The sequence below is a fragment of the Mycolicibacterium sp. XJ662 genome (assembly GCF_053484035.1).
In genome coordinates this window covers 1-53,706 of sequence record NZ_JBEFTL010000009.1, presented here as the reverse complement: position 1 = coordinate 53,706, position 53,706 = coordinate 1, and the positions used below count along the sequence as shown (strand labels likewise).

The following is a 53,706-nucleotide window of genomic DNA, read 5'->3' as shown; positions in this document are numbered from 1 at the left end:
TGTTGCCCCTAGGCCGGGCAGCGAAACCACTTCGCCGTGCTAAGCGACTTCGTGATGCCCTATCGGCGCTGTTCAGCACCTAGCGTGACATGCATCACACCCGGTTATGTCCGGCGCTGACACTCCTTTGCCGCTGTTGGCCACCAATCTTCGAAACCCTGGCTAGCTTGGCCTCATGGGCACCGTGATCTACCGCCTCGCCGCCGTCATCGCCGCGGCGGCGATGACGCTCTTGACCCCGCCACCGCCGGCCATCCACGCCGAACCCGTCGACGCCACCGCTGTCGTGCTGCGCGTCGTCGACGGCGACACCATCGACATCCGCGACGAGGTTCGCGGCCGTCTGCGCGTCCGCATCCTCGGCATCGACACCCCGGAAACCAAGAAGCCCAACTCCCCCGTCGAGTGCTGGGGGCCAGAAGCCACCGAGTTCGCCAGGTCGACCATGCTCGGCCAGCGTGTCGCGCTGGTGACCGACCCGACCCAGGACCGCACCGACCGCTACGGCCGCACCCTGGCCTACCTCGTGCGCGCCGACGGCTTCGACTACGCCGTCGAGGCCGCCCGCGCCGGCACCGCGCGCAGCTACGTCTACGGCGGCCGGCCCGTCAGCCGCCACGACGCGATCGTCGCCGCCGAACGCGAAGCCCGCGACGCCCACCGCGGCCTGTGGGGCCCGCCCTGCAACGGCGCCACCTCCCCGGCCGACACCGCGCCCGCCGCCGCACCGCCGCAGTCGTTCTACGAACCGCCGTCGTCGTCGGGCTCGGTCTACTACCCCAATTGCGCCGCGGCGCGCGCGGCCGGCGCGGCACCCATCCTCGCCGGCCAGCCCGGCTACCGTTCCGGCCTCGACGGCGACAACGACGGCGTCGCGTGTGAACGCTGACACGCCCGCCAACCCGGCTGCAGCGCCCGATCCAGTAGGTTGAGCCCATGCGCCTGACCGCGGCATTTTTCGCCAATCGCGTCGAGGTCGTCGACGGCATGCTCAACCTCGAAGGCGGCTTCTGGGCGAGCACCACTGTCGCGCCCAACGCCACCGCATTCCAGTGCGACGTCGTGGTGCTCTGCGACGTCGACGCCGACAATATCGGCGAAAGCTTTTCGCTGATCATCGACGCCGACGGGCCCAACGAACAACGTCTGCAGTCGCACAGGTCGGACTTCACCGTCGAGGCGCCGATGAAGTTCATGTGCATGCCCTCGCTGGTGTTGCCCATCGTTCCCGGCGGCGGCTACCACACGTACCGGTTCCGGATCGACGGACGACACGAGCGCATCGACGTCCCGCTGACGGTCCGTCAAGCGCGGCCGTGACAACCGACAAAGCACCCGTCGAACGCGCTCTCACCTACTAGTCTCTGTCTAGATCAACCGGGCGGAACAACGTAAGGGTGGAGATGATTCGCGAATTCCTCGCCGCCGTGGCGGTCGCCGGCCTGGCCGTCACCACGGCTCCCGCCGCATCCGCCGACGACGACCTGATGTATCACGACAGCCCAGGCCGCTACGCCTCCGACGTCCCGGGCATGAGCTACGACGCCCACCTGGCCGGGCCCTGCACCAACATGGAGCGCTTCACGTTCGGCCGCGGCCCCGGCGGCGAGGTGCTGCAATGCCGCTGGATCGAAAACCAGTGGCCGCCGGTCTACACCGGGTTCTGGGTGGCCGCCTACCAGCTCTACGGCGTCCAGGAAATCGGCTCACCGTGTCCGAAGCCGCAGTCCGCCGCCCAGGCGCCCGACGGGCGTCCCCTGCTGTGCCGGGGCCCCGAAGGTTGGCAACCCGGCTTCTTCACCCGCGCCGGGTTCTTCCCGAGATAACGCTCAGGCTTCCCGCAGCGTCCGACTCGGCGGCTGCCCGAACGTCTGCTTGTAGAGGCTGCTGAACCGACCCGCGTGAGCGAATCCCCACCGGCCGGCGATGGCCATCACCGTGTCGACGGACGGGTCGGCGTTGCGCAACTCGCGGTGCGCGCGGCAAAGCCTCACGCGGCGTAGGTATTCCAACGGCGTGGTGTCCATGTGGCGCCGGAAGGTGTACTGCACCGAGCGCGGGGTGACGTTGACGGCGGCGGCAATATCGTTGAGTGTGATGTCATGGTCGGCGTTCTCGTGAATGAAGCTGATCGCGCGTCGGAGCAGCGCCGACTGCGTGCTCGGACCTTTAACCCTGTTTCCCATAACGGCGCGTCGAATACCCACCACGGCGCGAGCAAAACGACTCCGCGTTTTCGCAGGACGTAGCCGTCAACCTCAAGTTGACGAAGGCGGTGGCGTCAACCTAGAGTTGACGCATGACGCAGCCGGCCAAGATCCGCAACCCCGTCCGCCTCGACGACCTCATCGACGTCATCAAAGAGGTGCACAGCGAGCCCCTCGACCAACTCACCGACGCCGTGCTGGCCGCCGAAGCCCTCGGCGATATCGCCGACCACCTGATCGGCCACTTCGTCGACCAGGCCCGCAGGTCAGGGGCCTCCTGGACCGACATCGGCAAGTGCATGGGCGTCACCAAGCAGGCCGCCCAGAAGCGCTTCGTGCCCAAGGCCGACGCGCTGGACCCCAACGACGGCTTCAACCGGTTCACCCCGCGAGCGCGCAACGTCATGGTGGTCGCGCAGAACAAGGCGCAGGAGGCCGGCAACACCGAGATCACTCCCGGCCACCTGTTGCTCGGCCTGTTCGCCGACCCCGAAGGCCTGGCGGTCAAGCTGCTCGCCGGCCAAGGAGTGAACGCCGATACCGTCAACCAGGCCGTCGAACTTCCGCCGCGCACCGAGGAGGGTGACGTGCCCGCGCTCACCCCGTTCAACAGTGCCGCCAAGAAGGCGCTCGAACTGACCTTCCGCCAAGCACTTCGGTTGGGGCACAACTATATTGGCACCGAGCACATCCTGCTGGCGCTGTTGGAAGCCGAGGACGGCGACGGCGTCCTGCACGGTCTGGGCGTCGACCGTGACCGCTTCGAGGCCGACCTCGCCGCCGCGCTGGACCAGTTCGCCCAAGGCTGACGCACCGCCCGCACCGGAGAAGCGGCTGTAACACGTTTCAGTTTGTGCAATCATTTCCGCCATGCGTCGCTGGTTCGTGGTCCTCATCGCAGCACTGTCGGCTGCCGCCGCCGTCGTGGCGGCCCCCGCCTCCGCCGCGACGACGCCTATCGGGCGGATCGGCGAGACGCTGCGGGTGGACTTCAAGGGCCTGGTCGCCGATATCACCGTGCACAGCATCGCGCCCTCACCGGTTCCGCCCGGCTTCGGCTATCCGCCGCGCCCGCCGCGCCACGAGGTCTGGCGCGGCCAGATCAGCGTGCACCCCATCGCAGTGCCCACGCCCTACGCCCAGGCCATCACCTACCAGTTCCGCGGCGTCACGCCGACGGGTGACGCCTACGAACCGCGCAACACCGACGCGCCGGATTCGTTGCAGCGCGCATTGAACAACGCGCCCGCGGGATCGACGGTCAGCGGCGGCGTGTGGTGGGACTGCTACCGCGACCTGATCTCCAACGTGGTGCTCATCGACAGGGTCACCGGTCAGCACCTGGCGCAGTGGAACGTGTCCTGACGATTGGGTATTGACGTCGCGGCGGCTACCGAAGCCGATCTTGTCGACCTCGCCGACGTGGCGGCCCGGACGTTTCCGCTGGCCTGTCCCCCGTCGGCGTCACCGCAGGACATCGCCGCGTTCATCGCCGAGAACCTCTCGCAGAGTCGGTTCGGCGAATACCTGGCTGATCCCGATCGCGACGTGCTGGTGGCACGGGTGGATGGCCGAATCCTGGGCTATGCCATGCTGATTCGCGGTGTGCCCGACAACGATGACGTGCAGCGCGCGGTCACGCGGCGTCCCGCCGTCGAGGTGTCGAAGATGTACGTGCTGGCCGACAGCCACGGTGCGGGCGTCTCCGCGGCGCTGATGACCGCCGCATTGGACACCGCCGCCGAACACGGTGCCGCCTGCGTGTGGCTCGGCGTCAACCAGCAAAACCAACGCGCGCAGCGGTTTTACGCCAAACACGGGTTCAGTGTCCGCGGCACCAAGACGTTTCAGCTGGGCAGCGACGTCGAGGACGACTACGTGATGGTGCGCCTGCTCCAACGCCGCCGAGTGTGGGGTTGTTGCACACCTGGAGCGTGAACAGCGTGTGGGTAACCCACGTTCGGCATCACAGAGCGCGGGATAGCGCCAGCAGCCGTGACGTCGCGCGCAGATACTTCTTGCGGAAGCCGCCGGCGAGCATGTCGTCGCTGAAGATGGTGTCGAGCTTGGCGCCCGAGGCGACCACCGGAACGCCGGCGTCGTAGAGCCGGTCGGTCAACGACACCAGCCGCAGCGCGACGTTCTGGTCGTCGATCGGATGCACCCCGGTGATGAACACCGCGGCCACATCCTCGATCAGCGCCAGATAGCGCGACGGGTGCATGGTGGCCAGATGCGCGCACAGCGCGTCGAACTCATCGAGCGTCGCACCGGGAACCTGCGCGGCCTGCCGTGCCACCTCGTCGTCGGTGAGCGGCTCAGGCGCGGGCGGCAGACCGCGGTGCCGGTAGTCGGGCCCGTCGATACGCACGGTGTCGAAAATTGCTGCGAGCGTGTTGATCTCGCGCAGGAAGTCCTGGGCGGCGAACCGGCCCTCACCGAGTTGCTCGGGCAGGGTGTTGGAGGTGGCCGCCACCGAGACCCCGCGTTCGACGAGCGCCGACAGCAGCCGCGAGATCAGCGTGGTGTTGCCCGGGTCGTCCAGCTCGAACTCGTCGATGCACACCACCACGTAGTCGGCCAGCAGGTCGATACATTCGCTGAACCCGAAAACCCCTGCCAATTGCGTCAATTCGCCGAACGTGGCGAACGCCTTCGGTCCGGGCACCCGGTAGTACGACGACGCCAGCAGGTGCGTTTTGCCGACGCCGAACCCGCCGTCGAGATAGAGCCCGACCCCGGACAGCACCTCGCGACGGCCGAACATCTTCTTCTTGCCGGCCCGCCGCTCGACGGCCTGCGCGCAGAACCTCAGACACGACTGCACGGCCTGGGCCTGCGACGGCTCGGCCGGATCCGGCAGGTAGGTGTCGAAGCTGACGTCGGCGAAGGTGGGCGGCGGGGTGAGTTGGGCGATCAGCCGCTCCGGGGTGACGTCGGGGTGCCGGTCGACCAGATGTCGCAGACCGCTGGACCCGTGCATGCAGGCACCCTATCGGCGTGCTTCGATCGTGTTCATGTCCGATACCGCCGCCGGGATGCAATTCAGCGTCCTCGGACCCACCGACAGCGTCGATGACGGCCGCGTATCCGAGTTCTACGCCTACCCCGACGGCCTGCAGCGCCCCTGGGTGCGCGCCAACATGATCGCCAGCGTCGACGGCGGCGCCACCGCCGACGGCAAGGCCGGCGGGATGGCCGAGGCCGGCGACCGGGCGCTGTTCCGGCTGATGCGCTACGCGGCCGACGTCATCGTCGTCGGCGCGGCCACGGTGCGCGTCGAAAACTACTCCGGCGCGCAGGTGCCCGTCGCGCACCGCAGCGCCCGTCAGCGCCGCGGCCAGGCCGAGGTGCCCCCGATCGCCGTCGTCACCCAATCCGGGAACCTCGACCCCGATGCCCGCTTCTTCACCCACACCGAAACCCGACCGGTGATCCTCACCTGCACCGACTCCTTCGGCGAGACCCACGACAGGCTCAACGGCGTCGCCGACGTCGTCGACGCCTCGGGCAGCCAAGCCGACCGCGTCGACGCCACGATGCTGCTGAAGATCCTTGCCGAGCGGGGGCTGTACCGGGTGCTCAGCGAAGGCGGGCCGCAGGTGCTGGGCATGTTCATCGAGAACGACCAACTCGACGAGCTGTGCCTGACGGTGGCGCCGCTGCTGCTCGGTGGGCTGGCGCCGCGCATCGCCTCCGGACCCGGCGAGGTGCACACCCGGATGCGTCCCGCGCACCTGCTCAGCGACGACGACGGCTACCTCTACACGCGCTACGTGCGGGCAGATTGAGGCGACCCGTCAGTACTGTGGTCGGCATGCATCGGCGTAAACAGCTGGTCGGGACCCTGAGCCTGGCAACCGTCGCCGCGGTCATCGCCGGTTGTGCCCCCGGACTGGCCGCCAACCCGCGTTTTGCCACCGATTCCGGCGCCGGTCCGCAGGGCCAGCCCGAGACCACCCAGGCGCGACAGGGCCCGCCGCCGATCGCGGCACCGAAAAACGAGTTGGCCTGGCGCGAGTGCACGTCGCGGGTGTTCAACGACGCCGGCGTCCCGGCCGTCCCGGGCGTCACGCTGGATTGCGCCAGCTACGACGCCGACCTCGACCCGATCAACGGGGCAGCGGGCACGCTGAGCGTCGGGGTGGTGCGGGCCACCGGCGCGGACACCCCCGAGGACGCCGGCCCGCTGGTGATGACGACCGGCTCGAATCTGCCGACGTCGCAACAACTGCCGGTGTGGCTGTCGCGGGCGGGAAGCGATCTGCTCAAGAGCCACCCGATCGTGGCCGTCGACCGACGCGGCATGGGGATGTCGGGCGCGCTGGAGTGCCGCGACCTCTACGACCGCCAACAGATGGCCGATCAGGCCCAGTTCGAGCCCGGCGACGATCCGGTCGCCAACCTGCGCGAGATCACCCAGACGGCCACCACCAACTGCACCGACACCATCGCACCCGGCGACTCGGCCTACTCCAATGCGCATGCCGCCGAAGACCTCGAGCGGTTACGCAGCACCTGGGACGTGCCGACGCTGGCGCTGCTGGGCATCGGCAACGGCGCCCAGGTGGCGTTGGCGTATGCCGGAAGCCATCCCAACAAGGTCGGCCGGCTCGTGCTCGACTCACCCCTGCCGCTCGGTATCGCCGCAGAAGCAGCGATGGAGCAGCGCGTCAAGGGTGAGCAGGCCGCGCTCGACGCGTGGGCGGCGCAATGCGCGGCCGCCAACTGCCCGCTGGGCCCCAACCCGAAGGCCGCCGTCGACGCGCTGCTGGCAGACGCGCGGCAGGGACGCGGACCTGCCGGAGCGTCGGTGGCGGCCGTGACCAACGCGATCTCGACCGCGCTGGGCTACCCGCGCGGCGACCGGGTGGCCGCCGGCAACACGTTGGCCACGGCGGTGGCCGCGGCCCGCGCCGGGGACTTCGGGCCGATGTCGAGCCTGATCACCCGGGCCGAGTCGATGCGCGACACCGACGGGCAGTTCGTCAACGACTGCAGCGATTCGCTGAGCCGGCCCACGCCCGACCGCGTGCGTGAACTGGTCGTCGAGTGGGACAAGCTGTACCCGCAGTTCGGCCGGGTGGGCGCGCTTGCCCTGGTGCAGTGCCTGTCCTGGCCGAGCGGTTCGACCCCGAACGAGCCCCAGAACCTCAAGCTGCCCGTGCTGCTGCTCGGCACCCAGAACGACCCGATCGTCGGCAACGAGGGCGTCGCGGCCGTGGCGGCCACGGTGATCAACGCCGGCTCCCCCAACCGGCGGGTGATGTGGCACGGCATCGGGCACGGCGCGTCGATCTACACACCGTGTGCGCTGCCGCCGGTGATCGGCTACCTCGACACCGGCGAACTGCCCGAGACCGACACGTTCTGCCCGGCCTGACCGCTTGCGCGGATGCTGTCGGTGTACCGTGCGCACGTGCGCGATCTTGTCCTGACCGCCTTCCGACCCCGCACCTCCCCGCCGAGCACGGCCACGGTGTTGCGGTCGATCCTGTGGCCGATAGCGATCATGGCGGTCATCCACCGCAGCTACGTGTTGGCCACCAACGGCTACATCACCGACGACTTCGGTCCGGTGTACCGCGCCATGGTGGCCTTCAAGATGGGCCAGGACATCTACAACGCCCAGTTCGACCACGTCGACCCGCACTACCTGTACCCGCCGGGCGGCACGCTGATCATGGCGCCGTTCGGCTACCTGCCGGTCGAGGCGTCGCGGTACTGGTTCATCTTCTTCAACACGCTGGCGATCGTGCTGGCCGCCTACTTCCTGCTGCGGCTGTTCAAGTTCACGTTGGCCTCGGTGGCCGCGCCCGCGCTGCTGCTGGCGATGTTCTGCACCGAAAGCGTCACCAACACCTTGGTTTTCGGCAACATCAACGGTGTTCTGCTGCTGCTGGAGGTGTTGTTCTTCACCTGGCTGCTCGACGGTAGGCGAAGCCATGAGTGGTGGGCCGGTGTCGCGATCGGGTTGACGCTGGTGGTCAAACCGTTGCTGGCGCCGCTGTTGTTGCTGCCGCTGCTCAACCGTCAGTGGCGGTCGTTGGTGACGGCGTTCGCGGTGCCGTTGGTGTTCAACATCGCGGCGTGGCCGTTGATCAGCGACCCGATGAGCTTCGTCACCCGCACGCTGCCCTACATCCTGTCGACCCGCGACTACTTCAACAGCTCGATCCTGGGCAACGGCGTGTACTACGGCCTGCCGATGTGGCTGATCATGGTGTTGCGTATCGCGTTTGTGGTGTTGGGCGCGGCCAGCCTGTGGCTGCTGTATCGCTACTACCGCACCCGCGACCCGCTGTTCTGGATGCTGACATCCTCTGGCGTGCTGCTCATTACGTCGTGGCTGGTGCTGTCGCTGGGCCAGGGCTACTACTCGATGATGCTGTTCCCGTTCCTGATGACGGTGGTGCTGCCGAACTCGGTGCTGCGCAACTGGCCTGCCTGGCTGGGCATCTACGGCTTCATGACGATGGACCGCTGGCTGTTGGGCCACTGGCCGACGACCGGGCGGGCACTGGAGTACCTGAAAATCACCTACGGCTGGTCGCTGGTGGTGATCGTGGTGTTCTCGGTGCTCTACTTCCGCTATCTGGACGCCAAGGCCGAGGATCGGCTCGACGACGGTATCGATCCGCTGTGGATGAAAGAGGTCCGAGCGGAGCCTGCGCGCGCCTAATCGGTCGCCATCATCGCGCCGAGAGTCGCTAGCCTGGAGCTATGACCACACCAGCTCCCAAGCTGCAGCTCACCGACGACGAGTGGCGCCAGAAGCTCTCACCGGAAGAGTTCCACGTCCTCCGCCAGGCCGGCACCGAGCGCCCGTTCACCGGCGAGTACACCGACACCAAGACCGAAGGCGTCTACCAGTGCCGGGCCTGCGGCGTCGAACTGTTCCGCAGCACCGAGAAGTTCGAATCGCACTGCGGATGGCCGTCGTTCTTCGATCCCGCCGACTCCGACGCGGTGATCCTGCGCCCCGACGATTCGCTGGGTATGCGCCGCGTCGAGGTGCTCTGCGCCAACTGCCACAGCCACCTCGGCCACGTTTTCGAGGGCGAGGGTTATCCGACGCCGACCGACCAGCGTTACTGCATCAACTCGATCTCGCTGCGGCTGGTCCCGAAAGCCTGACGCGAACTACGCGGGATAGACCGCGAACTCGGCCCGGTCCTCGGTGTCGGCGACGCACTGAAACAGCAGCGGGGCCGTTGCCGCGGTCGCCGAGTAGCAGGTGAACGGGCCGATCGATTGGTACTTGTCGCCGTTGACGTCGTACTGCACGGCGAAATCGGCGGCCGTGACGCAGTCGATGTCGCCGGCGTGGATGACGATGCTGTACCCGTCACGCGCAGGGCATTGTTCGCCGTTGTCGCCCTGCGCAAGCCCGGTCGGCGCCGTCGCGAACGCGGCCACCAACAACGTCGCGCCCACCCATGCCCTCGTCATCATCCACACATGATGACGGCGAAACTGCGGTGAGATCGCGTTTTCGGCGCAGATCGCGATCTGTGCGCAGGCTCGGCGACATAGACCTACGGCAGCGCGGTGACCAACTGCTCGGGGCTCACCCGCGGGCCGGTGAAGAACGGCGTCTCCTCGCGCACGTGCAACCGCGCGTCGGTGGCGCGCAGATCGCGCATCAAATCGACGATGCGGTGCAACTCCGGCGCCTCGAACGCCAGGATCCACTCGTAGTCGCCCAACGCGAACGCCGGCACCGTGTTGGCCCGCACATCCTTGTAGCCGCGCGCGGCCATCCCGTGCTCGGAGAGCATCCGGCGGCGCTCCTCGTCGGGCAGCAGATACCAGTCGTAGGACCGGACGAACGGGTACACGCAGATGTAGTTGCCCGGCTCCTCCCCCGCCAGAAACGCCGGAATGTGGCTCTTGTTGAACTCCGCCGGGCGGTGCAGCGCGACGTTGCTCCAAAACGGCGTGCTGGCCCGCCCCAACGCGGTGGTGCGGCGGAAGTCCGCGTAGGTGGCCTGCAGCGCCTCGACGTTGTCGGCGTGCGTCCAGAACATGAAGTCGGCGTCGGCGCGCATGCCGGCGACGTCGTAGATGCCGCGCACCACCACACCGCGTTCCTCCTGCTGTTTGAGGAACGTCGAGAGCTCGTCGATAACGCCCGCTCGGTCCTCCCCGAGGGTCCCCGGTTGCACGGAGTACACCGAGAACATCAGGTAGCGGAGGGCGGAGTTGAGCGCGTCGTAATCGAGCTTGGCCATGGCTCTATCGTGCCACGCGGGCGCTCACCAGTGACCCCGCCGCCCGAGTGGCCGACGCCACACAGGCCGGCACCCCGATACCGTCCAGATAGCCGCCCGCCACCGCCAACCCGGGCGGCAGGCCCGCCCGCAGGTCGGCGATCAGCTCGGCGTGGCCCGGCCCGTACTGCGGCATCGCGTCGATCCACCGCTGCACATGGTGATCCACCGGCTCGGCGTGGATGCCGAACACCGCGTGCAGGTCAAGCGCCGACCACGACAGCAGTTCCTCGTCGCCGACGTTGCGGGCCAGATCGTCGCCGAACCGGCCGTAGGAGAACCGCACCAGCTCGACGTTTCCGCGTGGGCCCCATTTGCGGGTGGTCAACGTGATCGCCTTGGCGCGCAACCGCTCCCCGCTGGCCACCAGGACCCCGGAGTGCTGCGGCAGCGGCGTACCGCCCGGCAGCGCCAGCGCCACCAGGGCCGTCGACGCCACCGCGATGCGTCTGGCCGCGGCCGCCGTACGCGGCGCGGCCTCGGCGACCAGCCGCGCCAACTGCGGCGCCGGGACGGCCAGCACCGCTGCGTCGGCGTGGTGGCGAACCCCTTCGTCGTCGACCACATCCCAGCCTTGCGGTGATTGCTGCACCGCTACGACGCCCACCTGCAGCCAGTGCGCGCCTGCACGGCGGATGAGCTCGTCGACCAGCGCCGCATAGCCGCCGTCCACCGCACCGAAGATCGGCGCGTCACGCGGAACCGTCGACGCCGCCAGCGCGTCGCGGGCGGCGTCGGTCAGGCTGCGCGCACCCCGGTCCAACTGCGCAGCCAGCGCCGGAAGCGCCGAACGCACCCCGATGGTGGCCGCCGACCCGGCATACACCCCGGCCAGCAGCGGGTCCACGGAGCGGGCCACCACCTGCTCACCGAACCGGTCGCCGACCAGTTCGGCGACCGAAGGATCGGCCCCGGGTCGCCAGCGCAGCGGGCGGGCGCGTTCCTCGGCGATGCGCGCGACGGTGGCGTCGTCCACGAGACCCCGCATGGTCGACGGGTCGGTGGGCACGCCCTGCAGGGTGTTGGTCGGCAATGGGTGCAGGCGGGCCTGGCTGTAGATCAGCGGCCGCACCCCGGTGGTGCCGACCTGGCGGCCGGCCAGCCCCAGCTCGGCCAGCAGCGCGGGCACCTCCGGTCGCCGGGTCACGAATGCTTCCGCGCCGACGTCCATCGGCTGCCCGCCGATCCGTTCGGTGCGCAGCGCCCCGCCGAGTCGGTCGGCGGGGTCGAACAGCGTTATCGACGCGTCCGGTCCGGCCGCCACCCGCAGCCGGTACGCGGCGACCAGACCCGAAATTCCGCCGCCGACAACGCAATACGAACGGCTCACAGGGTGTGTACCAACTCCACCACGTCGGTGATCACCCCCGGGTCGGTGGCGGGCAGCACGCCGTGGCCCAGGTTGAACACGTGCCCGGCGGCGCCGGCGTCGATCGCGCGGCGGCCGTCCTCGACGACGGCGCGCACGGCCCGTTCCACCACGGGCCAGCCGGTCAGCATCACCACCGGGTCGAGGTTGCCTTGAAGCGCCGTGCCCGGCTTCACCCGGGCGGCGGCGTCGGTCAGCGAGGTGCGCCAGTCGACGCCGACGACGGCGGGCCCGCCGTGCGAGACGGCCTCCGACATGGCGCCCAGCAGTTCTGCGGTGCCCACCCCGAAGTGCGTCATCGGCACGCCGGCGTCGGCCAGCGTGGTGAACACCCGGGTGCTGTGCGGCAGCACATAGTTGCGGTAGTCGGCCAGCGACAGGGTGCCGGCCCACGAGTCGAACACCTGGATGGCGTCCACCCCGGCGCCGACCTGCGCCTGCAGGAACGCGATGGTCAGGTCGGTCAACGTCTCCATCAGGGCGTGCCAGGTGTCGGTTTCGCCGAACATCATCGCCTTGGTGTGCTCGTGCTGGCGGCTGGGCCCGCCCTCGATCAGGTAGGACGCCAACGTGAACGGCGCGCCGGCGAACCCGATCAGCGCCACCTCGCCCAGCTCCTTGACCAGCAGCTGCACGGCATCGGTAACCGCCGTGACCTGTTGCGGCTCAAGCGGTTTCATCGCCTTGACGTCGGCGATGGTGCGGATCGGGTGATCGATCACCGGGCCGACGTCGGGCACGATGTCCAGCGCGATGCCCGACGCGCGCAGCGGCACCACGATGTCGGAGAACAGGATCGCGGCGTCCACGCCGTGCCTGCGCACCGGCTGCAGCGTGATCTCGGTGATCAGCTCGGTGTCGAAGCAGGCCTGCATCATCGTGTTCTTCGCGCGCAACGCCCGGTACTCGGGCAGCGAACGCCCGGCCTGCCTCATGAACCACACGGGCACGCGGTTCGGTTTGCGGCCGGACACGGCAGCCAGATACGGCGACTCGGGCAGCTCACGACGGGTAGTCATCGCCCCCAATGCTGCCAGAGCCCTCAGCAGGACCCCAATCGCTCGACGCCGCAGACCCTAGGTCAGCGGTAACTCGGCGAACGCCGGTGTGGTCGGTTGCTCCGAACCGCCGGGCGGTTCCACGGTGAAGGCCAGCGCCTCGGAGGCACCGAGGTCGGGCAGCAGCGCCGTGGTCGACGGCGCCACGGTGTCCATGGTGCCGGCCGGATGCGGGCCTTCGTCGTCGATCAGCCACATCTGGTAGACGGTGTCCGGCTCCGGCGGTGCGACGTTGTTCATCACCAACACGCCTGCGTTGCGTTCCCGGGAAAACACCACGGTCGCCGTGCCGCCGGTGGGGATCGGCCCCGACACCGTGCGCACGTCGGGGGCGGCGAACACCTGCTCGACGGTCGACGGCGTCGAGGCCGGCCGCAACGCCAGGCCCACGCCCAGCGCGCCGAGCCCGATCACCACCGCCGCCGCGGCGCCCAACACCGCGGTCTGCCAACGCCGCCTGCGGGGTCGCAGCCGTGGCGGTTCGGCGGCGACGTCGGCGAGGACCCGCTCGCGCAGGTGATCCGGCGGGTCGACGGCGGTGGCCGCCGACATCACCGCCATGGTCTCGCGTACCGCACGGACCTCGTCGGCGAACGCGTTGGCCACCTCGGTCGGGGCGGCCGCGACGCGGCGCTCGACGTCGGCGGTTTCGGCGTCGGACAGCGCGTGCAACGCGTAGGGCGTCGCCAGCGCGATCAGGTCGGTATCGATTGGTTCGGTCATGCGATCCCCAGGCACTTGCGAAGGCCGCGGATGGCGTCCCGCATCCGCGATTTGATCGTCGCGAGATTCGCCGACAGTTGTTCGGACACTTGAGCGTAGGTCAGCCCGTCGTAGTAGGCGAGCTGAATGCACTCGCGTTGCGCATCGGTCAGCGAGCCGAGGCAGTCGGCGACCTGACGCCGTTCGTCGCTCGAAATGACGGAATCGGCAACGGAATCCGCGGGCACCTCGACATTGGCCACGCCGTAACGCGTTTCGCGTTGGGTACCGGCCTGTTCGGAGCGCACCCGGTCGACGGCGCGGCGGTGCGCCAGCGTCATCAGCCAGGCCAGCGGGGAGCCAGCGGTCGGGTCGTAGCTCTCGGCGCTGCGCCACACCTGCAGATAGATCTCCTGCAAGGTCTCCTCGCTGTACCCGGGGTCGCGCAGCACCCGGGTGACGAGGCCGAACACCCTGGCCCGCGTCAGGTCGTAGAAGGCCGCGAACGCGTCGACGTCCTGCCGCGCCACCTGGCGCAGCAGTTCGCCGAGGTCAGCCGCCACGGCGGTCAGCTTATCCACCGGCATCAACCCCACACCTGTTATTCGGAGCCACACCCGGCGCGGGTGGGTCCGACGCCATCCAAACCGGCGCAGGCGACGAATACCCGTCATGTCGAAACATCGGATCGCCGCCGCCGCCTGCGGAATCTTGGCGGTCGGCGCCGCGCTATCGGCCGGACACCTGGTGGCCGGCCTGCTGTCGACCCCGGACGCCTCACCGTTTCTCGCGGTGGGCAACGCGGTCATCGACCGCACGCCCGCAGCGGTCAAGGACTTCGCGATCGAGCGGTTCGGGACCAACGACAAGGCCGCGCTGCTGGTCGGGATGGCGGTCGTGCTCACCCTGGTGGGCGCCGGGATCGGGCTGATCGCGCGGCGGGCGCCGTGGCTCGGGGTGGCCGCAGTGGCCGTGCTCGGCGCGGTCGGCGTCGCGGCGGTATACGAACAGTCGAGTCGACGGGTCGGGTTGTTGGCGCCCGGCGCGGCGCTGCTCGCCGGTGTCGCGGTGCTGTGGTGGCTGGTGGCGTGGGCGCGCTCCCCCGAGGTGTCCGACGAACCCGGCGGCCGACCGTTTCAGCGACGCCGGTTTCTCGTCGGCGCGCTGGGCACGACGGCAGGCGTCGCGGCCGCCGGGCTGGGCGGGTTCACCCTCGCCGGACAACGCGACGTGGAGGCGTCGCGCCGCGCGATCGGGGCCCTGGTGCCCGCCGTGCCCGCCCCGCCGATCCCCGCCGGCGCGGCCTTCCCCGAACTGGGCGCCCCGCGCTTTCTCACACCGATCGCCGACTTCTACCGCATCGACATCAACCTGACCGTGCCGCGGCTGCGCGCCGAGGACGCGGTGCTGCGCATCACCGGGATGGTCGAGAAGCCGATGACGTTGACCTTCAACGAGATCCGGAACATGCCGCTGGTCGAGAAGACGATCACGATGACGTGCGTGTCCAACCCGGTCGGCGGCCCCTACGTCTCGACAGCGAATTTCATTGGCGTGCCACTGATTACGTTGCTCGACCGGGCCGGTGTGCAACCGGGCGCGACCCAGCTGGTCGGGCATTCGGTCGACGGGTTCACCATCGGCACCCCGGTGCAGGCGATCCGCGACGCCGACGGCGCACTGTTGGTCATCGGCATGAACCGCGAACCGCTGCTGCCCGAACACGGCTTTCCGATGCGCACCGTGGTCCCCGGACTCTACGGCTACGTTTCGGCGACCAAGTGGGTCACCGAACTCGAGCTCGCGACCTACGACGTCCGGCCCTACTGGGTCGAACGGGGCTGGGACGGCCAGCCACCCGGCGTCGCACCGATCAAGCTGTCGTCGCGCATCGACGCCCCCGGCGCGTTCCAGAAGGTGCCCGGGGCCGACGTCACCGTGGCGGGCACGGCGTGGGCGCAGGGCCGCGGGATCGTGCGGGTCGAGGTCCGCGTCGACGACGGAGACTGGGAGCCCGCCCAATTGGGCGTCGCGGTCAACCCGAACACGTGGCGGATGTTTCGGCTCACCAAGGCGTTGGCGCCCGGTCAGCACACCGTGACGTGCCGAGCCGTCGACGCCCTGGGCAACCTGCAGGCCCAAGACCGCCTCGGGGTCATCACGCCCGGGCCGACCCCCGACGGCGCCACCGGCTGGCACTCGATCGTCTTCACGGTCACCTGAAAAATTTTGGCCACCATCCCATCCGGAGGCGATACCGCTCCGAATCCCTGGTGATCGAGTTCAGCGACGACCGTCAGGCCGTCCTACACATAGGGAGATATGCCATGCGCACTGTTCACTACGGCACCGGCGCCATCGCGGGTTTGTCGGTGGCCGCGGTTCTGGCCCTGTCCGGGTGTTCGGACAACAGCAGCACCGCCTCGGAGACGATGTCGCCGGCCGCCACCCCACGGGCGACGTCGGTCGCCACCACCATTCAGGCCACACCGGCGGCCAACCTGGTCGGACCCGACTGCGCGGCCTACGCCGAGCAGGTGCCCAGCGGACCCGGTTCGGTCGACGGCATGGCAATGGACCCGGTGACGGTCGCGGCGTCGAACAACCCGATGCTCAAGACGCTCACCCAGGCGGTGTCCGGGCAGCTCAACCCCGACGTGAACCTGGTGGACACGCTCAACAGCGCGGAGTTCACGGTCTTCGCCCCCACCGACGCAGCGTTCGCCAAGCTGCCGCCCGAGACGGTGGAAACGCTCAAGACCGACGCCAATTTGCTGACGAGCATCCTCACCTACCACGTGGTGCCTGGTCAGGCGGCCCCTGACCAGGTGCTCGGCCCCCACGCCACCGTCCAGGGTGCGGAGTTGACCGTGACCGGCTCCGGCAACGATCTGCGGGTCAACGACGCCGGCGTGGTCTGCGGGGGCGTCGACACGGCAAATGCGCAGGTGTACATGATCGACACGGTGCTGATGCCGCCGTCGAACTGACCTCCGACGCCACCCGGTGCGGCGGCCTGACCAGCGCGTTCGGGCCGTCGCACCGTCGCGTGTGCACTTACCCTGCCGTCACTGCTGGTCAAGATCGGCGCGCCTGCGCACAGAGCTGGCCGAATGGGCTAGCGTCGAGAAAGTGACCACCGCCGAACCGGCCCAGTTCCGTGAAGCGGTGGCGGCGATGAATGCCACCACCGTCCGCTCGGAAATCGAGCTGGGCCCGATCCGCCCGCCGCAACGGCTGGCGCCGTTCAGCTATGCGCTGGGCGCGGAGGTCCGCCATCCCGAGACCGCGATCGTTCCGGAGCGCTCCGAGGGCGATGCGTTCGGCCGGCTGATCCTGCTGCACGATCCCGAGGGCGCCGACGCCTGGGACGGCACGATGCGGCTGGTCGCCTACATCCAGGCCGATCTGGACCCCAGCGAGGCGGTGGACCCGCTGCTGCCCGAGGTGGCGTGGAGTTGGCTTCTCGACGCGTTGTCGGCGCGTGAGGAGCACGTCACCGCGCTGGGCGGCACGGTCACCGCGACCACGTCGGTGCGCTACGGCGACATCTCCGGGCCGCCGCGCGCGCATCAACTCGAGTTGCGGGCGTCGTGGACCGCGACCACCCTGGATCTGCGGTCACACGTCGAGGCGTTCTGTGAGGTGCTCGAGCACGCCGCGGGCCTACCGCCGGCGGGGGTGACCGACCTGAACTCACGCACCCGCGCGTGACGATGACCGAGCCGCAAGACACAGACCCGGAGCAGGAACCAGAGGCAACACCGCTGCTGGAACCGCGCGACGGTGTCCCGAAGCTGGCCATCAGCCGCGGCGAAATCACCAGGGCAGCAGAGCTTCTGGACTCCGGCACCGGACCGTTCGCGGTCGATGCCGAGCGTGCGTCGGGTTTCCGGTATTCCAACCGGGCCTACCTGGTGCAGATCCGTCGCGCCGGGGCCGGCACCGTGCTCATCGACCCGGTCAACCATGGCGGTGACCCGGTGAGCACGCTGGCGCCGGTCGCCGAGGTGCTCGCCACCGACGAGTGGGTGTTGCACGCCGCCGATCAGGACCTGCCGTGCCTGGCCGAGATCGGCATGAAACCCCCGGCGCTGTATGACACCGAGTTGGCCGGCCGGCTGGCCGGTTTCGACAAGGTGAACCTCGCCGCGATGGTGCAGCGCCTGCTCAAGGTGCAGTTGATGAAGGGGCACGGCGCGGCGGACTGGTCGAAGCGGCCGCTGCCGCCCGAGTGGCTCAACTACGCCGCGCTGGACGTCGAGGTGTTGCTCGACTTGCGTTACGCCATCGCCGCCCTGCTCGACGAGCAGCACAAAAGTGACTGGGCCGCAGAGGAATTCGAGCATCTCCGCAAGTACGAGGCCGCCCCGACACGGCGTGACCGCTGGCGTCGGACATCGGGCATCCACAAGGTGCGCGACCCACGTGCGCTGGCCGCCGTGCGCGAGATGTGGATCACCCGCGACCGCATCGCCCAGCGCCGCGACATCGCACCCGGCCGCATCCTGCCCGACTCCGCCATCATCAACGCCGCCACCGCCAACCCCGACACCGTCGAAAAGCTCACCGCTCTGCCGATTTTCGGTGGCTCACGGCAGCGCCGCAGCGCGCAGGTCTGGCTGGACGCGTTGGCCCGCGCACGCACCACCCAGGAGCCGCCGGACCCCCACGAGCCGTCGAACGGGCCGCCGCCGGCGTCGCGGTGGTCACGGCGCAAGCCCGAGGCCGCGGCCCGGCTGGTAGCCGTGCGCGCGGGACTGAACGAACTGTCGCAACGGTTGTCGGTGCCGGCCGAGAACCTGCTCACCCCGGACGTGGTGCGCCGGCTGTGCTGGGACTGGCAGCCGCCCGAGAACCTCGACGACACCGCCGCCGTCGTCGACGCGTTCCTGCGCGACGCGCAGGCCCGCCCATGGCAGCGTCACCTCGTCGTCCCGGTGCTGGCCGAAGCGTTGACCGACTCCCCGTAACCGACGAAGAAGCTCGATGGCACCGACAATCGACGACCTCACCCCGATCGAGAAGACACTGCTCGTCACCCTCACCGCCCGCGCGCACGACGCCCGCGCCGAAAGGCCCATCCTTGGAGATCGACTGGTGGACAAGGTGCTTGACCGGCTGGGGCCCAGTGCCGAGATCGTCAAACCCGCTGGCACCGTGCAGCTGGCGAGCGCGCTCCGCAGCAAGATGCTCGACCGGCTCGTCGCGGAGTTCATCGCCGCGCACCCACACGCGGTGGTCGTGGAGCTGGGTTGCGGGCTGGAGACCCGCATGCACCGCATCGACCCGCCTGCCACCGTCGACTGGTACGACGTCGACTTCGACAGGGTCATCCAACTACGTCGCGAGGTGATCCCGGAACTGGAGCACGCACACCTGGTTGCGGGCTCGCTCACCGACCCAAACTGGTTGACCAGCATCCCGCGAGACCGGCCGGCGATAGTCGTCGCCGACGGCGTCGTCGGTTTTCTTACCGAGGCCGAGAACCGGACGATCTTGCGCGCGATCACCGACCACTTCACCGCCGGCGGCGAGTTGGCGGTCGTGGCCTATGCCCGTATCACCGCCCGCTTGATGGGGTCGATGAAAATTCTGCGGTCAGTCGGCGTATCGAAGAGCTACCGGGGCTGGGGATTTGACGATCCGCGAACGCTCGAGCAGCTCAATCCGGCGCTGACGTATGTCGAAGAACTGTTCGGGGCCCAGGCTCCCGAAGTGGACCAGCTTGCATGGCCTACCCGCGTGCTCGGCCGGCTCTTCGCGCGCTGGCGCGCCCAGGCCCGTCGCGGCGTCTGGATTCTGCGGTACCGCTTCTGACCCAATGGGCTGACCGCCGCTCGACCAGCTCACGAGCGTGCGAGAAATCGGCTCGGTGCGCGGCGTGGCGCCCTCATACACGCACGCTCGCGCAAAAGGTGAAAGGGGCTAGTTCTGTTCGCTGACTTCGTGCTCGGCCACGGCGGCGCCCTGGGCGGCCACCCAGCCGGTGATCTGCCTGGCGATGTTGCGGTCGGTCAACCCGACGTCGGCGAGCACCTCGCCGCGCGACGCCTGCTCGAAGAACTCCTGCGGCAAGCCGACGTCGCGGCAGGGCACGTCGACCTCGGCGTGGCGTAGCGCCGCCGAGACCGCCGAACCGATTCCGCCCCGCACGCCGTTGTCCTCGACGGTGACCACCAGCTTGTGCGCGGCGGCCAACTCGGCGACGACGGCGGGAACCGGCAGCACCCAGCGCGGGTCCACCACCGTCACGCCGATGCCCTGGTTACGCAGCAGCTCGGCGACCTTCAACGCCATCGCCGCGAACGGGCCGACGGCCACCAGCAGCACATCCTCGGCCAGCCCGTCGGCGGGCACCGCGAGAATGTCCACGCCGTCACGCCGCTTGAGCGCCGGAATGTCCTCGCCCACATCACCTTTGGGGAAGCGGATGGCGGTGGGGCCGTCGTTGACCTCCAGCGCCTCGCCCAGCTCTTCGCGCAGCCGGGTGCCGTCGCGCGGCGCGGCGACCCGGATGCCCGGCACGATGCCCAGCATCGACAGATCCCACATGCCGTTGTGGCTGGCGCCGTCGGCTCCGGTGACCCCGGAGCGGTCCAGCACCATGGTCACCGGAAGCTGGTGCAGCGCCACGTCCATCATGAGCTGGTCGAACGCGCGGTTGAGGAACGTCGAGTAGATCGCCACCACCGGGTGCATACCGCCCATCGCCAGACCGGCGGCCGAGGTCATCGCGTGCTGTTCGGCGATGCCGACGTCGAAGAACCGGTCGGGGAAGCGCTGCCGGAACGGCGTCAGCCCGGTGGGTCCCGGCATCGCGGCGGTGATCGCCACGATGTCGCGGCGCCGGCTGGCGTACCCGATGAGGGCCTCCGAGAACACCGACGTCCACCCCGGCCCCGACACCGACGTCGCCAGCCCGGTCTCGGGATCGATGACGCCGCAGGCGTGCATCTGCTCGGCCTCGTCGTTCTCCGCGGGCGCATATCCCATGCCCTTGCGGGTGACCACGTGTACGACCACCGGAGCGCTGAAGCCCCGCGCGCTGCGCAGCGCGCGTTCCACCGCGTTCTCGTCGTGGCCGTCGATCGGGCCGACGTACTTGAGTCCCAGGTCGGTGAACATCTCCTGGGGTGACAGGGCGTCCTTGATGCCCGCCTTGATGCTGTGCATGCCCTGGTAACACAGCTCGCCGATGATCGGCACCCGGCGCACCGCGTTGCGGCCCTCCTCGAGCATCCGTTCGTAGCCGGGCTGCAGGCGCAGGCGGGCCAGGTGTTCGGCGAAGCCGCCGATGGTCGGGGCGTAACTGCGGCCGTTGTCGTTGACGACGATCACGATCGGGCGTCGTGCCGCGGCGATGTTGTTCAGCGCCTCCCAGCACATGCCGCCGGTCAGCGCGCCGTCGCCGACGACGGCGACGACGTGCCGGTTGCGGTGGCCGGAGAGCTCGAACGCCTTGGCCAACCCGTCGGCGTAGGACAGCGCCGCGCTGGCGTGGCTGGACTCGACCCAGTCGTGCTCGCTTTCGGCGCGGGAGGGATAACCCGACAGCCCGCCCTTCTTGCGCAGCGTCTCGAAGTCTTGGCTGCGTCCGGTGAGCATCTTGTGCACATAGGACTGATGGCCGGTGTCGAAGACGATGGGGTCGTGGGGCGAATCGAACACCCGATGCAGGGCGAGGGTGAGCTCCACCACGCCGAGATTGGGGCCGAGATGTCCACCCGTTGCAGCCACCTTGTGGATCAGGAAATCGCGGATTTCCTGCGCTAGAGCGCTTAGCTGCGCCTGCGAAAGGTGCTGCAGATCAGCGGGACCGCGGATCTGTTCAAGCATTCCGCCAGTGTACGCAGAGGGCTCGGGGTCAGTCCTGTCGAGCTTGGTAGATGTCGGGCACACCGTCGTGGTCGGCGTCGGCGGTCTCCTGTTCGTGCACCGCCCGGTAATGGCGGTTGCGCAGCCGCAGCAGAACCGCTGCCAGCAGCGCCGCGCACACCGATCCGGTCAGGACACCGATTTTGACGAATTCATCACGCTCGGAGCCCAGGCCGTAGGCGAGATCCCCGATGAGCAGCGACACGGTGAACCCGATGCCGGCCAGCATCGCGATGCCGATCACGTCGATCCACCGGATCGCCTCGTCAAGGTTGGCCCTGGTGAGCGAGGCCAGCACCCGCGTCGTCAAGAAGATGCCGACAGGTTTGCCGACCACCAGACCCAGCACGATGCCGAGCGTGATCGGATCCCCCAGGGCCCGGGTAAAGCCCTCGACACCCCCGATGTACACCCCGGCGGCGAAGAACGCGAACACCGGCACCGCGAACCCCGCCGACAGCGGGCGCAGGCGGTGCTCAAAGTGCTCGGCGAGACCGGGCCCGGCGTGCGGGCCTCCAGCGGCCGCCGAACGCATCACCGGCACCGTGAAGCCCAGCAGCACGCCGGCCACCGTGGCGTGCACGCCCGACTCGTGCATCAGCACCCACGTCGCCAACGCGAGCGGCACCAGCAGCCACCACGACCGGATGCGGCGCTGCACGCACACCGCGAACAACGCCAGCGGCACCAGGGCCGCCAACAGCGCCGCCCAGTCGATGTCCTCGGTGTAGAACACGGCGATCACCGACACCGCGAGCAGGTCGTCGACGACCGCGAGGGTCAACAGGAACGTGCGCAGCGCCGCCGGCAGATGCGTCGAGATGACCGCCAGCACCGCGACCGCGAACGCGATGTCGGTTGCGGTCGGGATCGCCCATCCCCGGGTGGCGCCGTCGCCGACGTGGGCGGTCACCGCGACGAAGATCAACGCCGGCGCCACCATGCCGCCGACGGCGGCGGCGATCGGCAACGCTGCGCGGGCGGGGTCGCGCAGGTCGCCGGCCACGAACTCACGTTTGAGCTCCAAGCCGACCACGAAGAAGAACAGCGCCAGCAACCCGTCGGCCGCCCAGGTGCCCAGCGTCAGGGTCAGGTGCAGGCCGAACGGTTCGCCACCGATCTTGAAATCCCGCAGCGCGAAGTAGCTCTCCGACCACGGCGAGTTTGCCCACACGAGGGCCACCGCGGCCGCGACCAACAGGATCGCCCCGCCGACCGTCTCCTTGCGGAGGATCGACGCGATCCGGCTGGCTTCCGACCACGAACCGCGCGTGAACAGCGCCCGGTCGGCGTTTGCGCGGAAGGGGTTGCGGGTCACGGGGTACCTAAACGTTTGTGGGGTCGATGAATTCCCGCCGACCAGACTTCCCGGCACACCTGCCTCAACCTTATTGCATTGGCTGGGGCGCTCATTGTGCAAGTGGGCTTGAATGCAATCAGCTAACATCTGTGGCGGCGTGCCGGGAAGTCTGGTCGGCATCGATGTGTCAGGCATACGCGAGATGTCACTCGATTCATGATGTTTTCGACTGAAGAGGTCGTCGGTGCGCCCAGCCAGGCTGCAGGCAGGTGTGATGGCGACGCGTGCGCAGAATCGACAAGAACTGATCTATCTCGTTGCGCCGGGCGGCAATCCGAACTACGGCGATGAGTTCATCCTCCGCGCGTGGCTGCGCCACCTTGCCGTCGTTCGGCCGCATGCCGATGTCGTGATCGACTGTCACACACCCGGCCAGGCCGCCGTTCTGCTCCAGGGCAGTCATCCGCGGATGACGTTCGTCGACACGATATGGCGGATCTGCTTCGAGACCGCGCACCTTGCTCCTGCCGAAGCCGCTGCCGTAGCGCAGGACGTCATCAGGAACCCGGGCCGGATGCCGCGGATCGTCTCGGGTATCGAGCTACTCGCCCGCGCCCACACCGTGCACCTTGTCGGCGGCGGCTATATCAACACGGTGTGGCCGCATCACGTCGCGCTGTTGGCCGCGGCCGCCGCGGCGGCCGACCGTTCCGGAGGACGGGCGCTGGCCACCGGCCAAGGCCTGGTGCCGGTCGGCGAAAGCGAGCGGCTGACCCTGCTTCGCGAGTTGCAGTCCCGGTTCACGATCTTCGACGTTCGTGACGAATTGTCAGCCGATTCGCTGGCGGGTTCGAACGGTTCCTACACGCTGACCGGTGACGACGCATGGTTGGGCATCGGCGAGGACGGCGTCTACGACGCCGTGTCAGAGGCCGCGCGCCGGCGCATCGTGTTCTGCCTGCAATCCGATCTCATGGATGATTTCGCAGGCGGCCAGGGCGTCGACGGGCTCGCATGCGCGGTCACCGGGCTCATCAAAAACTGGGGGGTGGACGGCCACGACGTCGCGGTCATCGAAGGCATTCCCGGCGCGGACCGCATCGTGTTCGACCGAGTGGCACACCTGTTGCCCGGCGCGATCTTCGTCCCGTTCACGACGGTCTGGAACGACGGCCTACCCGCCTGTGCAGACCAGATGTGGGTCAGTACGCGGTTTCACCCGCATCTGTTGGCCGCGGCGGCCGGAGCCAGCGGGTTGGCCCTGTCCGGCCGCGCCGACTACTACCCGAACAAGCATCAGTCACTCATCGAGGCGGGGTCACGTTGGCAGATCGCGGACTCGGCGGCCTTGCCGCCCGCTCCCGTTCGTGACGGCGGCTTCCCCCCCGAAGCGGTGATGCTGCACCGCGGCAGGAAAGCCGCTTTAGCCGCGGAGATCTACCCGCCCCAGCGCTCCGCGATGCGTTGGGCGCGCGGCAACCTCCGCCTGACCATGCGCCGCTCGGCGGGCAACCCGCCGTACCGGCTGAGCGGTTAGCACCGGCAAAAGGTACCAATTACCGCCGAATCCTCATTTTGCTCAAAGCCGTCGACACAATCGATTCCCCTGGCCCTAGGCGCCTGCGACGGACATCGCCGAACTGCGCAAGGCCGGCCGGAACTAATGTCTGGCGCCGGGACTCATTCGCGCGTAAATTCCTCGCCAGGTGCGCCGGGAAGCCTGGTCGGCTGTTCATTGGCTGACCCCACGAAAGGGACCCGGATGCACGACCTGCCGACCGCACCTGCGCGTGCGCAATTGCAACCCGCTGTTCAGATCGACGGCCTGACCAAAAGTTTCGGCAGGATCGTCGCGGTGAGTGGCCTCGACCTGACAGTGCAGCGGGGTGAGGTGTTCGGCTTCCTCGGCCCGAACGGGGCCGGAAAGTCGACCACCATTCGCATGATGCTCGGCCTCATCCGCCCCGACGCGGGACGGGTCACCATGCTCGGCATCGACGCCGCTGATGTGCGTCGAGCTCATGGATGTCTTGCGTATGTGCCGGCCGACGTCAGTCTCTGGCCGTTCCTGACCGGAGCGGAAATCCTGGAGTTGGTGGCAAACGTGGGGCCACCGGTCGACCTCGAGTACCGGGCCGAGCTCGTCGAACGCTTCGCGCTGGATCTCGACCGGCCGGCCAAGGCCTATTCCACGGGTAACCGGCAGAAGGTGGCGATCGTCGCGGCATTCGCCACCCGGGCCCCGTTGCTGATTCTCGACGAACCGACCAGCGGCCTGGATCCGTTGATGGAACGTGAGTTTCGACGCTGCATCGGCGAGGCCAAACAGCGGAACCAGACAGTGTTCCTGAGCTCTCATCAGCTCGCCGAGGTGGAGGCGGTGTGTGACCGGGTCGCCATCCTGCGCTCCGGGCGGCTCGTCGAGATCGACACCATCGCCGACCTTCGACGACTGCGTCGAACCGTGGTGGAGGTGTCGTATCAGCATGCCGAACCACAGCTCGCCGATGTTGCGGGGGTCACCGACGTAGAGCGACTTGGAAACGGGCGGCTGCGGTTCAACATGTCCGGCTCGCCGAGCTCCGCTCTGCGCGCCCTGGCTGCGGTCGAGATCACCAGCGTCGCGATGCGCGAGCCGAATCTCGAGGAGATCTTCCTCGACTACTACGGCGAGCTGTCGCGATGACCGCGGGAGCAGTCGCCACCAGGCATGCCGCGCCCCCCCGGCCATCGCCGAGGATGGCGACGACCAGGCTCGCGGTCCGGCAGGTTCGTCGCGGCACTGTGATCGTGTTCGCGGTGTGTGCTGGAATGTCGTTCCTCGTCGCCGCACAGTACAACTCGACGTTCCAGGCGGAGATGAGCCCAGAAACTCTCCGTGTACTGGCTGAAAACCCCGCCATCCGTGTGCTTTTCGGTACGCCGCTGGCACTCGACGACCCGGGCGGCTTTACTGTCTGGCGGACGGGTACTCCGTTGCTGGTGGTCGCCGGCGTGTGGATCATGCTCGCCGCTGTCCGCATCACCCGTGGCCAAGAGGACGCCGGCCACTGGGACCTGCTGCTGGCCGGCACTCTTCGCGTCTCCGACGCGCTGCGAAGCTGCTTTCTCACGCTCGCTGGCAGCGCCGTGGTGATCAGCGTCGGTGTTTTAGGTGCGATGCTCGCCGCGGGTGTCCGCCCCGTCGGCGCAACCCTCTATGCCGCCGGATTTCTCGGTGTGACGCTGACCTTCGCTGCGGCCGGGTTCGTGGCCGGCCAGCTGATGCCCAACAGGTCGGTGGCCGTAGGTGCCGCAGTGGGGTTTCTCGGCGCCGCTCTTCTGGTGCGGATGATTTCAGACGCATCGACGGCATTGGCCGGACTGGCTTGGGTCAGTCCCTTCGGTCTCATCGCCCGAATAGCGCCGTTCGCGGACAACAGAATCGCCCCGCTTGCGGTGCTGACGTGCTACCCCGTCGTGTTGGGCGCGACGGCGATAGCCGCCGCGCGGTCGCGAGACGTGGGCAACGGGCTCGTGACGGTATCGGACCGCCGTGCACCGCGCACGAGATTGCTCGGCTCGATAGTGGGATTCGCAGTCCGGCGTTCCCTGCGGTCGACGTTGGGCTGGGCCGCCGCGATCCTGACATATTTCGTGGTGGTCGGCGCAACGATCGCGTCCATTCTCGAATTCTTCGACCAGAACCCGCGATTCGCCGAACTGGCCACCGCCGCCGGCTTTGCCGGTCTGAGCTCGGCAGAGGGGTTCGCCGCCGCGCTGTTCGCGCTGTGCGCCATCGCGACCGGGATGTACGCAGCCACCAGAATCGCGGCGTTCGTGGCCGACGAGCAGGCGCGTCGCTCCACGCTGTTGTTCGCCTCGCCCGTGTCTCGTGTGCACCTGTTGAGCACAGAAGTCGCGGTGGTGGTGTTCGGTGTCCTTGTTCTCCACGTCGCCGCGGCGTCCGGTATCACGGTCGGGGCCGCCGCGACGGGTGCCCCGCTTGCCTTCTCCGACGCGCTTGCAGGGGCGCTGAACACCGCGCCGATCGCTGCTCTGGCACTGGGCGCAGCGGTGCTCGCGACCGGGTGGTCACCGTCGGCGGTCACCGCTATCGGCGCGGTTCCGGTGGTCGGTGGTTTCCTGCTCGACGTCGTCACCGAAAGCATGTCCGCGCCGGGATGGCTACAAGCGGCGTCCCCGTTCGCGCACGTGCGCCCGGTGCCTCTGGTGGCCCCGGCTTGGCCGGCGCTGGGCGTGCTGTTGACGATCGCCGTTGTCCTCGCTGCGGCTGGAATGGCGTGGTATCGGCGCCGGGACCTGACATCCTGACCGCTTGGTTCAGCGTTTCGATGCCAGCGCCGTTACGTGTTCTTGGCGACAAAGCGCTTGAAGAGCAGCCAGGCGATTGCAGCGTTGTAGGCGAGGCCGCAGAGTAGGTACGGCCACCAGAGGGACCCTTCGCTGGCTGACCAGAAGGTCTTGGCCGCCCAGAACGGCGGCAACACGCCGAACGCCAGAGCCCACGCCGAGTCGATGAACCAGGGCAGACATGGCAAGCCGGCGATCAGCATGCCGACTGCCCGGACCATTGCGATGCCCTGGATCTTGTTGCCCGCCAACGCAAGGATCAACAGCGTCGTGACGATCGCGGACAGCCCCGCCAGCAGTCCGATTGGCACCAGGGCGGGCAAAAGGCCTGGCTCGAGCAAGCCGCTGAACGACAGCGTCGACACGACGTAGAGCGTCGTCACCAACAGCACGGTGCCCGCACGGTAGCCGAAGAATGTCGACAACGGCACCGGAGTCACCTGAAGCGCGACCAAGGTGCCGGCGTCAACCTCGTCGAGCACCAGTAGCGCGGCCAGACCTCCGGCCACGATCACGCTGGTCAACAGCAGAAATGCGGTCAGCACCAAGGGGTAGTACGGGACGAGGTCGAAGCCGTAGCGGTCCGCGAGCAACTCGGTGAACATCGGGGTGAGGACCGCGACGCCGACGGTCCAGATCACCGGCGCGACGACCACCATCACCAACAGCGGATCGCGGTATGTGCCGCGGATGTCGTTGCGCGCGAACGCTGCTACCGCCTGTCTCGACACAGACCTGGTGGTCATGTTCCCGACCTGGCCACGACGTACTTGCCGAAGAAGAGCCTCGCTGCCGTACACATCGCCGCGATGGACACCAGCGGGTACCCCACCGCGTACACCGCCTGCCACGGCGTAAGGATCACCTGTCCGAATGCGTCGCCGAGCAGCAGCAGCGGTCCGAGGGTGGGAATCGCGTACAGCACCGGATTCGCCGACACCCCAGAGAAGCTCAGCACCGGTAGACCGATCATCACGGCCAGCGGAACCGTGCCGAATATCACCCAGTCGCTGACTGAGGAGAAAGGTAGGCAGGTGATGAAGCCGACCAGCAGCATCAGGACGGTGCCCAGGATCACCCCGACGATCAGGGGAATCGGGCGATAGTCGACTCCGTGCGCCACCGAAACCACCACCACCGCCACCGCCAGCGAAAGACCGGTTAGCAGAGCCACTTTCGAGGTCAGATACTCCCAGAATCTCAGCGGTGTGGAGATGATGGCGCCCACCGTCCGCTCCTGTTTCTCGAAGAACACCGAACCGCCGATGAAGAAGAATCCGATGATGGCGATGTCGCCCAGCAGGATGTAGGGCTCGAACACCGGTCGCAGCCGTTGCGGCAACGGCAGCAAGACGGCCAGCCAGATGAGGCCGCTGAACACCCCCGCGTGCAAGAACTTCTGCCGGACTTGCAGCGTGAACTCCAAACGGAACACGCTCGCCAGGCGGGTCACGTCAGCCGCCTGCCGGTGGCTTCGACGAACACGTCGTCGAGTGTCGCCCCCCGGCTGTGGATGGTCTCCACATGATGGTTTCGTAATACGGTGTGAAACGCGGAATCCTCAGCCAGGCCGTCCATCCCGAATTCTGCTGTCTCGAGCGTTCCGCCTTCGCCCCGATACTCGACGCGCACACGACGCTGGCTGCGGGCGATCTTGAGCTCGGTCGGGGTGTCCATGGCAACGATGCGACCGTCGACCACGAACGCGACCCGGTCACAGAGCTCGTCGGCCACGCGCATGTCGTGCGTGGTGAGAAAGATGGTGCGACCACGTGCCTTCAGGTCGAGCACGATGTCTTTGACTTTTCGCCCGTTGACGGGGTCGAGTCCGGATGTGGGCTCGTCGAGAAACAGCAACTCGGGATCGTTGAGCAGCGCGCGGGCGAACGTCAGCCGCATCTGCATGCCCTTTGAGTAGTTGCCGACTCGAACGTCAGCGTCGTCGGCCAACCCGACCGCGTCGAGAAGTTGCATCGGATCGAGCGTGTCGACTCCGTACAGGGACGCGAAGAACCGCAGGTTCTCCAGTCCGCTGAGCTTCTGATAGTGATTCGGCAACTCGAACGACACTCCGATGCGCTCGTAATAGTCGCGCCCCAGGCTGCGGGCTCCCTCCCCCACACGGACACCTCGCCACCGTGACCGCTGAGAAGTCCGATGAGCAGCTTCTGCGTCGTGGACTTGCCCGCACCGCTCGGGCCGAGGAAACCGAAGATCTCCCCCCGGTCGACGGCGAACTCCATTCCGCCTACCGCAGGAATATCGGTCTTCGGATACGTGAAGGTCAGTCCGCGCACGCTGATCACCTCGGTCGCCGTAGGACTGGCCTGTTGTGATGACAGGACGGATCGCATGTATGCCTTCCGGGTAGCAGGGTCCAGGTTCCGACCAGACTTCCCGGAGCGCCGAATCGTACTATACTGAAATTTCAGAAATTACTGAATACATTTATGGAGGCTTGGTGGCTGATCCGCCCGACCCTCGCGCCATTGCGGAGGAACTGGCCCTTGTCCTGTCCACTCATGGGATGCAGCGGATGACCGCGCGGGTTCTTGCAGCGCTGGTGTTCACCGAGCAACCCACGATGACGATGGGCGAACTTGCCGAACAACTGCAGGCGAGTTCGGGCGGCATCTCCGGGGCTTTGAAGATGCTTACCGGCGTGGGCGTGGTGGAACGTGTGCCCGCGCCCGGCAGTCGGCGCGATCACTATCGTCTCCGCGACGACGCCTGGGCTGTGCAATACACGAAACAAAACGAAGTGCTGTCGGGGGTTCTCGCGGCTGCAGAGGCCGGAATCGCCGCTACCGAGGACGGCAGCCCGGCCTGCCGACGCCTCACGCAGATGCGCGATTTCTACACGTTTCTGCTGGAGGAGATCCCCGTCATGCTCGACCAGTGGCAGCAACGATCGACTGTGGCGCGGTAACGACCAACAGCGTCGCTCAGATCAGCCGCGCCGTCGCTCCCGATCTGACTTGGGCCACACGTACGGCAGATCGTCGGGCACGTCGCCGAAGTGCGCCCGGTAGTGGTCCGGATCCTTACGCACCAGCGAGGACTGGTGGCTGCGATGAAACGCCGAATCGCCCAGCCAGGGCGGCAATTCGGCGGCGCTGTCCAACTCCTGCTGCGTTCGCACCTCGGTGAGCCCGGTGCCCTGCTTCAGGTCGGCGGCAAGGGTCACCGCGCACGTGTCGGCGGCACCCGTCTCGCACCACACCGCGCAGATGTCGAGCCCGTAACGCACCAGGGCCTCCTCGTATCCCGCCCACATGGCAACGGCCGGATGGTGGCGCCAACCGTAGCCCGGCACCGTCAGCCCCCGCAGGATCTGGATGGTCTCGACCCGCTGCTTACCGAGACGGCGTCGGTCGAGTACGCGCGCCGACGCGTCGAATCCGGAGTAGGGCAGGAAGGTTTGCACGCCCCCATCTACCCGGCACGCCGAGGGACAAAACCTACCGCGGGCTCAACGCCGACCGGCTGTGTTTAGAACCAACCGCCGGCGGGACGAATCCCCTTGTACCAGTCCACGACCGCGCGTGATGTGCGATCGGCTTCGGCGTCGGAACGCACGAGCGCCATCGATGTGGCGAAGTCCTGAACCCCGTTCATCGAACACTCGTAGCTGATCCGGTGCGCCAGGTCCCGCACCCAGTCGACCACCCGGGCCTTCTTCCCGTCGCGGGTGGCGCGCACATCGCAAACCACCAGCAGCCGCTGGGCTCCGGTGGAGATGGCGGTGTCGGTGACGAAGTCACAGATCTGGTTCTCGCTCGCCCGCTCCTGGCGTCTCGCGCGGCTGAAATGACCATCGGCGACAATCGAATCGATCAGCTCGTCATCGACGATGACGATGATCGACTCTGCGCCTTCGGTTTCAGCGCTTTCGCCGTCGTTGACACCATGGCGGCGGAACTCCGCGGCCATGGACTCGTATAGCTCTGTCGCCTGACCGAAAACAATCGGCGACGAGCCGATCTCCCGGACTGCCAACTGAGACTCCATTCGACTCATGGGTGCTGATTCGAGCACCCCTGCGCCGCAACTAGACGGCTATCCCTTGAGCGTTGCGCAACCGAGTTTCTCGTTGCACAGCGCGCTTCTGTTCTCTGGTGAGTTCCAGCGCTACCTGGATTCCATCCCGGTAGCCTGCTGCCACATCGTCACGCGGCTCCGCACGTAGCGCCTCAGCGAGTCGCTGGGAAATCGTGCGGAGCGCGGCCAACGTCCTGGTGCGGTGACGTTGTGACCAGCGCTCCCCGTTACGCGAAGCGTTGGTGAAATCCATTGCGATGACTGCCATTTGATCGAGGACACAGATGCGTGCGAATCGAGTTGCCGCGGTGTAGCCCTTGCGGTACGCGGCGCTGCGTTCACCGGTCGATGCGCCGCCTGCCTTGGCCAGCGCCTCCTCCAGTGCATCCAATTCGGTGCGATCGGCCGGTGTCGCCGCTTCGCCAGGCAGGTCCGTGCGCCTCATCACGGCGTCCACGTTTTACGTCCCTTCTTCGTTAGCTATCGAGTTTCTAAAAGCAAAGAGTTTGCCCGTTGCGGTGTCGCAATTAGTTCGAACGCAACCGGCGTGGAAAAAATTTCTTTGCGTTTGCGCCGCGATTTTAGTTCTGCACCGATAAAACGATGTCTACACAGTAATTATCGGCCCTGAAACCGTGCCTCAGAGCCGATAATTTGTGCAGGTCAGGTCAGTCACGACTAACCCGAGCGCTTACGCTTCGGAAGGAATTCTTCAGTCGCTTCGACCTTGGCTCGTTTCTCTGCCCGACGCTCTTTAATTGACTTCCCGGGCTTCTTTGCAGATTGTTTAGCCATCGTTGCTCCTTTTCACAGTGGCAACCATCACTTGGTCCGACCATACCCGAGAAAAAAATAAAAGCCAGCCTGCCAATTCGCGGTTGCGCCGCTGCTCAGCGGGTCAATACCGCGACGCTCTCGACGTGGTGTGTCAGCGGAAACGAGTCGAAGACCCGCACCTGTTCGACGGTGTATCCGTGGCCCAGATACAGCCCGACGTCACGCGCGAATGCCGCCGCCTCACATCCGATGTGGATCACCCGCGGCACCCCGGCGTCGGCCAACAGTTCGATCACCTCGCGGCCCGCGCCCGACCGCGGCGGGTCGAGCACCGCGACGTCTGCGCGCCGCCGTTGCGCCTTCAGCGCGCGGCGCACGGAATCTGTGACCACCGCTACCCAGCCCATGTCGGCCAGCGCGGCACGTGCCGCGCGCGAGGAAGCGCGCGACGTGTCGACGGTAATGACCCGGCCGGTCTCGCCGACGGCCTCGGCGAGCACCGCGGCGAAAATTCCTGCGCCCCCGTACAAATCCCATGCGGTCATCCCCCGCTGCAGCTGCGCAGCGCCGGCCACCAGCCGGCTGTAGGTCTGCGCCGCGTCCCGGTGGGCCTGCCAGAACCCGGTGACCGGCACCTTCCAGGTCCGTCGCCCGACCCGCTGCAGCGCTTCGTAATTACCGTCGATCACCTGCGTGGCGGCCCTGCGCCCAGTGCGCGGCCCCGATTGCACGACGTGGCGGACGCCGTCGTCGTCGAGCGCGACGTGCACCTGGGCACCCACCGGCCAGGAACGCTCGTCGAGCCCGTCGAGCATGCCTGCGGGCAGTTGCGCACAACCGAGTTCGGTGACCACCTCCGAGCTGTGATAGCGGTGAAAGCCGAGGCGACCGTCGGCTGAGGTGTGCAACCGCACCCTGGTCCGCCAACCGGTGGCCTCGCCCTCACCCACGGGTTCGGCGGTGGCCTGTTGCTCGTCGAGCCAGGAGTAGCCGCCGAGCCGGGCCAGTTGGTTGGCGACGACGAAACCCTTCAGCCGTCGCAGCGCCTCCGGTGTGGCGAACGCCATATCGCAACACCCGGCGCCGTCGACGCCAGCGATCGGACAGATGGACGCGACGCGGTCGGTCGACGGTTCGATCACCTCGACGGTGTCGGCGTGCCAGTACTTTCCGTGATCGGCGGCGCCCTCCCGCAAGCGCACCCGCACCGTCTCCCCGGGCAGCGCGTGCCGGACGAACACCACGCGCCCGTCATGGCGGGCCACACAGCTGCCCCCGTTGGCCGCGGGCCCGGTGGTGAGCGTGAGATAGGCCGGGGTCGCGTCGAGCGGTTCGGTCACTCCAGGAAACCCCTGCGCACGTCGCCCGGCGCGGACTGCGGTTGCATGGTCTTGAGCCGCTCCGACGAATTCAACTGCCACGGAACCGATGTCACCATCACGTTCGGCTCGAACAACAGCCTTCCCTTCAGCCGCAGTGCGCTCTGGTTGTGCAAAATCTGTTCCCACCAGTGACCGACGACGTACTCCGGGATGAACACCGTCACCACCGTGCGCGGCGACTCCTTGGACACCCGCTTGACGTAGTCGATCACCGGGCGGGTGACCTCCCGGTACGGGGACGCGATCACCTTGAGGGGCACGCTGATGTCGCTGTTCTCCCACTTGTGCCGCAGGGCACGTGTCTCGGCGTCGTCGACGCCGACGGTGATCGCCTCCAGCACGTCCGGACGGGTGGCCCTGGCATAGGCCAGCGCGCGCATGGTCGGCAGATGCAGTTTGGACACCAGCACCACCGCATGGTTGCGGCTGGGCAGCACCAGGTCACCGATTTCGCCCGCCTGTTCCTCGAGTTCGCGCGCGACGGTGTCGTAGTGGCGCCGGATGAGCCGCATGATCCCGAACAGGGCCGCCATCGCCAGGATCGCGATCCAGGCGCCCGCGACGAACTTACTCACCACCACGATGACCAAGACCGTTCCGGTGCAGACCAATCCGACCGCGTTGATCGCTCGGGACCGCATCATCTTGCGGCGTGCGGCGGTGTCGGTCTCGGTGCGCAGCAGCCGCGTCCAGTGCCGCACCATGCCCGTCTGGCTGAACGTGAACGCGACGAAAACCCCGACGATGTAGAGCTGGATCAGCGAGGTCACCTGCGCGCCGAACGCGACGACGAACGCGATGGCCGCCAGGGCCAGAAACAGAATGCCGTTGGAGAACGCCAACCGGTCACCGCGGGTGTGCAGTTGGCGCGGTAGGTAACGGTCTTGGGCCAAGATGTCCCCGAGTAGGGGGAATCCGTTGAAGGCGGTGTTGGCCGCCAGCGCCAGGATCAGCGCCGTGACTATCGTGATCAACAGCAACCCGAAAGAGAAGTCGTGGAACACCGCGTCGGCCAGCTGGGCGAGCATTGTCTTCTGTTGGTAGTCCGGCGGCGCCCCGACCAGTTGCTCATGCGGGCGCTCGGCGATCTGCACCCCCGTCTCGTTGGCCAACATGATGGTGCCCATGAACAGCGTGACCGCCAGCGCACCCAACAACGTCAGCGTCGTGGCCGCGTTGCGCGACTTCGGTTTCTCAAACGCCGGCACCCCGTTGCTGATCGCCTCGACGCCGGTCAGCGCCGCGCTGCCGGAGGAAAACGCCCGAGCGACCAAAAACACCAGGGCGAACCCGAGGACATCGCCGTGCTCGGGCTCCATCTCGAAATCGGCCGACTCCGCCTGCAACGGCTCACCGAGCAGGTAGAGCTGGATGAAGCCCCAGCCGAGCATCAGAAACATGCCGATGACGAACAGGTACGTGGGGATCGCGAACGCGGTGCCCGACTCGCGCACACCGCGCAGGTTCATCGCCGCCAGAAACAGGATCGCCACCACCGCGAACAACACCTTGTGCTGGTTGACAAACGGCACCGCGGAGCCGATGTTCGACATCGCCGACGACATCGACACCGCCACGGTCAGCACGTAGTCCACCAGCAGCGCGCTGGCCACGGTGAGGCCCGCGGTCGGTCCCAGGTTGGTGGAGACCACCTCGTAATCGCCGCCGCCCGAGGGGTAGGCGTGCACGTTCTGCCGGTAGCTGGCGATGACGATCAACATGACCGCGGCCACGGCCAGCCCGATCCAGGGCGTCATCGAGTACGCGGTAAGACCCGCGACCGACAGAACCAGGAAGATCTCCTCCGGCGCATAGGCCACCGACGACAACGCATCGGAGGCGAACACCGGGAGCGCGATCCGCTTCGGTAGCAGCGTGCGCGAGATCTTGTCGCTGCGGAACGGTCTGCCGAGAACCAACCGTCGTGCGACGGTCGAAAGCTTGGACACGAGTGCCAAGGGTAAGCCTGACGGTCGATAACCGCGGGAAAGCGGTAGCGTTCCGACTGCGCGGGTTCGAACAGGAAGGACCGTCAGGTGCGGGTAGTGGTGATGGGCTGCGGCCGGGTTGGGGCGTCGCTGTCGGACAGCCTGGCCAGAATCGGTCACGATGTGGCGGTTATCGACCGCGACAGCACCGCGTTTCACCGGCTGTCCCCGGAGTTCCCCGGGGAACGGGTGCTCGGTATGGGATTCGACCGCGACGTGCTGCTGCGGGCGGGCATCGAGGAGGCCGGCGCGTTCGCCGCGGTGTCCTCCGGCGACAACTCCAACATCATCTCGGCGCGGGTGGCGCGCGAGACGTTTCGCGTCGAGCGGGTGGTCGCCCGCATCTACGACGCCAAACGCGCCGCGGTATATGAGCGGCTGGGCATCCCGACCGTCGCGACCGTGCCGTGGACCACCGACCGGCTGCTCAACGTGCTCACCCGCGAAACCGAGACTGCGAAATGGCGCGACCCCACCGGCAACGTCGGCGTGACCGAATTGGCCCTGCACGAGGAATGGGTCGGACGGCCGATGTCGGATCTGGAGACCGCCACGGGCGGGCGGGTCGCGTTTCTGATCCGGTTCGGTGAGGGCGTGCTGCCCGACACGAAGACCGTCATCCAGGCCGGCGATCAGGTGTTCATGGCCGCCATCGCCGGACATATCGCCGAAGCGCTGGCGATCGCGGCGTTGCCGCCAAGCGAGGACATCGAGGGCTAGAGAGACGCTATGAAAGTCGCCATCGCCGGTGCCGGCGCCGTCGGCCGCTCCATTGCCCGCGAACTCGTCGACACCCACGAGGTGACCCTGCTCGAACGCAACCCCGACCACATCGACGTCGACGCGGTCCCCGCCGCCCAGTGGCGGCTCGGCGACGCCTGCGAGCTCACCCTGCTGGAGGCGATCAAGCTCGAGGAGTTCGACGTGGTGATCGCGGCCACCGGCGACGACAAGGTCAACGTCGTGGTGAGCCTGCTGGCCAAGACCGAGTTCGCGGTGCCCCGGGTGGTGGCCCGGGTCAACGACCCCCGCAACGAATGGCTGTTCGACGAGAGCTGGGGCGTCGATGTCGCGGTGTCGACGCCGCGTATGCTGGCCTCCCTGGTCGAGGAGGCCGTCGCGGTCGGTGATCTGGTGCGGCTCATGGAGTTCCGCAAAGGCCAGGCCAACCTGGTCGAGATCACGCTGCCCGACGACACCCCGTGGGGCGGACGGCCGGTCAAGCGCCTCGAACTGCCCCGCGACTGCGCGCTGGTGACGATTCTGCGCGGCCCGCGGGTGATCGTGCCCGAGTCCGACGAACCGCTGGAGGGCGGCGACGAGTTGTTGTTCGTGGCCGTCGCCGAAGCCGAGGACGACCTCAAGACGTTGCTGCTGAACCGCCAGCCGCGCTGATCTTAGTGCACCGATGCCCAGCTCACGAAAGAAGGCGGCGGGCTCGGCCGGTCGTGACACTGCGCCACCGCATCGGCGTCGACTCGGCCCAGTTCGCCGCGCACATTGCGGATGCCCAGCGCCGACACGACGCCCGCGATGACCAACATGGCCGCCGTCACCAGCGCGCCACGGCGGAAACCGTCGAAATCGACTGCGCCGCCGACGATTACGCCGGTGAACGCGATGGCGATCAGCCCCGCGATGCGCGAGATCGCGTTGTTGACGGCCGACCCGACACCGCTTTGGGACGGCGGCACCGCGGCCAACACCGCCGCCGTCAACGGCGACACCGTGACCGTCAGCCCGAGTCCGAACACCGCCAGGCCGGGCAGCATCTGCGTCCAGAGGTCGAACGGTTCGCGCGTCGCGGCCATCAGCACATAGCCGGCGGCCGCGATCACCGGGCCGACGGCCATGAACAGCCGCGGGCCGTACCTGCCTGCCAACGCGCCGAAGCGGCGGGCCAGCAGAAACGACAGCACCGGCACCGGCAGCGTCGCCAACCCGGCCTGCGTCGCCGACAACCCGGCGGTCTCCTGTAAGAACAGCGCGACGATCAGCATGCCCAGCGACAGCCCGCCGTAGAGGAATACGGTGGCGAGGTTGCCGACGGCGAAGTTGCGGGCGCCAAAGATGCCCGGCGGCATCATCGGATGCGGTGTGCGACGTTCCCACCACGGAAACGCGCACAGGCACGCCAAGCCGACCAGCATGGCGACCACCACCGCCGGATGCGAGAAGCCGAGGCGTTGGCCCTCGATCAGCGCATACACCACACCGGTGAGCCCGGCGGCGTTCAGCACCGCCCCGACGACGTCCACGCGGCGCCCGCCCGCGGCGCCGTCGGGCGCGGCGAACTCGTCGGTGTCCAGCTTCGTCGTCAGGTACAGGGTGACGGCCAGCGGCACGATGTTCACACCGAAGATCCACCGCCAACTCAACGCGTCGACGAGCACCCCGCCCAGCAGCGGCCCGATGACGAAAGCCGTTCCGGTCCAAGCCGTCCAGGTACCGATCGCGCGGGCCTGGGCGGCGCCGGAGAACCGGGCGTTGATCATCGCCAGCGAGCTGGGCACCAGAAATGCCGCGCCCACACCCTGAAGGCAGCGCGCGGCGATCAGCACCCATCCGGTGGGCGCGACCGCGCACAGCACCGACGACACCGCGAACACCACCAGCCCGATGCGCAGCACCGCCAGCCGGCCGAACTGATCGGAGACGGCGCCGGCGACCAGGATCAGCGCGCCCAACGTGAGCAGGTAGCCGTCGACCACCCACTGCTGAAGCGCCAGCCCGGCGCCGAACTCGGTGCTGATCGCCGGCAGCGCGAGGTTGACGACCGACCCGTCGAGAAACGCGACGAAGGACGCGAGTACGGCGACCGCGATCAGCGGCCGGTCGGTGTTGTCGGCGCGCCGACGTCGACCAGTGGCCTCAGTGGGCATCCGATTGGGCCACGCCGTCGCGCTCGGAGTGCGCGGCGTCGGCCGCAGTGCCCGGGTGCGCCGCCTCGTGGGCGCGGATGGCGCGCTGGGCCGAACGGATCGCCAGATAGGTGACCAACGCGGCGACAGCGGTCAGCGGCCAGCCCATCGCGATGCGCGCGGCGCCCAGCCAACCGGTCTGGTCCGCGTCGTACAGATGGTGCTGCACGACGAACCGCGAGGCGAAGACCAGCACCCAGACCAGCGTGGCCGCGTCGAACACCCGCACCGCCTTGCGCACGTCGCGCCAGCCGCGGTCGTGCCCGCTCACCCACGCCCATACGAAGCCGACGACGGGCCGGCGCACCAGCACCGACAGCGTGAACACCGACGCCCACAGCAGCGAGGTCCAGATGCCCAGCAGGAAGTAGCCCTTCGACTCCCCCATCGCATAGGCGATCAACGCGCAGATGCCGACACCGAAGAAGCCGGAGACCGCAGGCTGTGCGGTCTCGCGGCGCGCCAGCCGCCACACCAGGATGAGCGCGGCCACCGCCAGCGCCGATATGACCGCGGGCACCAGCCCGAACAGCGATGACGCCGGAACGAACACCACCACCGGCAGCGATGAGTAGATCAGCCCGCTGATGCCGCCGACCTGGGCGAGGACGGCGTTGACCTTGTTGCTCGGTTCACCCGGTACGGTTCCGGGCTCGCTCACTTTTGAATCTCGTAATGCGGGTTGTAGATGGCCTTGGAGCCGTTGTCGAGCTTGCCGACCCGGCCATGCACCTTGAGGGTGCGGCCCGACTCGATACCGGGGATGCGGCGCTGGCCCAGCCAGACCAGCATCACGGAGTCGGTGCCGTCGAACAGTTCGGCCTTGACGCCGGTGCTGCTCTTACCGTTGCACTCCACGCTGCGCAGTGTGCCGATCATCGTCACTTCCTGACCGCGTTCGCAGTCGATCGCCTTCTGTGCGCCGGTACTCGCGGCTTCGTCGCTGAGCTCTTCGACATCGAGTTGCTCCGGGTCCTCCGTCAACCGCCGCGTGAGCCGGCGCAGATACCCTTCGGCCGTAGCCATGGCCTCTCCTGACCTTTCGCAGATCTTCCATAGATCTACCCCAATCAACGCCACCGTAGACCTGTTGGTTCCGATATGCCACGTGGGGTGGAGTCGCCACGCCGGGCGATTTCGCGGCTTGGCACGATCGTCGGATGGCCGTCAATCTGCGTGGGGTGACCGTGGTGCTGCTGCCCGGCACCGGGTCCGACGACAACTACGTTCACCGGGCATTCTCGGCCGCGCTGTGGGATGCGGGCGCGGTGATGGTCACCCCGGCGCCGGAACCCGACCGGCTCGTCGCGGGCTATCGCGAGGCGCTGCGCGACGCCGGCCGCGACGGCGCGGTCGCGGTAGGCGGGGTGTCGATCGGCGCGGCGGTGGCCACCGCGTGGGCGTTGGAGCATCCGGGGCAGACCGTGGCCGTGCTCGCGGCGCTGCCCGCGTGGTCGGGCTCCCCGGAAACGGCGCCGGCCGCGATGGCTGCGCGCCACTCCGCGCAGTTGCTGCGCGACGAGGGGCTCGACGCGGCCACCGCGACGATGCGGGCGTCGAGCCCGCGCTGGCTGGCCGACGAACTGGCCCGCTCGTGGGCCGCGCAGTGGCCGTCGCTGCCCGACGCGATGGAGGAGGCCGCCGGCTACGTCGCGCCGACCTGCGACGAGTTGACCCGGCTCGCGGCCCCGATGGGTGTGGCCGCCGCCGTCGATGACCCCGTACATCCGGTCGACGTGGCACGGCAGTGGGCGGCAGCCGCGCCGCGGGCCGCGCTGCGCACGTTCACCCTCGACGAGATGGGTGCGGATCCTGCGGTGGTCGGCGCGGCGTGCGTGGCCGCGCTACACGCCTGCGATTTGGGTGCAGTCGGTCACGCTGAGCGTGCCGAAGTACGCCGAAATCCCTAACCGCCGGTGATGGTGCGCAGCTGCTGCATGGCCGAGCCCTGCACGCTACGGCGCGCGGTCGGTTCGGTCAGCGGCGGCTGCTGACCGCCCTGCTGGGCCTGCTGGGCGGCGGCCTGCTCGGCGGCGACGCGCAGTTGTTCGGCCATCGGCTCGGGCAGCTCAACGGTCAGCGGGGTGCGCACCGGCATCGGGGTGTCACCGCGGCGAACCACAGTGTCGGCCAACGCATTTCGCGCCTCTTCGGCCAGCGCATCGATGTTCTGCTGGGTGCCGTTGACGACGCAGCGGATCATCCAGCGGTAGCCGTCGACGCCGATGAACCGCACCACACCGGCCTGGTTGGCGTCGCCGGCGGCCACCCCGACGACCTCGCGGCCCCACGGGCCGTCCTGGATGCTCACCGACGGCACGTCCTTGCGCAGCGACTCGGCCAGTTCGGTGGCGATCTCGCGCCACAGCCCGGTGGACTTCGGCGCGGCGTAGGCGGCGATGGTGAACCGGCCGTTGGGCGTGACGACCCAGACCGCGCTTGGCACGCCCTGCTGGGACACCTCCACCTGCACCTGGCCGCCCTCGGGCAGCGGGATCAGCACCGAGCCCAGGTCCAGCCGGCCCACCGCGGCCACCGACGGGTCGTCGAAATCGTCGATGTCGAAGGGACCTTCGAGCTCATCGTCTACTGCGCCCACCTCGTCGGAGGTGTTGTCGTTGTCTTGTTTACCGAATGCCATCACAAACTCGCATGTCCGCCGGAGGAACCGTGGCCGCCGTCGCCACGGGATGTGTCAGCCAGGCCCGCCTCGTCGAATGACGTCACCTCCACCAACTCGGGCAGTTCGACGCGCTGCACGAGCAACTGTGCGATCCGGTCGCCGCGGTGCACGAGAATCGGCGCCTGGGAATCGAGGTTGATCAGCGCCACCTTGATCTCACCACGGTAGCCGGCGTCAATGGTACCCGGGCTGTTCACAATCGAAAGCCCAACGCGGGCAGCCAAACCCGAACGGGGGTGGATCAGCCCGACCATCCCGTGTGGGATGGCGACCGCGATGCCGGTCGCAACGAGTGCCCGCTGGCCGGGGGCCAGTTCGACATCGACCGCGCTGTAGAGGTCGACGCCCGCGTCGCCCTCATGCGCGCGGTGGGGCATGGGCAGATCGGGGTCCAGACGCACGACCGCCAAAGTGGTGGACACGACGTCAGAGATTACCCTTGGCCGCGTGTCAGACACGCGTGCCACGTCCCAAACCGTGCGCTACCGGGAACGGTTGTGGGTGCCCTGGTGGTGGTGGCCGCCGGGCCTCGGCTTCGGCGCGCTGCTCGCGTTCCAGGTGAACCGGGGGGTGCCCGGCCTGTCGGGCTGGGTGCCGTATGCGGTGTTGCTGCCGGTCGCCGCCATCACGCTGCTGTGGCTCGGCAGGACCGAGGTGCGGGTGGTCAGCGACGCCGACGACACCGAGTTGTGGGTGGGTGCGGCGCACCTGCCGATGAGCGTGGTGTCGCGCTCCGCGGAGGTGCCGCGCAGCGCCAAGTCCGCGGCGTTGGGCCGCCAACTCGACCCGGCGGCTTACGTCCTGCACCGCGCATGGGTGGGCCCCATGATTTTGTTGGTCCTCGACGATCCCGACGATCCCACCCCGTACTGGCTGGTCAGTTGCCGTCACCCGGATCGTGTGCTGACCGCGTTGCGCGGCCCACAGCAGTAGCAGATCCCCGAACCGCACCCGTCAGGCCGCGCAGTCGCTGCAGAGCATCACACCGTTCTTCTCGCTGGCCAGTCGGCTGCGGTGGTGTACCAGGAAGCAGCTGGCGCAGGTGAACTCGTCAGCCTGCTTCGGAATGACGCGCACCGACAGCTCCTCGCCGGAGAGGTCAGCGCCTGGCAGCTCAAAAGACTCCGCGGACTCCGATTCGTCGACGTCAACGACGGCAGCCTGGGCCTCGTTGCGGCGCGCCTTCAGTTCTTCCAGCGAGTCTTCTGAGACGTCATCACTCTCAGTTCGCCGTGGGGCGTCGTAATCGGTAGCCATCCTCGTCCCCTCCGATAAACGTTGCAGCAGAGCTTTGTACCAGCGTCGAACGCATCCACCAAATGATTCGTGCCCGTATTGGCACAGGTTCTACTGTGATTTACGTCACAGCTTGGTGGGCGCCGCCCGAGGGACTCTAGACCACTGCCTCTAGAGTGCAGTCGTGGTCGCGCAAATCACCGAGGGAACCGCGTTCGACAGGCACGGTCGCCCGTTCCGTCGGCGCCATTACGTACCGGCAACCGTGATGTTCGTCGCACTGGCGATCGTGACGCTGTTGGTCTGGGTCGTCGCCCTGAACCGGCCAGCCGATGTGCACGAGGCTACCGTGTGCAACCCGCCGCCGGCGCCGACCGATCCCGCCGCGCCGCCACCACCGCCGCTCGGCGAGCAGGTGTCGCGCGCGGAGATGACCGAGGTGATGCCGGCCAAGCTCGCCGACACCAAGATCCGCGTGCTCAACGCCAGCGGCCAGGGTGGTCAGGCCGCCGAGGTGGCCAGCGCCCTGCGTGACCGCGGATTCACCGACCCGACCGCCGAGAACGACTCCATCTACGTCAGCGCCAGGCTCGAGTGCCACGGCCAGATCCGGTTCGGTCCCTCCGGGCGGGCCGCGGCGGCCGCGGTCTGGCTGGTCGCGCCCTGCACGGAGTTGTTCGAAGACCAACGCCCCGACGACACCGTCGATCTTGCGCTCGGCACCGAGTTCACCGAACTCAGCAGCGGCGACGATATCGAGGCGATGTTGGCCAGCCTGCGCCCAGACGCCACCCAGCCGCCCGACCCGGGGCTGCTGTCTGAGATCCACACCGCGGCCTGCTAGGCCAGGCCCACCGCGTCGCTGAGCGCCTCGGCGATACCGGGCGCGGCGGCCAGGACCATTCCCGGCGTTCCGGCCGGAAGGTCATCGGGCGGCAGCCGCACTGTCGCGCCGGCCTCGGCCGCGATCAGCGCACCCGCGGCCCAGTCCCACAGCTGAACACCCGCTTCGTAGTAGCCGTCGAGTTGTCCGGCGGCCACCATGCACAGATCGAGCGCGCACGAGCCGATGCGCCGGATATCGCGTACCGCGGGCACGATCTTGGTCAGCAGTTCGGCCTGCCGTCGGCGGTGCTCGACGTCATAGCCGAATCCGGTGCCTACCAACGACATTGACAGCTCGGTGGCGGTGCTGCACCGCAGCCGGGTCGTCTCGCCGGCCCGGTGCAGCAGCGCGCCGTGACCGACGGCGGCCGAGTACCGCGCACCGGTGGGCACGTCGGCGATCGCACCCGCCACCGATGCGCCGTCGCGCTGTACCGCGACCGACACCGCATATGCGCCGATCCCGTAGACGAAGTTCACCGTGCCGTCGATGGGATCGAGCACCCAGGTGAGCTGTCCGTCGGCCACGGCGGCCGATCCGCCCTCCTCCTCGCCGAGGACCGGTTCGCCGGGACGTAGCACGGCCAGCCGGTCCCGTAACAGCCGTTCGGTCTCGGTGTCCACGACGGTGACGGGGTCGGTCGGCGTGCTCTTGGCCCGCACGGCCGACCCGGAGTCCGGGTCCGCGGCGGTATCGCCGAACACCTCAGTGCGCCGTTGTGCCACGAACGTCGCGGCCTCATCGGCGAGTTGTTCGGCGACCTTGCGCAACTGCACGGGATCGGAGTTGGTTTCGCTCACATCCCTATCGCAGCACAATGGGCGACGATGCCCCGTCGGAACCCCGCTGAACTACTAAGGTGTGGGGCGCATGACCTGCCTGCCCTCGTAGAGGAGCGCGAATGACCGCGACCGATTCCCCAGCCGCCGACCCGTCGACCAACGGAGGTAAGCAACGCCGCGGCTTCGGCGTCGACGTCGGCGGAAGCGGCGTCAAGGGCGGCATCGTCGACCTCGATACCGGCGCGCTGATCGGCGAACGGTACAAGCTCGCCACCCCGCAGCCCGCGACTCCCGACGCGGTGGCCGAGACCATCGCCGCGGTGGTCCGCGAGTTCGGCTGGACCGAGGCGCTCGGGGTCACCTACCCCGGCGTGGTGGTCGACGGCGTCGCCCACACGGCCGCCAACGTCGACAAGGGCTGGATCGGCACCAACGTGCGCGACGCCATCAGCGCCCATCTCGACGGGCAGCGCGTGACCGTCCTCAACGACGCCGACGCCGCAGGACTCGCCGAGGAAAGATTTGGTGCCGGTCGCGACAACACCGGGGTGATCGTGCTGCTGACGTTCGGCACCGGGATCGGTTCGGCGGTGATCCACAACGGCGCGCTGCTGCCCAACACCGAGTTCGGCCACCTCGAGGTCGGCGGCAAGGAAGCCGAGCATCGCGCCGCGTCCTCGGTGAAGGAAAAGAAGGGCTGGAGCTACGAACGCTGGACCCGCGAGGTGACGAAAGTGCTGGTGGCGATCGAAAACGCGATCTGGCCCGACTTGTTCATCGCCGGCGGCGGAATCAGCCGCAAGGCCGACAAGTGGATCCCGTTGCTCGAGAACCGCACCCCCGTGGTAGCCGCCTCGCTGCGCAACACCGCGGGAATCGTCGGCGCCGCGATGGCCGCTGAGGTCGACGTCACAGCTACCGCCAAGTAGGCACGCCCGGCAGGGCCGAATTTGCCGCTCAGGACAGCCGTCTCCCACACTGTCGTTACAATGGTCGACGGCGGCCGCATCCCGGATAGCGGCGAGATCAACCGCCAATATTCGACAGCCAACGCTCTTCGATGGTGCACGCATCCCCGCACTTCGCGTGGATACCGGCCAACGAAGAGATGAAAGACGAAAGGGCGTACGTGGCAGCGACAAAGGCAAGCCCGGCAACCGACGAGCCGGTTAAGCGCACCGCTACCAAGACCCCCGCCAAGAAGGCTCCAGCGGCGAAGTCTGCGAGTGCCGGGGCCGCAAAGTCTGCCACCGGGGCACCGCCGGCCAAGAAGGCCGCGAAGTCCAAGAGCCGCGCGACCACCAAACCGGCCAAGGCCGCTCCGGCCAAGGCCGCTGCCGCCAAGGCCAAGCCGGCGTCGCGGGCCACCAAGGCCAAGACCGACGGGGCGGCCCCACGTGGCCGCGCCAAGAAGGCCACCGCGGCGGAGGCCAAGGTCGACGACGACGCCACCGACGTCGAGACCACCGAAGACCTTGACGTCGAGCCCGGTGAGGACCTCGCCGACGACGTCGACACCGCCGACCTCGAACTCGAAGACATCGAGGACGACGCCGAAGAGGCCGAAGAGGCCGCGCCTGCTAGCGCCGCCGTCGAAGTAGTGGCCACCGGCGACGACGACGACGAGGAGATCGCCGAGCCGTCCGAGAAGGACAAGGCCTCCGGTGACTTCGTCTGGGACGAAGAGGAATCCGAGGCGCTGCGGCAGGCCCGCAAGGACGCCGAGCTGACGGCCTCGGCGGACTCGGTGCGTGCGTACCTCAAGCAGATCGGCAAGGTCGCGCTGCTCAACGCGGAAGAAGAGGTTGAGCTCGCCAAGCGCATCGAGGCCGGTTTGTACGCCACCCAGCTGATGGCCGAGTACGCCGAGAAGGGCGAGAAGCTCACCACCGCGCAGCGCCGCGACATGATGTGGATCTGCCGCGACGGTGATCGCGCGAAAAACCATCTGCTGGAAGCGAACTTGCGTCTGGTGGTGTCGCTGGCCAAGCGCTACACCGGCCGCGGTATGGCGTTTCTCGACCTGATCCAGGAAGGCAACCTGGGCCTGATCCGTGCCGTCGAGAAATTCGACTACACCAAGGGCTACAAGTTCTCCACCTACGCCACGTGGTGGATCCGCCAGGCGATCACCCGCGCGATGGCCGATCAGGCGCGCACCATCCGCATCCCGGTGCACATGGTCGAGGTGATCAACAAGCTCGGCCGCATCCAGCGTGAGCTACTGCAGGACCTGGGCCGCGAGCCCACGCCCGAAGAGCTGGCCAAGGAGATGGACATCACGCCGGAGAAGGTGCTGGAGATCCAGCAGTACGCGCGTGAGCCGATCTCGCTGGACCAGACCATCGGCGACGAAGGCGATTCGCAGCTGGGCGATTTCATCGAGGACAGTGAAGCCGTGGTGGCCGTCGACGCGGTCAGCTTCACGCTGCTGCAGGATCAGCTGCAGTCGGTTCTGGAGACGTTGTCCGAACGCGAGGCGGGCGTCGTGCGGTTGCGGTTCGGCCTCACCGACGGCCAGCCCCGCACGCTCGACGAGATCGGTCAGGTCTACGGCGTGACCCGTGAGCGGATCCGTCAAATCGAGTCCAAGACGATGAGCAAGTTGCGCCACCCGAGCCGGTCGCAGGTGCTGCGCGACTACCTCGACTGAATTCCGCATCGGCGGTGCTGTCACGTATTACGTTGTGAACCCATGAGTCTCGTTACCACCCTTCGCGCCCGTCAGCGCGTCAAGCGTGAACTCGCCCACGGTGAACCCGAACTCAAACTGGTGCCGATGCTCGCCGATTCGCAGCGCGATTTCCTCGACGTCGGGGCCAACGACGGTGTCTACTCGTATTTCGCGCTCGGCCATTACCGCAGGGTGCTCGCCGTGGAAGCCCACCCCGGTCTGGTCAGCGCGCTACGCCGCATCGTCAAGGACCCCAACGAAGTGCTCGCCACCGCGCTGTCCGACGAAGCGGGTGAGACCACCCTGCATGTGCCGGTGCGGCGCGGCCGGGACGTGGCGACCCGTTCCTCCCTTCAGGCGGACGCCAACCCCGGGTTTTCGCTTCGGGCGGTGACGGTGCCGACCACCACCATCGACCGCCTCGGGTTCGACCGGCTTGGCGTCATCAAGATCGACGTCGAAGGACACGAACTGAAGGTGTTGCGGGGGGCCGCGCAGACCTTGGACGCGGCGAAGCCGGTCTGCATCGTCGAGTGCGAAGAGCGCCACAACGTCGGCGGCATCGCGCAGGCATTCGCGTTCTTCGCCGATCTGGGCTACCGCGGCTACTTCCTGCACCGCGGGGCGCTGCACGACGGCGCGGAGTTCGACGCGGCGACCCTGCAGCGGGCCGAGAACGCCAAAACCGTCGGCGGCGGCCGCTCCCCCGACTACGTGAACAACTTCATCTTCGTGCACCCCGACAACGCCGAGGGCCTGGCGCGGATCAGGCGGGGTCTGGCCGAGGCGGCCTGACGCTGACCGAACGGTTCAGCGCTTCTTGTCGCGCACCTTGTACGTCGAGGGCCACGACTCCCGCGTCTCGTCGCCGGTCAGCGGCGTTCCCTTGCCGCCGATCTTGATGTCGTAGGCTTCTTTACCCGGCCCGGCCTCGCGGTTGGCGTGTTCGGTGGCCAGGTAGATCAGCTGGTCGATCTCGGCTTCGGCGAACGCGACGAACGTGGTCTTGCGGACGATGTCGTCGGCGCCCGCGGTGATCCGGTCCGGCAACACCCGGGTCGCGAACGCCGCACCGGCCAGCAGCACAGCCGGAACGACCCAGTAGCAGATGTAGGCCAGCGGCGTCTCCGTGTCGCGGATGGTGGCCTCACCGTCGACGATCGGCGGGATGGCCGACGACACCGCCATACCCGCGAACACCCCAACCCAGATCCACGTCAGCGTCGTGGTGGTCCGCGCGAACAGATCGCTCTTGGCGATCGCGTCGGGCTGTCCCACTTCGGCGAACTCGCGCACGAACGGTCTGCCGATCAGCACGCCGACCAGGGCGGTGATCAGGACCCCGAGAATGCTCAACGGCAATATCCACTGCGCCGCGAACGTCCGGCTGACCACCAACGTCAACACGAGCAGCACGAGAAACGTTGCCAGAGCACCGATTTCGAGAACACGGCCCGGGCCACCGCGCACCTGGCCGAGGGCGAACCCGGCGACCGCCACCGCCAGTGCGACCACCGCCGCGAGGGCGAACGGCACGTTACCGACGAGGATCCAGTAGACGATCCACGGTGCGAGACCTAACAGAATGCCCACGATTTGTAAGTGTACGTAGGACCCACTCCCGGCCGTGGGGCGGCTAGGACGGCAGCGGCGCAAACCGTCCGTCGGCGTCCGGCAGGCACGGCGTGACGCTGATCACAGCCGAAATCGGCAATGGTCCGTACAGATGTGGGAACTCCATCCCCATTGGATCGGCGGGGACACCGGGTTCCCAGCGAACCGGAGAGGACAGTCGTGCGGGGTCGATGCGCAGCAGCACCAGATCAGTGCGGCCGCCGTAGAGCCGGTTGGCGGGCAGATGCACCTGCTCGGGTGTCGACAGGTGGACGAACCCCGACGCCGCCAGCGAGGCCGGCCGGTGCTCACCGACCTCCTGAGCCGTGCGCCACTCGTCGGCGGCGCAGAGGTGGACCAACGCAACGGGCTGCGATGACATATGGTCAGCCTGCCGTCTCGGCCAACCGGTGTAACGGTGAGACGCGACACACCGGTAAGGATCAGGGAACAAGCCTTCAAGCCAAATCGTCTGAGACAGTAGAAGCACGCGAAGCAATACGGAGGTCGCCATGAACGCAACGCTCACCAGTCCCGAGTTGACCCGGGCTGACCGCTGCGATCGGTGTGGGGCCGCCGCGCGGGTACGTGCCAAGCTTCCGTCGGGCGGCGAACTGCTGTTCTGCCAGCACCACGCCAACAAGCACGAGACGAAGCTGGTCGAATTGGCCGCCAAGCTCGAAGTGAGCCCGGTGGAGGTCTGACCCCACGACACGGCTCGCGCCGTGCTGGGCAGCTGCAGCTGTCGTCAGGAATGCTGGACTGGTCATGAACGAGGACCAGCCCGCTTCTGCGAGACCGTCGCGCCATCACATTTGGCATATGGTGCGCCGCACCTTGTCGAAAAGCTGGGACGACTCGATCTTCTCGGAGTCCGCGCAGGCGGCGTTCTGGTGCGCGCTTTCCCTACCGCCGCTGCTGCTGGGCATGCTCGGCAGCCTGGCCTACGTGGCGCCGCTGTTCGGTCCGGAGACGCTGCCGACGATCCAGAGCCAGATCATCGACACGGCGGGCAGGTTCTTCTCGTCGAACGTGGTCATCGAGATCATCGAGCCGACGGTGCGCGACATCGTTCAGGGCGCGCGAGGCGAGGTGGTGTCACTCGGTTTCGTGATCTCGCTGTGGGCCGGTTCCTCGGCCATCTCGGCCTTCGTCGACTCGATCACCGAGGCCCATGACCAGACACCGCTGCGCCATCCGGTGCGCCAGCGGTTCTTCGCGCTGGGCCTGTACGTGGTGATGTTGGTCCTGGCGATCATCACCGCCCCGTTCATCGCGTTGGGCCCGCGCAAGATCGCCGAGTTCATCCCCGACAGCTGGGACCATGTGCTGCGGTTCGGCTACTACCCCGTGCTGGTGCTCGGACTGATCATCGGGGTGAACCTTCTCTACCGGGTGTCGCTGCCCAAACCGCTGCCGTCGCACCGGCTGCTGCTGGGATCGGTGCTCGCGACCGCGGTGTTCCTGCTGGCCACGTTCGGCCTGCGGTTCTACCTGACCTGGATCACCGCCACCGGCTACACCTACGGCGCGCTGGCGACGCCGATCGCGTTCCTGTTGTTCGCGTTCTTCCTCGGCTTCGCGATCATGATCGGCGCGGAACTCAACGCCGCCGTCGAGGAGGAGTGGCCGGCACCGGCCACCCATGCGAAACGCTTCCGGTGGTGGTTGGCGGGTAAGGCCGAGTCGCTGAACGGATCGGGTCAGGCGGCGCGCGGCCCAGCGGGCGTTGACGCCGCCGTCGGCGCGGCACCGGAACCCGCGGCGGCGAACGCCGACCCGACTACGTCTTGAGCTTCTCGTAGATGCGCTTGCACTCCGGGCACACCGGGGAGCCGGGCTTGGCCGACTTCGTCACGGGGAACACCTCACCGCACAGCGCGACGACGTGCGTCCCCATGACCGCGCTCTCGGCGATCTTGTCCTTCTTGACGTAGTGGAAGAACTTCGGGGCGTCGTCGTCGGTACCGTCGTCGACGCGTTCGTCGGTGTCGGTGCGCTCGATGGTCTGGGTTCGCATACATCCATTCTGCCTCCCCCGGATCCGACCCGTACAGCAGACGACGAGTGTGGAACAGTGGGGGTATGAAACACGGCCACGAGCTGAGTTTCGACGACGACGGCCGGCCCGTCTTGATCACTCGCGCCGCCCCCGCCTACGAGGAACAGCACCGCCAACGGGTACGTAAGTACCTCGTGCTCATGTCGGTTCGGGTACCGGCGTTGGTGTTCGCGGCCATTGCGTACGGCATCTGGCACAACGGGTTGATCTCGTTGGCGATCATCGTGATCTCCATCCCGCTGCCGTGGATGGCGGTGCTGATCGCCAACGACCGTCCCCCGCGCCGCGCCGATGAGCCCCGCCGGTACAACGGCGAACGCCATCACGAGGCGTTTGAGTCGGCTGAACAAGCCGCCATCGAAAGCGGCGAACCGGCGGCCCCGAACGCAGCGGGGCAAGGGGGCGAGGACGAGCCCAAAGGCGATGTTCCCAGCTGAGGACGTTCTGGGCTGATTCTCAGCACATTCTCAGGTCGTCACCGAAAAACCCCTGATCAACGTGTGTGAACCGGCCGATCGCTGGGAACTCTTTCGATCACGTGGGCGTTGTAGCTCATGACAGTTCGACCCGATCAGGAGGCCGTCATGGCAAATGCCACCTCAAGCCGCGTTGACCACGACCTGGACGCCCAGAGCCCGGCCGCGGACCTCGTGCGCGTATACCTCAACGGCATCGGCAAAACGGCCTTGCTCAATGCCGCCGACGAGGTTGAGCTCGCGAAGCGCATTGAGGCAGGCCTCTACGCCAAGCACCTCCTCGAGACACGGAAGCGCTTGGGCGAGAACCGCAAACGTGATCTCGCCACCATCGTCCGCGACGGTGAGGCGGCGCGTCGGCATCTGCTGGAGGCCAACCTCCGGCTCGTGGTGTCGCTTGCGAAGCGCTACACCGGTCGCGGGATGCCGTTGCTCGACCTGATCCAGGAGGGCAACCTCGGTCTGATCCGCGCGATGGAAAAGTTCGACTACGCCAAGGGATTCAAGTTCTCCACGTATGCCACGTGGTGGATCCGTCAGGCGATCACCCGCGGCATGGCCGACCAGAGCCGCACCATCCGGCTGCCGGTTCACCTCGTGGAGCAGGTCAACAAGCTGGCCCGCATCAAGCGTGAGATGCACCAGCGGTTGGGCCGCGAAGCCTCCGACGAGGAACTGGCCGAAGAGTCGGGCATCCCGGTGGAGAAGATCACCGATCTGCTCGAGCACAGCCGCGACCCGGTGAGCCTGGACATGCCGGTCGGCAGCGACGAGGAAGCCCCGCTGGGCGACTTCATCGAGGACGCCGAGGCCATGTCGGCCGAGAACGCGGTGATCTCGGAGTTGCTGCACACCGACATCCGGCACGTGCTGGCCACCCTCGACGAGCGCGAGCAGCAGGTGATCCGGCTGCGCTTCGGCCTCGACGACGGTCAGCCGCGCACGCTGGACCAGATCGGCAAGCTGTTCGGCCTGTCGCGCGAGCGGGTTCGCCAGATCGAACGTGAGGTCATGGCCAAGCTGCGCAACGGCGAACGCGCCGACCGGTTGCGCTCCTACGCCAGTTAACAACCGACAGACAGGCCCGCCGAGAAACCGGCGGGCTTGTCTTGTGTCGGGGCCAGTACGCCCCCATCGCGGCACGTTAGACCCCAGTTTCTCCAGCTAAGACGGTAGACTCGCCGTGACGGAGGGTGCCATGAACGATCTTGTCGATACCACTGAGATGTACCTGCGGACCATTTACGACCTCGAGGAAGAGGGCGTGGTGCCACTGCGTGCGCGCATCGCTGAGCGTCTCGATCAAAGCGGTCCGACCGTGAGCCAGACGGTTTCGCGGATGGAACGCGACGGATTGCTGCATGTCGCCGGCGACCGGCATCTCGAGCTGACCCCGAAGGGTCGCCAGCTGGCCGTGGCCGTGATGCGCAAGCACCGGCTCGCCGAACGGTTGCTCGTCGACGTGATCGGCCTTCCGTGGGAGGAAGTGCACGCCGAGGCGTGCCGTTGGGAGCACGTGATGAGCGAGGACGTCGAGCGCCGACTAGTGCAGGTCCTCGACAACCCGACCACCTCCCCGTTCGGTAACCCCATCCCCGGCCTGTCCGAACTCGGGCTGGCCGGTTCGGCGTTGGGCGCCGACCAGATGAACCTGGTCCGGCTCACCGAGCTACCGGCCGGTATGCCCGTCGCCGTTGTCGTGCGGCAACTCACCGAGCACGTCCAGGGCGACGCCGAGCTCATCGGCCGGCTCAAGGACGCCGGTGTGGTGCCCAACGCGAGGGTGACGGTGCAGATCAACGACAACGGTGGGGTCATGATCGTCATCCCCGGCCACGAGCAGGTCGAGCTGCCCTACCCGATGGCGCACGCCGTGAAGGTCGAGAAGGTCTAGACCGCTACCCCGCCCGCTGCCCGAACAGGCGCCTGGGCGGCAACTGCACCCCCAACCGGTCGGCCAGCCGGAACCCCGTCGCGGCCAGCTCCCGGATCCGTTCCGGGCGCAACCCCGACTGCAGCGCCGTGTCCAGCATGCGCGCCATCCGGTGGGTGCCGTCGCAGCGCAGCGCGGCCTCCAGCGACACCCCGGCCAGCGGCCCGTCGCCCCGCACGTACGCCGAGTAGGCCAGCAGCACCAACGCCTCGACCCGCCACGGCTCGGGCAGCCGCCGACACAACTCGGCCCACAACGACTCGGCCTGCCCGGCGTTCTCCCCGACCGCCAACGCATACAGCGTGTCGCGCACGGTCGGGTCGGTCAGCGCATCGGCGAGCCGGGCCAGCGTGTCATCGGACAGTTTCTCGCCGCCGGCCACGTGCGCGGCCGCCTCGATCGCGGCCTCGATATCGCGTCGCGCCTGGGCATCGGTGCGTCTGCCGCCGTCGCGGATCGCGGCGGCCAGCGCCGAGGTGCGCCCCGGATCGCTGACCGCGATGACCTGCTGCAGTTCGGCCCGACGCGCGTAGAGCCTGCGCCCGTCCAACACGGCGGCCGCGGCCAGCGGTGACGCCGACGGGTCCTCGACGGTGCCGGCACTGCCGCAACCGTCGGCGCAGTGCCAGCGCCCGCCGGCCGCGACCCGATCGACCACATGCGCGGCGAGCAGTTCGATCCCCTGCTCGGCCAGCGACGTCGTCAGCGCGTCCGCGAGGTGCCGGTAGTCGTCGTTGCAGAGCCGACAGTTGGCCCCCTGCTCGTCGACCACCACTGCGATCGCGGAGTCCGGCCTGGCCCCGGCCGCCACCTCGGCGATGTGGTCGAGGGAGTCGGGCAGGTCATCTGAGAGGTCGACTCTCATCACACATCCCATCGCGCCGCGTTCGACGGTGACCAGCACGAGGGATTTTTCCGGCACGAAGCCGAGCACGGCGGGTAAGGCGGCGATCAGCACGCCGGGACGGTTCAGATAGAAATCGGGTGATTGCGATGTGGTCATGTGTCCACCGTCGCGAGGAAGCCGACGGTTTCCGCCGGTTCGGAACGCTGCGGTGGGGTTGCTGTGGATGAATTCGCCGTTGGGGATGAATGGGCACCCGAACGTGGC

General features: G+C 67.8%; 60 protein-coding genes and 1 pseudogene. 32 read left to right on the top strand and 29 right to left on the bottom strand.

Annotated features, from left to right (window positions below; all coding sequences use genetic code 11):
- Positions 1-175 precede the first annotated feature (175 nt).
- From ABQE93_RS20805 to ABQE93_RS20795, 3 genes are all read left to right on the top strand, one after another.
- Positions 176-889 (top strand): thermonuclease family protein, encoded by a 714-nt coding sequence (locus ABQE93_RS20805; RefSeq protein ID WP_448410153.1) that lies wholly within the window; start codon positions 176-178, stop codon positions 887-889.
- Between the two features lie 47 nt (positions 890-936).
- Positions 937-1,320: a hypothetical protein gene (locus tag ABQE93_RS20800; RefSeq protein WP_448410152.1), complete on the top strand. Its 384-nt coding sequence runs from the start codon at positions 937-939 to the stop codon at positions 1,318-1,320.
- An 83-nt stretch (positions 1,321-1,403) separates the two neighbouring features.
- Positions 1,404-1,826 (top strand): hypothetical protein, encoded by a 423-nt coding sequence (locus ABQE93_RS20795; RefSeq protein ID WP_448410150.1) that lies wholly within the window; start codon positions 1,404-1,406, stop codon positions 1,824-1,826.
- Between the two features lie 3 nt (positions 1,827-1,829).
- On the opposite strand, the gene ABQE93_RS20790 is transcribed toward ABQE93_RS20795, so the two are convergent.
- The gene (locus ABQE93_RS20790) at positions 1,830-2,186 is read right to left on the bottom strand and encodes a helix-turn-helix transcriptional regulator (protein WP_448410149.1); all 357 of its coding nucleotides are present in this window, start codon (positions 2,184-2,186) and stop codon (positions 1,830-1,832) included.
- A gap of 113 nt (positions 2,187-2,299) precedes the next feature.
- Between ABQE93_RS20790 and ABQE93_RS20785 the strand changes: the two genes are divergently transcribed.
- The 3 genes from ABQE93_RS20785 (at position 2,300) to ABQE93_RS20775 (ending at position 4,145) form a co-directional block, all read left to right on the top strand.
- Complete coding sequence (locus ABQE93_RS20785; protein ID WP_448410146.1) at positions 2,300-3,016, top strand: Clp protease N-terminal domain-containing protein; 717 nt, start codon at positions 2,300-2,302, stop codon at positions 3,014-3,016.
- A gap of 61 nt (positions 3,017-3,077) precedes the next feature.
- Positions 3,078-3,572 carry a hypothetical protein gene (locus ABQE93_RS20780; protein ID WP_448410145.1) on the top strand — a complete coding sequence of 165 codons (495 nt, stop codon included), beginning with the start codon at positions 3,078-3,080 and terminating at the stop codon, positions 3,570-3,572.
- Positions 3,573-3,575: 3 nt separating this feature from the next.
- Positions 3,576-4,145: a GNAT family N-acetyltransferase gene (locus tag ABQE93_RS20775; RefSeq protein WP_448410143.1), complete on the top strand. Its 570-nt coding sequence runs from the start codon at positions 3,576-3,578 to the stop codon at positions 4,143-4,145.
- Positions 4,146-4,173: 28 nt separating this feature from the next.
- On the opposite strand, the gene zapE is transcribed toward ABQE93_RS20775, so the two are convergent.
- Entirely contained in the window at positions 4,174-5,190 is a 1,017-nt protein-coding gene (gene zapE / locus ABQE93_RS20770) for a cell division protein ZapE (protein WP_448410141.1), read from the bottom strand.
- Positions 5,191-5,224: 34 nt separating this feature from the next.
- Between zapE and ABQE93_RS20765 the strand changes: the two genes are divergently transcribed.
- The 4 genes from ABQE93_RS20765 to msrB are packed head-to-tail and all read left to right on the top strand — an operon-like array spanning position 5,225 to position 9,344.
- Complete coding sequence (locus ABQE93_RS20765; RefSeq protein ID WP_448410140.1) at positions 5,225-5,998, top strand: pyrimidine reductase family protein; 774 nt, start codon at positions 5,225-5,227, stop codon at positions 5,996-5,998.
- Between the two features lie 26 nt (positions 5,999-6,024).
- A complete protein-coding gene (locus ABQE93_RS20760; protein WP_448410139.1) occupies positions 6,025-7,590 on the top strand; it encodes an alpha/beta hydrolase in 1,566 nt (521 codons plus the stop codon).
- A 12-nt stretch (positions 7,591-7,602) separates the two neighbouring features.
- A complete protein-coding gene (gene aftC, locus ABQE93_RS20755) occupies positions 7,603-8,889 on the top strand; it encodes an arabinofuranan 3-O-arabinosyltransferase (protein WP_448410137.1) in 1,287 nt (428 codons plus the stop codon).
- Between the two features lie 41 nt (positions 8,890-8,930).
- The gene (gene msrB, locus ABQE93_RS20750) at positions 8,931-9,344 is read left to right on the top strand and encodes a peptide-methionine (R)-S-oxide reductase MsrB (protein WP_448391135.1); all 414 of its coding nucleotides are present in this window, start codon (positions 8,931-8,933) and stop codon (positions 9,342-9,344) included.
- A gap of 6 nt (positions 9,345-9,350) precedes the next feature.
- Here msrB and ABQE93_RS20745 read toward each other — a convergent pair whose 3' ends face one another.
- The 6 genes from ABQE93_RS20745 to ABQE93_RS20720 form a co-directional block, all read right to left on the bottom strand.
- Positions 9,351-9,659 (bottom strand): hypothetical protein, encoded by a 309-nt coding sequence (locus tag ABQE93_RS20745; RefSeq protein WP_448410136.1) that lies wholly within the window; start codon positions 9,657-9,659, stop codon positions 9,351-9,353.
- An 86-nt stretch (positions 9,660-9,745) separates the two neighbouring features.
- The gene (gene hemQ, locus ABQE93_RS20740) at positions 9,746-10,441 is read right to left on the bottom strand and encodes a hydrogen peroxide-dependent heme synthase (protein ID WP_448410135.1); all 696 of its coding nucleotides are present in this window, start codon (positions 10,439-10,441) and stop codon (positions 9,746-9,748) included.
- A 4-nt stretch (positions 10,442-10,445) separates the two neighbouring features.
- On the bottom strand, positions 10,446-11,810 hold the full coding sequence (locus ABQE93_RS20735; RefSeq protein ID WP_448410134.1) for a protoporphyrinogen oxidase: 1,365 nt from the start codon (positions 11,808-11,810) through the stop codon (positions 10,446-10,448).
- Positions 11,807-12,868 (bottom strand): uroporphyrinogen decarboxylase, encoded by a 1,062-nt coding sequence (hemE, locus tag ABQE93_RS20730; protein ID WP_448410132.1) that lies wholly within the window; start codon positions 12,866-12,868, stop codon positions 11,807-11,809. Before hemE ends, ABQE93_RS20735 begins: the two co-directional genes overlap by 4 nt.
- A 57-nt stretch (positions 12,869-12,925) precedes the next feature.
- Positions 12,926-13,630 (bottom strand): anti-sigma factor, encoded by a 705-nt coding sequence (locus ABQE93_RS20725; RefSeq protein ID WP_448410131.1) that lies wholly within the window; start codon positions 13,628-13,630, stop codon positions 12,926-12,928.
- The gene (locus ABQE93_RS20720) at positions 13,627-14,196 is read right to left on the bottom strand and encodes a sigma-70 family RNA polymerase sigma factor (RefSeq protein ID WP_448410129.1); all 570 of its coding nucleotides are present in this window, start codon (positions 14,194-14,196) and stop codon (positions 13,627-13,629) included. Before ABQE93_RS20720 ends, ABQE93_RS20725 begins: the two co-directional genes overlap by 4 nt.
- Positions 14,197-14,281: 85 nt before the next feature.
- Between ABQE93_RS20720 and ABQE93_RS20715 the strand changes: the two genes are divergently transcribed.
- The 5 genes from ABQE93_RS20715 (at position 14,282) to ABQE93_RS20695 (ending at position 19,429) form a co-directional block, all read left to right on the top strand.
- Complete coding sequence (locus ABQE93_RS20715) at positions 14,282-15,832, top strand: molybdopterin-dependent oxidoreductase (protein WP_448410127.1); 1,551 nt, start codon at positions 14,282-14,284, stop codon at positions 15,830-15,832.
- 104 nt (positions 15,833-15,936) lie between these two features.
- On the top strand, positions 15,937-16,599 hold the full coding sequence (locus tag ABQE93_RS20710) for a fasciclin domain-containing protein (protein ID WP_448410126.1): 663 nt from the start codon (positions 15,937-15,939) through the stop codon (positions 16,597-16,599).
- 187 nt (positions 16,600-16,786) lie between these two features.
- Positions 16,787-17,323: a DUF3000 domain-containing protein gene (locus ABQE93_RS20705; protein ID WP_448410413.1), complete on the top strand. Its 537-nt coding sequence runs from the start codon at positions 16,787-16,789 to the stop codon at positions 17,321-17,323.
- Between the two features lie 2 nt (positions 17,324-17,325).
- Positions 17,326-18,582 carry an HRDC domain-containing protein gene (locus ABQE93_RS20700; protein WP_448410411.1) on the top strand — a complete coding sequence of 419 codons (1,257 nt, stop codon included), beginning with the start codon at positions 17,326-17,328 and terminating at the stop codon, positions 18,580-18,582.
- 16 nt (positions 18,583-18,598) lie between these two features.
- Entirely contained in the window at positions 18,599-19,429 is an 831-nt protein-coding gene (locus tag ABQE93_RS20695; RefSeq protein WP_448410125.1) for a class I SAM-dependent methyltransferase, read from the top strand.
- Between the two features lie 108 nt (positions 19,430-19,537).
- On the opposite strand, the gene dxs is transcribed toward ABQE93_RS20695, so the two are convergent.
- Both dxs and nhaA read right to left on the bottom strand, forming a co-directional pair.
- Complete coding sequence (gene dxs / locus ABQE93_RS20690) at positions 19,538-21,448, bottom strand: 1-deoxy-D-xylulose-5-phosphate synthase (protein WP_448410124.1); 1,911 nt, start codon at positions 21,446-21,448, stop codon at positions 19,538-19,540.
- 28 nt (positions 21,449-21,476) lie between these two features.
- Complete coding sequence (gene nhaA, locus ABQE93_RS20685) at positions 21,477-22,805, bottom strand: Na+/H+ antiporter NhaA (RefSeq protein ID WP_448410123.1); 1,329 nt, start codon at positions 22,803-22,805, stop codon at positions 21,477-21,479.
- A gap of 226 nt (positions 22,806-23,031) precedes the next feature.
- Between nhaA and ABQE93_RS20680 the strand changes: the two genes are divergently transcribed.
- The 3 genes from ABQE93_RS20680 to ABQE93_RS20670 all read left to right on the top strand — a co-directional run bounded on the left by ABQE93_RS20680 (position 23,032) and on the right by ABQE93_RS20670 (position 27,101).
- Positions 23,032-24,324 (top strand): polysaccharide pyruvyl transferase family protein, encoded by a 1,293-nt coding sequence (locus ABQE93_RS20680; RefSeq protein WP_448410121.1) that lies wholly within the window; start codon positions 23,032-23,034, stop codon positions 24,322-24,324.
- 225 nt (positions 24,325-24,549) lie between these two features.
- The gene (locus ABQE93_RS20675) at positions 24,550-25,473 is read left to right on the top strand and encodes an ABC transporter ATP-binding protein (protein ID WP_448410119.1); all 924 of its coding nucleotides are present in this window, start codon (positions 24,550-24,552) and stop codon (positions 25,471-25,473) included.
- A gap of 53 nt (positions 25,474-25,526) precedes the next feature.
- Positions 25,527-27,101 (top strand): efflux permease Rv1217c-related protein, encoded by a 1,575-nt coding sequence (locus ABQE93_RS20670; RefSeq protein WP_448410118.1) that lies wholly within the window; start codon positions 25,527-25,529, stop codon positions 27,099-27,101.
- Positions 27,102-27,133: 32 nt separating this feature from the next.
- On the opposite strand, the gene ABQE93_RS20665 is transcribed toward ABQE93_RS20670, so the two are convergent.
- The 3 genes and pseudogenes from ABQE93_RS20665 to ABQE93_RS20655 form a co-directional block, all read right to left on the bottom strand.
- Positions 27,134-27,886: an Rv2686c family ABC transporter permease subunit gene (locus ABQE93_RS20665; protein WP_448410116.1), complete on the bottom strand. Its 753-nt coding sequence runs from the start codon at positions 27,884-27,886 to the stop codon at positions 27,134-27,136.
- Positions 27,883-28,593: a fluoroquinolone export ABC transporter permease subunit gene (locus ABQE93_RS20660; RefSeq protein WP_448410115.1), complete on the bottom strand. Its 711-nt coding sequence runs from the start codon at positions 28,591-28,593 to the stop codon at positions 27,883-27,885. Before ABQE93_RS20660 ends, ABQE93_RS20665 begins: the two co-directional genes overlap by 4 nt.
- Positions 28,590-29,494: pseudogene (locus tag ABQE93_RS20655) on the bottom strand (ABC transporter ATP-binding protein). The gene ABQE93_RS20660 and the pseudogene ABQE93_RS20655 overlap by 4 nt, the downstream one beginning before the upstream one ends.
- A gap of 173 nt (positions 29,495-29,667) precedes the next feature.
- On the opposite strand from ABQE93_RS20655, the gene ABQE93_RS20650 reads away from it, so the two are divergent.
- On the top strand, positions 29,668-30,069 hold the full coding sequence (locus ABQE93_RS20650) for a GbsR/MarR family transcriptional regulator (protein WP_448410409.1): 402 nt from the start codon (positions 29,668-29,670) through the stop codon (positions 30,067-30,069).
- A 21-nt stretch (positions 30,070-30,090) separates the two neighbouring features.
- On the opposite strand, the gene ABQE93_RS20645 is transcribed toward ABQE93_RS20650, so the two are convergent.
- The 5 genes from ABQE93_RS20645 to ABQE93_RS20625 all read right to left on the bottom strand — a co-directional run bounded on the left by ABQE93_RS20645 (position 30,091) and on the right by ABQE93_RS20625 (position 35,298).
- Positions 30,091-30,567: an MSMEG_6728 family protein gene (locus ABQE93_RS20645; RefSeq protein WP_448410113.1), complete on the bottom strand. Its 477-nt coding sequence runs from the start codon at positions 30,565-30,567 to the stop codon at positions 30,091-30,093.
- A 65-nt stretch (positions 30,568-30,632) separates the two neighbouring features.
- Positions 30,633-31,178: a hypothetical protein gene (locus ABQE93_RS20640; protein WP_448410111.1), complete on the bottom strand. Its 546-nt coding sequence runs from the start codon at positions 31,176-31,178 to the stop codon at positions 30,633-30,635.
- A gap of 13 nt (positions 31,179-31,191) precedes the next feature.
- Positions 31,192-31,638 carry a hypothetical protein gene (locus ABQE93_RS20635; protein ID WP_448410109.1) on the bottom strand — a complete coding sequence of 149 codons (447 nt, stop codon included), beginning with the start codon at positions 31,636-31,638 and terminating at the stop codon, positions 31,192-31,194.
- A gap of 433 nt (positions 31,639-32,071) precedes the next feature.
- Positions 32,072-33,298 (bottom strand): class I SAM-dependent RNA methyltransferase, encoded by a 1,227-nt coding sequence (locus ABQE93_RS20630; protein WP_448410107.1) that lies wholly within the window; start codon positions 33,296-33,298, stop codon positions 32,072-32,074.
- Positions 33,295-35,298, bottom strand: a complete 2,004-nt coding sequence (locus tag ABQE93_RS20625) for an APC family permease (RefSeq protein ID WP_448410105.1) — start codon at positions 35,296-35,298, stop codon at positions 33,295-33,297. Before ABQE93_RS20625 ends, ABQE93_RS20630 begins: the two co-directional genes overlap by 4 nt.
- Before the next feature lie 78 nt (positions 35,299-35,376).
- Between ABQE93_RS20625 and ABQE93_RS20620 the strand changes: the two genes are divergently transcribed.
- Positions 35,377-36,048 (top strand): potassium channel family protein, encoded by a 672-nt coding sequence (locus tag ABQE93_RS20620; RefSeq protein WP_448410103.1) that lies wholly within the window; start codon positions 35,377-35,379, stop codon positions 36,046-36,048.
- A 9-nt stretch (positions 36,049-36,057) separates the two neighbouring features.
- Positions 36,058-36,723 (top strand): potassium channel family protein, encoded by a 666-nt coding sequence (locus ABQE93_RS20615; RefSeq protein ID WP_448410102.1) that lies wholly within the window; start codon positions 36,058-36,060, stop codon positions 36,721-36,723.
- A 2-nt stretch (positions 36,724-36,725) separates the two neighbouring features.
- On the opposite strand, the gene ABQE93_RS20610 is transcribed toward ABQE93_RS20615, so the two are convergent.
- Genes ABQE93_RS20610 through ABQE93_RS20600 form a run of 3 tightly spaced genes read right to left on the bottom strand, consistent with a single transcriptional unit; the run spans position 36,726 to position 39,275 of the window.
- Complete coding sequence (locus ABQE93_RS20610; protein WP_448410100.1) at positions 36,726-38,210, bottom strand: MFS transporter; 1,485 nt, start codon at positions 38,208-38,210, stop codon at positions 36,726-36,728.
- On the bottom strand, positions 38,200-38,910 hold the full coding sequence (locus ABQE93_RS20605) for a DUF3159 domain-containing protein (protein ID WP_448410098.1): 711 nt from the start codon (positions 38,908-38,910) through the stop codon (positions 38,200-38,202). The genes ABQE93_RS20610 and ABQE93_RS20605 overlap by 11 nt, the downstream gene beginning before the upstream one ends.
- Positions 38,907-39,275 carry an OB-fold nucleic acid binding domain-containing protein gene (locus ABQE93_RS20600; protein ID WP_448410096.1) on the bottom strand — a complete coding sequence of 123 codons (369 nt, stop codon included), beginning with the start codon at positions 39,273-39,275 and terminating at the stop codon, positions 38,907-38,909. The genes ABQE93_RS20605 and ABQE93_RS20600 overlap by 4 nt, the downstream gene beginning before the upstream one ends.
- Positions 39,276-39,409: 134 nt before the next feature.
- On the opposite strand from ABQE93_RS20600, the gene ABQE93_RS20595 reads away from it, so the two are divergent.
- Positions 39,410-40,159, top strand: a complete 750-nt coding sequence (locus ABQE93_RS20595) for an alpha/beta hydrolase family protein (protein ID WP_448410094.1) — start codon at positions 39,410-39,412, stop codon at positions 40,157-40,159.
- On the opposite strand, the gene ABQE93_RS20590 is transcribed toward ABQE93_RS20595, so the two are convergent.
- Both ABQE93_RS20590 and dut read right to left on the bottom strand, forming a co-directional pair.
- Positions 40,156-40,890, bottom strand: a complete 735-nt coding sequence (locus ABQE93_RS20590; RefSeq protein ID WP_448410092.1) for a DUF3710 domain-containing protein — start codon at positions 40,888-40,890, stop codon at positions 40,156-40,158. The two genes, ABQE93_RS20595 and ABQE93_RS20590, sit on opposite strands and share 4 nt — an antisense overlap.
- Entirely contained in the window at positions 40,890-41,354 is a 465-nt protein-coding gene (gene dut, locus ABQE93_RS20585; RefSeq protein WP_448410090.1) for a dUTP diphosphatase, read from the bottom strand. The genes ABQE93_RS20590 and dut overlap by 1 nt, the downstream gene beginning before the upstream one ends.
- Before the next feature lie 25 nt (positions 41,355-41,379).
- Here dut and ABQE93_RS20580 point away from each other — a divergent pair, with 25 nt between their 5' ends.
- A complete protein-coding gene (locus ABQE93_RS20580) occupies positions 41,380-41,865 on the top strand; it encodes a DUF3093 domain-containing protein (protein ID WP_448410088.1) in 486 nt (161 codons plus the stop codon).
- Between the two features lie 21 nt (positions 41,866-41,886).
- Here the strand turns inward: ABQE93_RS20580 and ABQE93_RS20575 are convergent, their stop codons facing one another.
- Positions 41,887-42,189, bottom strand: coding sequence for a DUF4193 domain-containing protein (locus ABQE93_RS20575; RefSeq protein ID WP_448410087.1), 303 nt, complete (start codon positions 42,187-42,189; stop codon positions 41,887-41,889).
- 163 nt (positions 42,190-42,352) lie between these two features.
- Between ABQE93_RS20575 and cei the strand changes: the two genes are divergently transcribed.
- The gene (gene cei, locus ABQE93_RS20570) at positions 42,353-43,012 is read left to right on the top strand and encodes an envelope integrity protein Cei (protein ID WP_448410085.1); all 660 of its coding nucleotides are present in this window, start codon (positions 42,353-42,355) and stop codon (positions 43,010-43,012) included.
- On the opposite strand, the gene ABQE93_RS20565 is transcribed toward cei, so the two are convergent.
- Positions 43,009-43,854 carry an inositol monophosphatase family protein gene (locus tag ABQE93_RS20565; protein WP_448410083.1) on the bottom strand — a complete coding sequence of 282 codons (846 nt, stop codon included), beginning with the start codon at positions 43,852-43,854 and terminating at the stop codon, positions 43,009-43,011. The two genes, cei and ABQE93_RS20565, sit on opposite strands and share 4 nt — an antisense overlap.
- 101 nt (positions 43,855-43,955) lie before the next feature.
- Between ABQE93_RS20565 and ppgK the strand changes: the two genes are divergently transcribed.
- The 3 genes from ppgK to ABQE93_RS20550 all read left to right on the top strand — a co-directional run bounded on the left by ppgK (position 43,956) and on the right by ABQE93_RS20550 (position 47,305).
- Positions 43,956-44,765, top strand: coding sequence for a polyphosphate--glucose phosphotransferase (ppgK, locus tag ABQE93_RS20560; RefSeq protein ID WP_448410081.1), 810 nt, complete (start codon positions 43,956-43,958; stop codon positions 44,763-44,765).
- Between the two features lie 200 nt (positions 44,766-44,965).
- Positions 44,966-46,489, top strand: a complete 1,524-nt coding sequence (locus ABQE93_RS20555) for an RNA polymerase sigma factor (RefSeq protein WP_448410079.1) — start codon at positions 44,966-44,968, stop codon at positions 46,487-46,489.
- Between the two features lie 42 nt (positions 46,490-46,531).
- The gene (locus ABQE93_RS20550; RefSeq protein ID WP_448410077.1) at positions 46,532-47,305 is read left to right on the top strand and encodes an FkbM family methyltransferase; all 774 of its coding nucleotides are present in this window, start codon (positions 46,532-46,534) and stop codon (positions 47,303-47,305) included.
- A 15-nt stretch (positions 47,306-47,320) separates the two neighbouring features.
- Here the strand turns inward: ABQE93_RS20550 and ABQE93_RS20545 are convergent, their stop codons facing one another.
- Entirely contained in the window at positions 47,321-48,103 is a 783-nt protein-coding gene (locus ABQE93_RS20545) for a hypothetical protein (protein WP_448410075.1), read from the bottom strand.
- A 43-nt stretch (positions 48,104-48,146) separates the two neighbouring features.
- Positions 48,147-48,506: a DUF952 domain-containing protein gene (locus ABQE93_RS20540; RefSeq protein WP_448410073.1), complete on the bottom strand. Its 360-nt coding sequence runs from the start codon at positions 48,504-48,506 to the stop codon at positions 48,147-48,149.
- A gap of 130 nt (positions 48,507-48,636) precedes the next feature.
- Here ABQE93_RS20540 and ABQE93_RS20535 point away from each other — a divergent pair, with 130 nt between their 5' ends.
- Both ABQE93_RS20535 and ABQE93_RS20530 read left to right on the top strand, forming a co-directional pair.
- Positions 48,637-48,828: a DUF7455 domain-containing protein gene (locus ABQE93_RS20535; protein ID WP_448391094.1), complete on the top strand. Its 192-nt coding sequence runs from the start codon at positions 48,637-48,639 to the stop codon at positions 48,826-48,828.
- Between the two features lie 64 nt (positions 48,829-48,892).
- Positions 48,893-49,918: a YihY/virulence factor BrkB family protein gene (locus tag ABQE93_RS20530; protein WP_448410071.1), complete on the top strand. Its 1,026-nt coding sequence runs from the start codon at positions 48,893-48,895 to the stop codon at positions 49,916-49,918.
- Here ABQE93_RS20530 and ABQE93_RS20525 read toward each other — a convergent pair.
- Positions 49,908-50,144, bottom strand: a complete 237-nt coding sequence (locus ABQE93_RS20525) for a DUF3039 domain-containing protein (protein ID WP_448391092.1) — start codon at positions 50,142-50,144, stop codon at positions 49,908-49,910. The two genes, ABQE93_RS20530 and ABQE93_RS20525, sit on opposite strands and share 11 nt — an antisense overlap.
- Before the next feature lie 65 nt (positions 50,145-50,209).
- Between ABQE93_RS20525 and ABQE93_RS20520 the strand changes: the two genes are divergently transcribed.
- The 3 genes from ABQE93_RS20520 (at position 50,210) to ABQE93_RS20510 (ending at position 52,556) form a co-directional block, all read left to right on the top strand.
- Positions 50,210-50,623 (top strand): DUF3099 domain-containing protein, encoded by a 414-nt coding sequence (locus tag ABQE93_RS20520; RefSeq protein WP_448410069.1) that lies wholly within the window; start codon positions 50,210-50,212, stop codon positions 50,621-50,623.
- 147 nt (positions 50,624-50,770) lie between these two features.
- Positions 50,771-51,730 carry a sigma-70 family RNA polymerase sigma factor gene (locus ABQE93_RS20515; RefSeq protein WP_448391090.1) on the top strand — a complete coding sequence of 320 codons (960 nt, stop codon included), beginning with the start codon at positions 50,771-50,773 and terminating at the stop codon, positions 51,728-51,730.
- A 130-nt stretch (positions 51,731-51,860) separates the two neighbouring features.
- Positions 51,861-52,556 (top strand): iron-dependent transcriptional repressor DtxR, encoded by a 696-nt coding sequence (locus ABQE93_RS20510; protein ID WP_448391089.1) that lies wholly within the window; start codon positions 51,861-51,863, stop codon positions 52,554-52,556.
- A gap of 4 nt (positions 52,557-52,560) precedes the next feature.
- Here the strand turns inward: ABQE93_RS20510 and ABQE93_RS20505 are convergent, their stop codons facing one another.
- The gene (locus ABQE93_RS20505; protein ID WP_448410068.1) at positions 52,561-53,598 is read right to left on the bottom strand and encodes a DUF4192 domain-containing protein; all 1,038 of its coding nucleotides are present in this window, start codon (positions 53,596-53,598) and stop codon (positions 52,561-52,563) included.
- Between the last annotated feature and the right edge of the window lie 108 nt (positions 53,599-53,706).

What these genes read in the sequence shown, in the direction of transcription:
- ABQE93_RS20670 (WP_448410118.1), top strand. Translation starts at nt 25,527, where the DNA reads ATGGCGACGACCAGGCTCGCGGTCCGGCAGGTTCGTCGCGGCACTGTG.
- ABQE93_RS20765 (WP_448410140.1), top strand. Translation starts at nt 5,225, where the DNA reads ATGTCCGATACCGCCGCCGGGATGCAATTCAGCGTCCTCGGACCCACC.
- ABQE93_RS20610 (WP_448410100.1), bottom strand. Translation starts at nt 38,210, where the DNA reads ATGCCCACTGAGGCCACTGGTCGACGTCGGCGCGCCGACAACACCGAC.
- ABQE93_RS20520 (WP_448410069.1), top strand. Translation starts at nt 50,210, where the DNA reads ATGAAACACGGCCACGAGCTGAGTTTCGACGACGACGGCCGGCCCGTC.
- ABQE93_RS20510 (WP_448391089.1), top strand. Translation starts at nt 51,861, where the DNA reads ATGAACGATCTTGTCGATACCACTGAGATGTACCTGCGGACCATTTAC.
- ABQE93_RS20600 (WP_448410096.1), bottom strand. Translation starts at nt 39,275, where the DNA reads ATGGCTACGGCCGAAGGGTATCTGCGCCGGCTCACGCGGCGGTTGACG.
- hemE (WP_448410132.1), bottom strand. Translation starts at nt 12,868, where the DNA reads ATGACTACCCGTCGTGAGCTGCCCGAGTCGCCGTATCTGGCTGCCGTG.
- ABQE93_RS20790 (WP_448410149.1), bottom strand. Translation starts at nt 2,186, where the DNA reads ATGGGAAACAGGGTTAAAGGTCCGAGCACGCAGTCGGCGCTGCTCCGA.
- ABQE93_RS20745 (WP_448410136.1), bottom strand. Translation starts at nt 9,659, where the DNA reads ATGACGAGGGCATGGGTGGGCGCGACGTTGTTGGTGGCCGCGTTCGCG.
- ABQE93_RS20525 (WP_448391092.1), bottom strand. Translation starts at nt 50,144, where the DNA reads ATGCGAACCCAGACCATCGAGCGCACCGACACCGACGAACGCGTCGAC.
- ABQE93_RS20795 (WP_448410150.1), top strand. Translation starts at nt 1,404, where the DNA reads ATGATTCGCGAATTCCTCGCCGCCGTGGCGGTCGCCGGCCTGGCCGTC.
- msrB (WP_448391135.1), top strand. Translation starts at nt 8,931, where the DNA reads ATGACCACACCAGCTCCCAAGCTGCAGCTCACCGACGACGAGTGGCGC.
- ABQE93_RS20805 (WP_448410153.1), top strand. Translation starts at nt 176, where the DNA reads ATGGGCACCGTGATCTACCGCCTCGCCGCCGTCATCGCCGCGGCGGCG.
- ABQE93_RS20695 (WP_448410125.1), top strand. Translation starts at nt 18,599, where the DNA reads ATGGCACCGACAATCGACGACCTCACCCCGATCGAGAAGACACTGCTC.
- ABQE93_RS20530 (WP_448410071.1), top strand. Translation starts at nt 48,893, where the DNA reads ATGAACGAGGACCAGCCCGCTTCTGCGAGACCGTCGCGCCATCACATT.
- ABQE93_RS20650 (WP_448410409.1), top strand. Translation starts at nt 29,668, where the DNA reads ATGCAGCGGATGACCGCGCGGGTTCTTGCAGCGCTGGTGTTCACCGAG.
- aftC (WP_448410137.1), top strand. Translation starts at nt 7,603, where the DNA reads ATGCTGTCGGTGTACCGTGCGCACGTGCGCGATCTTGTCCTGACCGCC.
- ABQE93_RS20575 (WP_448410087.1), bottom strand. Translation starts at nt 42,189, where the DNA reads ATGGCTACCGATTACGACGCCCCACGGCGAACTGAGAGTGATGACGTC.
- ABQE93_RS20505 (WP_448410068.1), bottom strand. Translation starts at nt 53,598, where the DNA reads ATGACCACATCGCAATCACCCGATTTCTATCTGAACCGTCCCGGCGTG.
- ppgK (WP_448410081.1), top strand. Translation starts at nt 43,956, where the DNA reads ATGACCGCGACCGATTCCCCAGCCGCCGACCCGTCGACCAACGGAGGT.
- ABQE93_RS20780 (WP_448410145.1), top strand. Translation starts at nt 3,078, where the DNA reads ATGCGTCGCTGGTTCGTGGTCCTCATCGCAGCACTGTCGGCTGCCGCC.
- ABQE93_RS20615 (WP_448410102.1), top strand. Translation starts at nt 36,058, where the DNA reads ATGAAAGTCGCCATCGCCGGTGCCGGCGCCGTCGGCCGCTCCATTGCC.
- ABQE93_RS20710 (WP_448410126.1), top strand. Translation starts at nt 15,937, where the DNA reads ATGCGCACTGTTCACTACGGCACCGGCGCCATCGCGGGTTTGTCGGTG.
- dxs (WP_448410124.1), bottom strand. Translation starts at nt 21,448, where the DNA reads ATGCTTGAACAGATCCGCGGTCCCGCTGATCTGCAGCACCTTTCGCAG.
- hemQ (WP_448410135.1), bottom strand. Translation starts at nt 10,441, where the DNA reads ATGGCCAAGCTCGATTACGACGCGCTCAACTCCGCCCTCCGCTACCTG.
- ABQE93_RS20595 (WP_448410094.1), top strand. Translation starts at nt 39,410, where the DNA reads ATGGCCGTCAATCTGCGTGGGGTGACCGTGGTGCTGCTGCCCGGCACC.
- ABQE93_RS20705 (WP_448410413.1), top strand. Translation starts at nt 16,787, where the DNA reads ATGAATGCCACCACCGTCCGCTCGGAAATCGAGCTGGGCCCGATCCGC.
- ABQE93_RS20800 (WP_448410152.1), top strand. Translation starts at nt 937, where the DNA reads ATGCGCCTGACCGCGGCATTTTTCGCCAATCGCGTCGAGGTCGTCGAC.
- ABQE93_RS20665 (WP_448410116.1), bottom strand. Translation starts at nt 27,886, where the DNA reads ATGACCACCAGGTCTGTGTCGAGACAGGCGGTAGCAGCGTTCGCGCGC.
- ABQE93_RS20760 (WP_448410139.1), top strand. Translation starts at nt 6,025, where the DNA reads ATGCATCGGCGTAAACAGCTGGTCGGGACCCTGAGCCTGGCAACCGTC.
- ABQE93_RS20720 (WP_448410129.1), bottom strand. Translation starts at nt 14,196, where the DNA reads ATGCCGGTGGATAAGCTGACCGCCGTGGCGGCTGACCTCGGCGAACTG.
- ABQE93_RS20785 (WP_448410146.1), top strand. Translation starts at nt 2,300, where the DNA reads ATGACGCAGCCGGCCAAGATCCGCAACCCCGTCCGCCTCGACGACCTC.
- ABQE93_RS20675 (WP_448410119.1), top strand. Translation starts at nt 24,550, where the DNA reads ATGCACGACCTGCCGACCGCACCTGCGCGTGCGCAATTGCAACCCGCT.
- zapE (WP_448410141.1), bottom strand. Translation starts at nt 5,190, where the DNA reads ATGCACGGGTCCAGCGGTCTGCGACATCTGGTCGACCGGCACCCCGAC.
- ABQE93_RS20700 (WP_448410411.1), top strand. Translation starts at nt 17,326, where the DNA reads ATGACCGAGCCGCAAGACACAGACCCGGAGCAGGAACCAGAGGCAACA.
- ABQE93_RS20540 (WP_448410073.1), bottom strand. Translation starts at nt 48,506, where the DNA reads ATGTCATCGCAGCCCGTTGCGTTGGTCCACCTCTGCGCCGCCGACGAG.
- ABQE93_RS20715 (WP_448410127.1), top strand. Translation starts at nt 14,282, where the DNA reads ATGTCGAAACATCGGATCGCCGCCGCCGCCTGCGGAATCTTGGCGGTC.
- ABQE93_RS20725 (WP_448410131.1), bottom strand. Translation starts at nt 13,630, where the DNA reads ATGACCGAACCAATCGATACCGACCTGATCGCGCTGGCGACGCCCTAC.
- ABQE93_RS20515 (WP_448391090.1), top strand. Translation starts at nt 50,771, where the DNA reads ATGGCAAATGCCACCTCAAGCCGCGTTGACCACGACCTGGACGCCCAG.
- ABQE93_RS20590 (WP_448410092.1), bottom strand. Translation starts at nt 40,890, where the DNA reads ATGGCATTCGGTAAACAAGACAACGACAACACCTCCGACGAGGTGGGC.
- ABQE93_RS20535 (WP_448391094.1), top strand. Translation starts at nt 48,637, where the DNA reads ATGAACGCAACGCTCACCAGTCCCGAGTTGACCCGGGCTGACCGCTGC.
- ABQE93_RS20550 (WP_448410077.1), top strand. Translation starts at nt 46,532, where the DNA reads ATGAGTCTCGTTACCACCCTTCGCGCCCGTCAGCGCGTCAAGCGTGAA.